Annotated in this window: 46 protein-coding genes, 1 pseudogene and 1 CRISPR repeat array (1 of these 48 running past the window's edge); of the genes and pseudogenes, 11 read left to right on the forward strand and 36 right to left on the reverse strand. The window is 51.5% G+C overall.

Annotated elements, in window-relative coordinates; all coding sequences use genetic code 11:
* Window positions 1-81 precede the first annotated feature (81 nt).
* Window positions 82-1,296: a hypothetical protein gene (locus AB1483_13355; GenBank protein MEW6413437.1), complete on the reverse strand. Its 1,215-nt coding sequence runs from the start codon at window positions 1,294-1,296 to the stop codon at window positions 82-84.
* A gap of 305 nt (window positions 1,297-1,601) precedes the next feature.
* Here AB1483_13355 and cas9 point away from each other — a divergent pair, with 305 nt between their 5' ends.
* The 4 genes from cas9 (at window position 1,602) to AB1483_13375 (ending at window position 9,655) form a co-directional block, all read left to right on the forward strand.
* Window positions 1,602-4,724 (forward strand): type II CRISPR RNA-guided endonuclease Cas9, encoded by a 3,123-nt coding sequence (gene cas9, locus AB1483_13360; GenBank protein MEW6413438.1) that lies wholly within the window; start codon window positions 1,602-1,604, stop codon window positions 4,722-4,724.
* 56 nt (window positions 4,725-4,780) lie between these two features.
* Window positions 4,781-5,692, forward strand: a complete 912-nt coding sequence (gene cas1 / locus AB1483_13365; GenBank protein MEW6413439.1) for a type II CRISPR-associated endonuclease Cas1 — start codon at window positions 4,781-4,783, stop codon at window positions 5,690-5,692.
* A gap of 19 nt (window positions 5,693-5,711) precedes the next feature.
* On the forward strand, window positions 5,712-6,017 hold the full coding sequence (gene cas2 / locus AB1483_13370; GenBank protein MEW6413440.1) for a CRISPR-associated endonuclease Cas2: 306 nt from the start codon (window positions 5,712-5,714) through the stop codon (window positions 6,015-6,017).
* Window positions 6,018-6,067: 50 nt separating this feature from the next.
* Window positions 6,068-7,423: direct repeats of the CRISPR family, unit length 36 nt; unit sequence AATGTACTTAATCGGTTATTGCTGTCAAGCTCCAGC.
* A 720-nt stretch (window positions 7,424-8,143) separates the two neighbouring features.
* On the forward strand, window positions 8,144-9,655 hold the full coding sequence (locus AB1483_13375) for a T9SS type A sorting domain-containing protein (GenBank protein MEW6413441.1): 1,512 nt from the start codon (window positions 8,144-8,146) through the stop codon (window positions 9,653-9,655).
* A gap of 142 nt (window positions 9,656-9,797) precedes the next feature.
* Here the strand turns inward: AB1483_13375 and AB1483_13380 are convergent, their stop codons facing one another.
* Entirely contained in the window at window positions 9,798-10,370 is a 573-nt protein-coding gene (locus AB1483_13380) for a hypothetical protein (protein ID MEW6413442.1), read from the reverse strand.
* Between the two features lie 311 nt (window positions 10,371-10,681).
* Between AB1483_13380 and AB1483_13385 the strand changes: the two genes are divergently transcribed.
* The 4 genes from AB1483_13385 to AB1483_13400 all read left to right on the forward strand — a co-directional run bounded on the left by AB1483_13385 (window position 10,682) and on the right by AB1483_13400 (window position 17,624).
* Complete coding sequence (locus tag AB1483_13385; protein MEW6413443.1) at window positions 10,682-11,386, forward strand: succinate dehydrogenase cytochrome b subunit; 705 nt, start codon at window positions 10,682-10,684, stop codon at window positions 11,384-11,386.
* Window positions 11,387-13,300: a fumarate reductase/succinate dehydrogenase flavoprotein subunit gene (locus AB1483_13390; protein MEW6413444.1), complete on the forward strand. Its 1,914-nt coding sequence runs from the start codon at window positions 11,387-11,389 to the stop codon at window positions 13,298-13,300.
* Window positions 13,300-14,043 (forward strand): succinate dehydrogenase/fumarate reductase iron-sulfur subunit, encoded by a 744-nt coding sequence (locus AB1483_13395; protein MEW6413445.1) that lies wholly within the window; start codon window positions 13,300-13,302, stop codon window positions 14,041-14,043. Before AB1483_13390 ends, AB1483_13395 begins: the two co-directional genes overlap by 1 nt.
* Before the next feature lie 140 nt (window positions 14,044-14,183).
* The gene (locus AB1483_13400) at window positions 14,184-17,624 is read left to right on the forward strand and encodes a DNA methyltransferase (protein ID MEW6413446.1); all 3,441 of its coding nucleotides are present in this window, start codon (window positions 14,184-14,186) and stop codon (window positions 17,622-17,624) included.
* On the opposite strand, the gene AB1483_13405 is transcribed toward AB1483_13400, so the two are convergent.
* Entirely contained in the window at window positions 17,619-18,389 is a 771-nt protein-coding gene (locus AB1483_13405; protein MEW6413447.1) for an MBL fold metallo-hydrolase, read from the reverse strand. The two genes, AB1483_13400 and AB1483_13405, sit on opposite strands and share 6 nt — an antisense overlap.
* Window positions 18,390-18,582: 193 nt before the next feature.
* Here AB1483_13405 and AB1483_13410 point away from each other — a divergent pair, with 193 nt between their 5' ends.
* On the forward strand, window positions 18,583-19,011 hold the full coding sequence (locus AB1483_13410) for a bacteriohemerythrin (GenBank protein MEW6413448.1): 429 nt from the start codon (window positions 18,583-18,585) through the stop codon (window positions 19,009-19,011).
* On the opposite strand, the gene AB1483_13415 is transcribed toward AB1483_13410, so the two are convergent.
* The 17 genes and pseudogenes from AB1483_13415 to murJ form a co-directional block, all read right to left on the reverse strand.
* On the reverse strand, window positions 19,004-20,029 hold the full coding sequence (locus AB1483_13415; protein MEW6413449.1) for a GntG family PLP-dependent aldolase: 1,026 nt from the start codon (window positions 20,027-20,029) through the stop codon (window positions 19,004-19,006). The genes AB1483_13410 and AB1483_13415 overlap by 8 nt on opposite strands.
* A gap of 114 nt (window positions 20,030-20,143) precedes the next feature.
* Complete coding sequence (locus tag AB1483_13420; GenBank protein MEW6413450.1) at window positions 20,144-20,347, reverse strand: cold shock domain-containing protein; 204 nt, start codon at window positions 20,345-20,347, stop codon at window positions 20,144-20,146.
* 85 nt (window positions 20,348-20,432) lie between these two features.
* The gene (locus AB1483_13425) at window positions 20,433-21,068 is read right to left on the reverse strand and encodes a hypothetical protein (protein ID MEW6413451.1); all 636 of its coding nucleotides are present in this window, start codon (window positions 21,066-21,068) and stop codon (window positions 20,433-20,435) included.
* A gap of 5 nt (window positions 21,069-21,073) precedes the next feature.
* Entirely contained in the window at window positions 21,074-22,825 is a 1,752-nt protein-coding gene (locus tag AB1483_13430; GenBank protein MEW6413452.1) for a peptidylprolyl isomerase, read from the reverse strand.
* 98 nt (window positions 22,826-22,923) lie between these two features.
* Window positions 22,924-24,627 (reverse strand): ATP-binding protein, encoded by a 1,704-nt coding sequence (locus tag AB1483_13435; GenBank protein MEW6413453.1) that lies wholly within the window; start codon window positions 24,625-24,627, stop codon window positions 22,924-22,926.
* Between the two features lie 63 nt (window positions 24,628-24,690).
* Window positions 24,691-25,887 (reverse strand): type II secretion system F family protein, encoded by a 1,197-nt coding sequence (locus AB1483_13440; protein ID MEW6413454.1) that lies wholly within the window; start codon window positions 25,885-25,887, stop codon window positions 24,691-24,693.
* A gap of 29 nt (window positions 25,888-25,916) precedes the next feature.
* Window positions 25,917-26,990 carry a type IV pilus twitching motility protein PilT gene (locus AB1483_13445; protein MEW6413455.1) on the reverse strand — a complete coding sequence of 358 codons (1,074 nt, stop codon included), beginning with the start codon at window positions 26,988-26,990 and terminating at the stop codon, window positions 25,917-25,919.
* A gap of 147 nt (window positions 26,991-27,137) precedes the next feature.
* Window positions 27,138-28,838 carry a type IV-A pilus assembly ATPase PilB gene (gene pilB, locus AB1483_13450; protein ID MEW6413456.1) on the reverse strand — a complete coding sequence of 567 codons (1,701 nt, stop codon included), beginning with the start codon at window positions 28,836-28,838 and terminating at the stop codon, window positions 27,138-27,140.
* Window positions 28,839-28,900: 62 nt separating this feature from the next.
* A complete protein-coding gene (locus AB1483_13455; GenBank protein ID MEW6413457.1) occupies window positions 28,901-29,392 on the reverse strand; it encodes a roadblock/LC7 domain-containing protein in 492 nt (163 codons plus the stop codon).
* 530 nt (window positions 29,393-29,922) lie between these two features.
* Window positions 29,923-30,498, reverse strand: a pseudogene (locus AB1483_13460) (GTPase domain-containing protein).
* Between the two features lie 29 nt (window positions 30,499-30,527).
* The gene (locus AB1483_13465; GenBank protein MEW6413458.1) at window positions 30,528-30,869 is read right to left on the reverse strand and encodes a roadblock/LC7 domain-containing protein; all 342 of its coding nucleotides are present in this window, start codon (window positions 30,867-30,869) and stop codon (window positions 30,528-30,530) included.
* Window positions 30,862-31,836, reverse strand: a complete 975-nt coding sequence (locus AB1483_13470; protein ID MEW6413459.1) for a hypothetical protein — start codon at window positions 31,834-31,836, stop codon at window positions 30,862-30,864. Before AB1483_13470 ends, AB1483_13465 begins: the two co-directional genes overlap by 8 nt.
* Before the next feature lie 17 nt (window positions 31,837-31,853).
* Window positions 31,854-32,714, reverse strand: a complete 861-nt coding sequence (locus AB1483_13475; protein MEW6413460.1) for a roadblock/LC7 domain-containing protein — start codon at window positions 32,712-32,714, stop codon at window positions 31,854-31,856.
* 107 nt (window positions 32,715-32,821) lie between these two features.
* A complete protein-coding gene (locus AB1483_13480; protein ID MEW6413461.1) occupies window positions 32,822-33,184 on the reverse strand; it encodes a hypothetical protein in 363 nt (120 codons plus the stop codon).
* Between the two features lie 2 nt (window positions 33,185-33,186).
* A complete protein-coding gene (locus tag AB1483_13485; GenBank protein MEW6413462.1) occupies window positions 33,187-34,389 on the reverse strand; it encodes a DUF4388 domain-containing protein in 1,203 nt (400 codons plus the stop codon).
* Window positions 34,390-34,511: 122 nt separating this feature from the next.
* On the reverse strand, window positions 34,512-36,770 hold the full coding sequence (locus AB1483_13490) for a ComEC/Rec2 family competence protein (GenBank protein ID MEW6413463.1): 2,259 nt from the start codon (window positions 36,768-36,770) through the stop codon (window positions 34,512-34,514).
* Between the two features lie 19 nt (window positions 36,771-36,789).
* Window positions 36,790-38,349 (reverse strand): murein biosynthesis integral membrane protein MurJ, encoded by a 1,560-nt coding sequence (gene murJ, locus AB1483_13495; GenBank protein ID MEW6413464.1) that lies wholly within the window; start codon window positions 38,347-38,349, stop codon window positions 36,790-36,792.
* A 70-nt stretch (window positions 38,350-38,419) separates the two neighbouring features.
* Here murJ and rpsT point away from each other — a divergent pair, with 70 nt between their 5' ends.
* Window positions 38,420-38,674 (forward strand): 30S ribosomal protein S20, encoded by a 255-nt coding sequence (gene rpsT, locus AB1483_13500; protein ID MEW6413465.1) that lies wholly within the window; start codon window positions 38,420-38,422, stop codon window positions 38,672-38,674.
* Between the two features lie 254 nt (window positions 38,675-38,928).
* On the opposite strand, the gene AB1483_13505 is transcribed toward rpsT, so the two are convergent.
* The 4 genes from AB1483_13505 to argF form a co-directional block, all read right to left on the reverse strand.
* Window positions 38,929-41,652, reverse strand: a complete 2,724-nt coding sequence (locus tag AB1483_13505) for a M20/M25/M40 family metallo-hydrolase (protein ID MEW6413466.1) — start codon at window positions 41,650-41,652, stop codon at window positions 38,929-38,931.
* A gap of 145 nt (window positions 41,653-41,797) precedes the next feature.
* Window positions 41,798-42,331, reverse strand: a complete 534-nt coding sequence (locus AB1483_13510) for a hypothetical protein (GenBank protein MEW6413467.1) — start codon at window positions 42,329-42,331, stop codon at window positions 41,798-41,800.
* Between the two features lie 124 nt (window positions 42,332-42,455).
* Window positions 42,456-42,887 (reverse strand): PaaI family thioesterase, encoded by a 432-nt coding sequence (locus AB1483_13515; GenBank protein MEW6413468.1) that lies wholly within the window; start codon window positions 42,885-42,887, stop codon window positions 42,456-42,458.
* A 105-nt stretch (window positions 42,888-42,992) separates the two neighbouring features.
* The gene (gene argF / locus AB1483_13520) at window positions 42,993-43,898 is read right to left on the reverse strand and encodes an ornithine carbamoyltransferase (GenBank protein ID MEW6413469.1); all 906 of its coding nucleotides are present in this window, start codon (window positions 43,896-43,898) and stop codon (window positions 42,993-42,995) included.
* Window positions 43,899-44,124: 226 nt separating this feature from the next.
* Between argF and liaF the strand changes: the two genes are divergently transcribed.
* The gene (gene liaF / locus AB1483_13525; GenBank protein ID MEW6413470.1) at window positions 44,125-44,865 is read left to right on the forward strand and encodes a cell wall-active antibiotics response protein LiaF; all 741 of its coding nucleotides are present in this window, start codon (window positions 44,125-44,127) and stop codon (window positions 44,863-44,865) included.
* Between the two features lie 14 nt (window positions 44,866-44,879).
* Here the strand turns inward: liaF and hslU are convergent, their stop codons facing one another.
* From hslU to AB1483_13585, 12 genes are all read right to left on the reverse strand, one after another.
* On the reverse strand, window positions 44,880-46,229 hold the full coding sequence (gene hslU / locus AB1483_13530) for an ATP-dependent protease ATPase subunit HslU (protein ID MEW6413471.1): 1,350 nt from the start codon (window positions 46,227-46,229) through the stop codon (window positions 44,880-44,882).
* Entirely contained in the window at window positions 46,226-46,762 is a 537-nt protein-coding gene (gene hslV / locus AB1483_13535) for an ATP-dependent protease subunit HslV (protein ID MEW6413472.1), read from the reverse strand. The genes hslU and hslV overlap by 4 nt, the downstream gene beginning before the upstream one ends.
* Window positions 46,763-46,774: 12 nt before the next feature.
* A complete protein-coding gene (locus AB1483_13540; GenBank protein MEW6413473.1) occupies window positions 46,775-47,857 on the reverse strand; it encodes a tyrosine-type recombinase/integrase in 1,083 nt (360 codons plus the stop codon).
* A complete protein-coding gene (topA, locus tag AB1483_13545; protein ID MEW6413474.1) occupies window positions 47,806-50,088 on the reverse strand; it encodes a type I DNA topoisomerase in 2,283 nt (760 codons plus the stop codon). The genes AB1483_13540 and topA overlap by 52 nt, the downstream gene beginning before the upstream one ends.
* Window positions 50,089-50,128: 40 nt before the next feature.
* Window positions 50,129-50,356, reverse strand: coding sequence for a DNA-directed RNA polymerase subunit omega (rpoZ, locus tag AB1483_13550; GenBank protein ID MEW6413475.1), 228 nt, complete (start codon window positions 50,354-50,356; stop codon window positions 50,129-50,131).
* Window positions 50,357-50,385: 29 nt separating this feature from the next.
* Window positions 50,386-51,006 (reverse strand): guanylate kinase, encoded by a 621-nt coding sequence (gene gmk / locus AB1483_13555; GenBank protein MEW6413476.1) that lies wholly within the window; start codon window positions 51,004-51,006, stop codon window positions 50,386-50,388.
* A 21-nt stretch (window positions 51,007-51,027) separates the two neighbouring features.
* Entirely contained in the window at window positions 51,028-51,903 is an 876-nt protein-coding gene (locus AB1483_13560) for a YicC/YloC family endoribonuclease (protein ID MEW6413477.1), read from the reverse strand.
* Between the two features lie 103 nt (window positions 51,904-52,006).
* Window positions 52,007-52,681 carry a response regulator gene (locus AB1483_13565; protein ID MEW6413478.1) on the reverse strand — a complete coding sequence of 225 codons (675 nt, stop codon included), beginning with the start codon at window positions 52,679-52,681 and terminating at the stop codon, window positions 52,007-52,009.
* Between the two features lie 9 nt (window positions 52,682-52,690).
* Window positions 52,691-54,607, reverse strand: a complete 1,917-nt coding sequence (locus AB1483_13570) for a PAS domain-containing sensor histidine kinase (GenBank protein ID MEW6413479.1) — start codon at window positions 54,605-54,607, stop codon at window positions 52,691-52,693.
* Window positions 54,608-54,618: 11 nt separating this feature from the next.
* Window positions 54,619-56,631 (reverse strand): S8 family peptidase, encoded by a 2,013-nt coding sequence (locus AB1483_13575; GenBank protein ID MEW6413480.1) that lies wholly within the window; start codon window positions 56,629-56,631, stop codon window positions 54,619-54,621.
* A gap of 92 nt (window positions 56,632-56,723) precedes the next feature.
* Window positions 56,724-57,470, reverse strand: coding sequence for an amino acid ABC transporter ATP-binding protein (locus tag AB1483_13580; GenBank protein ID MEW6413481.1), 747 nt, complete (start codon window positions 57,468-57,470; stop codon window positions 56,724-56,726).
* Window positions 57,439-57,671, reverse strand: partial view of an amino acid ABC transporter permease gene (locus tag AB1483_13585; protein MEW6413482.1) — the final stretch only. 454 nt of this gene lie beyond the right edge of the window; the window shows 233 of its 687 coding nt (coding positions 455-687); the start codon falls outside the window, past its right edge — the gene reads right to left on this strand; it ends in the stop codon at window positions 57,439-57,441. The genes AB1483_13580 and AB1483_13585 overlap by 32 nt, the downstream gene beginning before the upstream one ends.

Genomic DNA, 57,671 nt, shown 5'->3' on the forward strand with positions numbered 1-57,671 from the left:
TTCATCCGTTCGTTCATGACACAGCTCTCTTTCCACGGCACAACCAATCCTCCTTGATTTGTACCGTATTATAAGTGTTACCTATGTCATGAGTCTAAACTGTAACCTATGTTCTGGGTTTGTACCATCATCTCCCACCTGCCGCTGACGCTCTAGGTGGGGTACCTCGCAATTATCTCCTTCCTCCTCCCCCGCCAGAGGCACATCGGATAGATCGTAGGCGTATTTGGGGTGTTTATCACGGTCGGGGCCGCTCTCTTGTAGGCTCACGCCGCGGCGTGAGCCTACAGAGCGCCCGAGGCCTGCAGAGCACCTGGAGCCTCCGCATGTCGCGTACGAAGGGATTGTCTCCGGCGAGTCTGAAGACTCGTCGGGCACAACGCCGGAGCGTTGTCCCGCTTCGGTGCCGCATTGCTCGCGTTGAGATTCTTCGGTCGGCCACAATTTTTCCCGTTCGGCGACCTCGTTGTCGTCGCGCGGCGGGCGGTATGTTTCGTTTTGGCCGTGCACCGGCACATGGTAGGCGCACCCCCCTACCCATCCGCATTTCTGCGGGTCGCCATCGCGCTCTTTTTTGAACTCATCCATCTGTTTCAATTCTTTGAGCAACTTGAACGCCCGCGTCAACTGACGATCCAATCGCATTTCGTAGCGCTGGAACAGGACCGCCCAGTTGCTTTCGGGGATCGATTTCAAATCGATCAGATCGCGCATCTTGGTTTCGACAAGCTCTTCGAGCCGCGCGGCGTCATCGGGATCATCGTCATCGAGCCGGTGTAGATATCGCTCGCAGGAGCGGATAGTGTTTTCGTGGATTTCGTCGAGCTGGACCCGGATTTTGGCCGTTTCGGCGGCTATTACCCGTCGCCGTCGCCAGATACACTCGGCGATTTTGTACACGAGGTCTTCCTGGAAATGGCCTTGCGGTTCGAGGTCTTTAAAGAGCGACTCGACCAGATCGAGGTAATCCTGTTTGTTTTCGGTTTTTCGCGGGGCGTCGATCACGAGTGTTTTGGCATAGAGGCCGTGTTTGACGGCGTTTTGGGATGATTTGGTTCTACCTTGTGGTGTTTTTGGCCCGGTGGATTTGCGGGCGTTTTGGCGGTTGCTTTTGGTTTTGGTGCTGTCTTTTGTCTCCGCGGGTGCCCCACAGCTTGCTGTGGGAACGGTGGATCGACTCGAGACCCTCGACTTAGCCCCTTTTAGTGCGCGGTCCCGCGCTTCGCGGGATCCCCCATCTGCCCGTTCGGGGGGCGCCACCTGACGGTTGGCTGATGATTTCTTTTTTGCGGACATAATCCCTCCTGTAATCTCTTGTTCCGTTGGGTCTTGATTCCGGCTTGCCGGAATTGTGACCCGACGGAATCCTTTTGATTTGATGGTTTTATTACAGGAGTCCGCGGATGCATTTTGCTATGATGTTGTAGGGAAAATGTAGCGGGCAAATAAAAAGGTCCGCTACTGGAACGGACCTGGGGGCTCCGTAGAGCCAAACCTACGAGACGATTGTCTCTTACTGGAAGTTGACAAACAATCGCCGATTAAGTACATTCATATCCAGTTTATTCATTCCCGATCACCTTGTCAAGAGGATTTTTATCATGGGGAGTTCACACAAATTCCGTACTATTTTGGGTCTCGACCTGGGGCCTAATTCCATTGGTTGGGCCATAATCGGCCAACATGACAACTCACCGGACACGCTGGTAGACACAGGCGTCCGGATTTTTTCCGCCGGACTCGATGGTCTCGAAGCCGACGGCAAAGGCAAATCGCGCAACGCCGACAGGCGCGCAGCTCGCGGGCGAAGACGCCATCTTGAACGCCACACCCGTCGGCTGATAAAGCTCGCGAGCGCGCTGCAGCGCAAGGGATTGCTGCCCGACGGCGATATAGCCGATTCCCACACACGCCATAATCTTTTTTTGCAGTTGGACAAAGACCTGGGTTCGCCCTATCAACTACGGGCACGAGCGCTTGACGAAAAACTCAGCGAGTTTGAGTTGGGACGTGCCCTGTATCATATGGCACAGCGGAGAGGCTTTCTGAGTAACCGCAAATCCGCGCCAAAAGATGAAAAAGAAGAAGGCGAGGTTAAAAGCGCCATAAGCGAACTTGACCGGCAAATGCAGGCAGCCGGAGCACGAACCCTCGGCGAGTATTTTGCGGGCCTCGATCCGAAACAGACCCGCATTCGCGATTGCTATACATCACGGAAAATGTATGACGATGAGTTCAAGCTCATCTGGGAGGCTCAATTTAAGCATTATCCACAGTTATTGGACGAGGACTTCCGCAAAGAAGTTCATCGGGCAATCTTCCATCAACGGCCTTTGAAGAGCCAAAAGCACTTGATAGGCGAATGCGAGCTTGAGACCGGGCGCAAAAGAGCGCCCTGGGCCTTACTCGAAGCCCAGCGATTCCGCTATATACAGACGGTCAACAACCTGATCATCCGCAACGATGGCGACACTCAGGAACGCGGCCTCACCGAAGCGGAGCACGCAACGCTGCTGCAGGCTCTTGAAAATGATGGTGACATGACTTTCCCGAAAATTCGCAAGCTGCTTCAACTCTCGAAAACGTCTAAATTCAATCTTGAGGAAGGCGGCGAGAAAAGAATTCCCGGCAATCGCACCGCGGCAAAAATGCGCAAGATATTCGGAGCCGAGCAATGGTCAGAAATGTCGGTTTGCGGGCGAGAACAGGCTGTCGAAGATGTTCGCAGCATTGTCAATGATGAGACCCTGAAAAAACGCGCGCTATCGCACTGGGCACTCGATGAGGACTCCGCCAAATCCATGCTGAAAATGCGGCTGGATGAAGGCTACTGTGCCTTCTCTCGTCAGGCTATTCACAAACTCTTGCCCTTACTTGAGAAAGGCTTGCCGCTTCAGACTGCCATAAAGGAGCGCTATCCCGAACGATGGGAACGGAAAGAAGCGACGCATAACCTTCTCCCCCCGGTCGACAGCGACGATATGCCAACCCTCCGCAATCCCATCGTGGAACGCACCCTCACAGAACTGCGCAGAGTCGTAAACAGCCTGATAGCCCGCCATGGAAGACCGGATTTTATCCGCATTGAACTGGCGCGAGAGCTTCGCCAGAGCGCCAAACAACGCGGCGACACCACCAAACGGATGCGCGCCAAAGAGGACGAGCGCAAGGCCGCCGCGGAGGTGATTCTGAAGGAACTCGAGATTGAAGATCCGAGCCCCGATGATCTCCTAAAATTCGCCCTTGCGGAAGAGTGCGACTGGACATGTCCCTACACTGGAAAATCAATCAGCATGGGCGCCCTTTATGGCTCGCATCCGCAATTCGATATCGAACACATAATACCCTTTAGCCGTTGTCTGGATAATTCGTTCACAAACAAGACTCTCTGCTGTGTCACGGAGAACAGGAGGGTAAAGGGAAACAAGACGCCGCATGAGGCTTACGCCGGCACGGAAAAGTGGGACGATATTTTAACCCATGTCAATGGGTTCAAAGGTAATGTGGCGCGAGAAAAACTCCGCCGCTTCAAATTGCACGGGCAGGAACTTCGAGACTTCATCAATTCCTTCACCGACAGACAATTGAACGACACGCGCTGGGCTTCCCGGTGGGCAAAAATGTATCTCGGCCTTCTTTATGGCGGAATCGATGGCGACGGGATTGACGCTTCCGGTGTAAGAAGGGTTCAGGCGACAAGCGGCCCTGTGACCGCCTATCTGCGAAGCGAATGGCAACTCAACCGCATTCTCGGCGACGGCCCCGGCAAATCGCGCGACGACCACCGCCATCATGCTGTCGATGCCGTCGTGACTGCCCTGACGGAAGCATCGGCAGTAAAACGCCTCTCCGACGCCGCACAACGCGCTCCTGAAGCACGACGGCGGTTTTTCGCCCCAATCGATCCGCCGTGGAAGTCTTTCTTCGATGATGTGCGACTGGGGATAGAAAATGTTGTGGTTTCTCACCGCGTATCGAAACGCGTACGTGGCGCCCTTCACGAGGAAACCATTTACGGAAAACCATATGTGGCTGACGACGGTTTTGAGTACGTGCACCTGCGAAGGCCGCTGGCTTCCTTGTCCGCCCGTGACCTCACCAACATCGCCGATCAAAGGGTTCGGCAATGTGTGGTTGACAAACTGGAGGAGCTGGGCGAACCCAACCCCGCCAAAGCGTTCAAAGATACCGCCAATCACCCCGCGCTCACGGCCGGGAATGGCGCACAAATTCCGATACATAAGGTCCGGGTTCGCCTCAAGCTGGCTACCTTCAATGTTGGCGATGAAAAAACTCCCCGTCACGTGCAGTCCGACACAAACCACCACATGGAACTTGTCGCCGTAACCGACGATTCCGGCGCTGTCACCAAATGGGAAGGTCACGCTGTCAGCATGTACGAGGCTTATCTGAGACGGAAAAACGGGGCGCCAATCGTGCAGCGTGATTTCGGGGAAAACCGTCGTTTTGCCTTTTCGCTAGCAAACGGCGAAGTAATCGAGATCGACAGCAAAGACGACCCAGGGACGCGAGTTCGTTGCGTGATTCGGTCGATCGAGAGTTCAGGCAGCGGCAATATTCGCTGGATGTTGCTTTCTGACGCAAGAGTGGAGTCCAGACTATCGAGGGCGGGAAGGTCGGCCAGCCCTGACGTACTGCGGAAACTACACTGCCAAAAGCTATTTGTGACTCCCGTGGGTGACCTTCGAAACGCCAATGACTGAGCAACTCGGCCCGCTAAAGATGCTCTCTCCATCTGTCGATAATAGACAGTGGGGAAATGGAAAAACGAGTTATCGACTTATCCGAAGAAGCAGCATCGTTGAGCGTTCACCTCGGGCAACTTCTTATCAGGCGGCCTGAAAGGGAAGATTCTGTCCCGCTGGAAGATATCCTGGCGCTGATTGTATCCCACCCGGCCGTGCACTATACGCATGCAGTTTTGAGCGGCATATGCTCTTCAGGCGGCATATTTATCTCCTGTAATGATAGACGGATGCCCGCCGGCATGCTCCTCCCGCTTGACGGGAACTTCGTTCAGGCCGAACGCTTTGCCATACAGGCGGGCGCCTCGTTGCCCGTCAAGAAGAACGCCTGGAAGCAAATTGTCTCCGCCAAAATACGGGCGCAGGGCTGCCTTCTCGCCAAGCTCAACGGCGGCGACAGCGGCCTGCTCCGCCTCGCCGCTCAAGTTCAGTCCGGCGATAGCGGAAACCTTGAGGCTCTCGCTTCCCGCCGCTACTGGCCCGCTCTGTTCGACGAAAAATTCCGACGCGTGCCGGGGGCAGACAATGATATCAATCGCCTATTGAATTATGGCTATGCCATTCTGAGGGGAATCGTTTCCCGCGCCGTCTGCGCCGCCGGGCTGCACCCCTGCCTGGGTATACATCACCACAACCGCTACAATTCCTTCTGCCTCGCCGATGATCTCATGGAGCCATATCGCCCCTGTGTGGATAAAATCGTCCACCGCCTTGTTGGCGACTTTGGTCCGGGCGTCGACCTGGATAGAGACTCCAAATCAATTTTGATTTCCGGGCTGATGTCAGCGAAATGCCGCGTCAAAAAGGAATATCTGTCAATCTTTGAGAGTACATCCCGATTGGCCGGCTCTCTGCTCTCAATGCTCGAGGGCAAAAAGCAAAAGCTTTGCGTTCCGGAGTTCAGAAATGACAAAGCGAAGACGTGACTTTTCGGAGTACCGAGCTGTGTGGCTGTTTGCGATGTTTGATTTGCCTGTCGATAGTCCCGCCGCTCGACGGCAGTACACCAACTTCCGCAAAAGTCTTCTGAAGCAAGGATTCACAATGCTTCAGTACTCGGTCTACTCGCGGTACTGCAACAGCGAGGAACGGGCAACGGTGTTCCGGGAGCGGCTAAAAAAGACACTCCCGCCACAAGGAGAGGTGCGTCTGCTGGCCGTAACCGATCATCAATTCGGAAAAATGCAGGTATTTCTCGGAAAAAAACGGGCGCAGACCGAAAAACCACCCGAACAATTACTACTTTTTTGACAGGGGAAACAGCAAAACCCCCTGTTAAACAAGCGTTAACAAGGGGTTTAAATGTACTTAATCGGTTATTGCTGTCAAGCTCCAGCGGTAATCACGGATGGCCATTATGTTGGAACAATGTACTTAATCGGTTATTGCTGTCAAGCTCCAGCAATCTGGCGCGTTTGACGCTGACCCTATTGAATGTACTTAATCGGTTATTGCTGTCAAGCTCCAGCTCTACCCATTGGATAGTATTTGTATTGTGTAATGTACTTAATCGGTTATTGCTGTCAAGCTCCAGCTTTGAATGTCATTCCCCACTCGTTTCAACAAATGTACTTAATCGGTTATTGCTGTCAAGCTCCAGCGCGACCCGATGAAGACATAGCGGTCTTTGGAATGTACTTAATCGGTTATTGCTGTCAAGCTCCAGCGCGGTTAAGAAGGAATGTGTGTGCCCACTCAATGTACTTAATCGGTTATTGCTGTCAAGCTCCAGCTTGGTCGAACATGACAGCCATGACGATGAGAATGTACTTAATCGGTTATTGCTGTCAAGCTCCAGCCGTTTTCCGGCGTTAAGGCTAACAAGCTAAAATGTACTTAATCGGTTATTGCTGTCAAGCTCCAGCAAAGTAATACTCTATAAGTCATTACCAAAAAATGTACTTAATCGGTTATTGCTGTCAAGCTCCAGCCTCTTGGCGTTTTTCTTGGTTTTCTTTTCTAATGTACTTAATCGGTTATTGCTGTCAAGCTCCAGCACCGTAAGTCCGGATGCCGGCGCCGGAATATAATGTACTTAATCGGTTATTGCTGTCAAGCTCCAGCAAAGCCGAACTCAACAAATCAAGGCGGCTCAATGTACTTAATCGGTTATTGCTGTCAAGCTCCAGCAATATGACGATTAAAGAGTTGAACCGCGCCAATGTACTTAATCGGTTATTGCTGTCAAGCTCCAGCTGGCTCCGGCATCTGCGCTACAACCGTAGCAATGTACTTAATCGGTTATTGCTGTCAAGCTCCAGCTCTGGCCCTGCTGCGCAATCTGCGCAACAAATGTACTTAATCGGTTATTGCTGTCAAGCTCCAGCAACGGGAGACCACGATCTTATGATAGGCGCAATGTACTTAATCGGTTATTGCTGTCAAGCTCCAGCTCCGTATGCGTCTCTACGGGCCGCAATGGTAATGTACTTAATCGGTTATTGCTGTCAAGCTCCAGCGGCTGGACAGGCCGATGAACGCACTGTGGTAATGTACTTAATCGGTTATTGCTGTCAAGCTCCAGCATATTTTGCTGGTAGCCGTCGCCGGGGTCTAATGTACTTAATCGGTTATTGCTGTCAAGCTCCAGCGTGTTCGACAGTTACGAAATCATGCTCGTAAATGCACTTAATCGGTTATTGCTGTCAAGCTCCAGCCCAATTGTGCACTCACTGAGTGCACTGTTTAAATATGCTTAAGCAGTGCCCCCCGCATTTTTCCAACAACATCGGTGTAAAAAGACGGGCGGGATCGGTAGGTATGAGGTGGGGCCGTGGCGGAGATGACGAACATGGACCCGGTGAATCTGAAGATTCACCGGGCACAAGGCCAAGATTCACCGGGCACAAGGTTAGAATCTGAAGGTTCACCGGGCACAAGGCCAAATATGGTGCATCCAATTGGCTTTCAGAAATGGCGGTAAATATCGACGAAAAAAACAGTTAGGAAGGGAAAACATGATTTTAGGATCCCTGAAAAATAACGGAACAAAGCCAATTTCGAAACGCGATGATAACGGCAGAACCGCTTCGGGTTCTGCCCTACTCGCTGGGCCCCCGCTTTCGCGGGGGTGACGATAAGAGGCAGGGGTGACGATAAGAGGCGGGGGTGACGATAAGAGGCAGGGGTGACGATAAGAGGCGGGGGTGACGATAAGAGGCGGGGGTGACTTAAACACAAAAATATCAAAACGAAGCCAAATCCCCATAACCCAAACGGAGACACAAACATACATGATATTTTCGCGCCCAACGTTAAACCGTTGTCAACCAAAGCCTTACAAAACAGACCGTCATGCGAAAAATGCGCCCAAACAACTGTTAAAACTTTACAGCTTTCAGTGCGTATTCTATATAGCGATGTAACATGGATTGCCTATGGTAAGATTGCTAAATACCCTTTTTCTGACATTGCTATCGTTTTCCACCGTCTGGGCCGCTCCATACGAGATAATTTTCTCCGAAAAAATCGGCGGCGCGGAAAACTATGCGTGTGTCGATCCTATCGTGGATGCTGCGGCGCAGCACGCCGGATTTATCTACTGCGACCAAAACAACAACCGCATTATCATAGACGATTTCACGCGCGACAGCCTCATCACGATCGACTTCAGCCGCACTCCCGCCAAAACAGTCCACTACTACAGCCCGAAACGCGACACGCTTTATGTGTACGTGCTGCTCAACCGCGACAGTGAGACGCCCTCTATCGGACTGGTGAGAATATTCCCCGATGGTCTCCTGGTCGAACGCATCCCCACGAATTGCTTCACCGCCTTCGGCCAACTCAGCGCGGTCGAGTCACAGAATATCTCGCTCAAGCGATCCTCCGATGGAACAGTGCAGGGGTTGTGGTTTGAGACAGCGCTTCTGTACGATGATTCCTCGCCGGGCATGGGATCATCGAGCGAAATCGCCCCGACCACAATCCTTTACTCGGCTGACCTCAAGACCGAGATGATGCGGGCCGCGGTGACGAAGATCCGAAGCGGCGATGTTACCGGCGACATCACCGAAGAATTCTTCGCGTTCAAAAATTATGTTTACAGTTGGAATTTCCCCGATGCTTTCGGCAATTCCGATATCGGGCAGATCAAGTGGACCTCGCTGAGTTTCCAGGATACGCTGGCGGCCAATCTCGGCAGCCAGCAAACCGAGCAGGGAATATCCTATGCCCTGTTCACCGGCGACTTCAGCGACCTGACACCCAAGAAAGAAATCATCTATCAGGGGTTGTCCGAAGATCTTTTGAGCATGCACTCGCGTCTTGCTTCGCATGTGGCCTGCTATGGCTACGATGGCGGCATCCTCACCGAACTGTGGTACACCGAAATCGAAAACGCCCGCTTCGAGCACGTCTATGCCGACAAGCGCCTTCTGGTCGGAATGCTTCGCGATGACCATGTGGTCTTTCTGGATTACTCCAATGGCGATGTTGTCGATTCGACTTATCTGGGCCGAAAGCTTTCCGATGTTACCTTCTTTGAAACCTACAGCAATCCATCGGTATTAAACATGGTCGGGCGCTCCGGCGATACGGTTTTGGTCTACCGCTTCGATATAAACGCGCCCGCGACTCAGGCCACGGCTTCGACGAGCGAGCCGGTGCCGTCTTCGCTGGTACTCTACCAGAACAATCCGAATCCGTTCAACGGCGAGACGCGGTTATCGTTCGAAATCAAGCAGAGTCAACACGCCACCCTGAAAGTCTACAATATCCTCGGGCAGGAAGTTGCGGTGCTGGCGCAGGGCAATTTCGCCCCCGGGACTTTCTTCGCTTACTGGGATGGTACCGATTCCGACGGCATGCCGCAGTCGAGCGGTGTTTATTTCGCTCGCCTGCAGGGCGACAGCGAATCGCAGATTATCAAGCTGATTTACGTCAAATAGACGTTTGCATAGATTCTGATAAATTTTGACTGACGACTCTCCCCTGTCGGACACCCGTTGGTCACGGCAGCCCGTGGCCTTTCGCAAAACTGCAGCGAAAAAAAAGCCCGCCATCCGGCGGGCTTTGATAATCTAACAGTCGCTATTCAACGACTGTAAATTTGTATGGTCCGGGCCATGTCGGCGACACTTTCGGCGCGGCGAACATCCACACTCCCCGCGGCGGGAAGAATGCCGAATCCACAACCACCGTACCCGGCGTTTTGAAGATCATATCCATCGAGATATTCTTCTGCATCGGGTGCGGCTGATATGTGTTTTGGACACACAGAGCGCCAAAGCCGATCAGTTCGGGAAGCTTACCGTCCCAGTCGGTCTCGACAACGTGAAGCCCGCCCATATCGAAGATGGAGTTGTCCTGAAAGCCGTTGTAGGCCTTGACATCGCCCATCACGTTTCTGCCCTTGCCGCTGTCGGCCACGTGAGTCACGGCCGCGATATCCGGCGAAGTGATTTTGAAGCCGACGTTAATCAGGGTAAAAACGGTATCGTTCTCGAAATACAGGTCGAATGACACCTTTTCCCCGGCCTTGATGGTGCTGTCGTTGACAGCTCCCGGCCCGGAGATTTTCAGGGCTATACCGGCTGCCATAGCGGACCCGGCAAGCACAGTTGCGGCAGCAAAAACAGCGAGTAACAATAGGAATCTACGCATGCATATCTCCCTCAGAAAGTTAAACTATTTTCCCTCGATAAAATGCGAACATATCATATCAGCGGGCATATGTCAAACCTAATTTCCCGCGTGGTCTTTGGCCTTATACACCTGTGCGGTTGGTTCGAGCCGGCTTTTCTATCTAATTTCGGCATCATGGCTAAACTCATGATTCAAAATATCTTCAATGTAAAGCGCCCCTGCGCGTGTGCATCCCATTTTTTTCATTGACCATACGGTCGCTTGTGCGTATTTTCACAATTTACAACAAAAAGGATTCAAACTTTATGACTACCGTAGGGTTAAATCAAATGGTAACCACTCAATCATCGGTCAGTTTTATATCAGCCTCTGTCGGTAAGAAAGTCCTGATGGCTGTCACCGGCATTTGCCTGATCGGCTTTTTGATTGTCCATTTGATTGGGAATCTTCAGCTATTTATCGGGCAAGAACAGCTCAATAAATACGCCGAGACTCTCCAATCGCTCGGGGCAATCAAGTGGGGCTTCAGACTGGTCCTGGCGGTTCTGGCGGTATTGCACATCTGGTACGGCGCTTATCTGTGGCTTCAGAACCGCAGCGCTCGACCGGTCGCGTATCGCCGCGAGGATACCGTGCAGGCCTCTCTCTCATCGAGGACAATGATATACACCGGTCTGTTGCTGCTGTTCTTTATCGTATATCACCTTCTTCATTTTACTTTGATAGCGACGAACCCGGAGTACTCTCATCTTGAGGATCCGCTTGGTCGGCATGATGTTTATTCGATGGTGATTTTAGGCTTCAGCAACTATATCATTTCCGGTGTTTACATCGTGGCTATGTTCCTGCTGGCGTTTCATCTCAGTCACGCCTCGGAGTCGTTTTTTCAGACGATGGGCTGGAACAATGATAAAATTCTCCCCAAGCTCAAGTTCTTAAGCAACCTTTTCGCGGTTGTAATCTTTATCGGCTACGCTTCGATGCCGGTAGCCGTACTTTTGAAATTCGTAACACTGCCGGGAGGAGGACACTAGATGAAACTTGATCCCAAAATCCCTTCGGGGCCACTGGCAGAAAAGTGGGATAAGCACCGTTTCGAGATGAAGCTGGTCAATCCCGCGAACAAGAGAAAATATACAGCCATAGTTGTCGGGTCCGGTCTGGCGGGCGCCTCGGCGGCGGCATCGCTGGCGGAGCTCGGATACAACGTATCCTGCTTCTGCTATCAGGATTCTCCGCGCCGCGCGCACAGTATTGCCGCTCAGGGCGGTATCAATGCCTCCAAGAATTATCAGAATGACGGCGACTCGACGTTTCGACTGTTTTATGACACGATTAAGGGCGGCGATTTCCGCTCCCGTGAGGCCAACGTATATCGTCTGGCCCAGGTGAGCACGAACATCATCGACCAGTGCGTGGCCCAGGGTGTGCCGTTTGCGCGTGAGTACGGCGGTCTTCTGGACAACCGCTCGTTTGGCGGCGCCCAGGTGTCGCGTACGTTCTACGCCCGCGGCCAGACAGGCCAGCAGCTTCTGCTCGGCGCCTATTCGGCGCTGTCACGTCAGATCGGGCTGGGTAAAGTAAAAATGTACCCGCGCACGGAGATGCTCGATGTCGTGGTTGTTGATAACCGTGCTCGCGGTATCGTCGTGCGCGACATGGTCAGCGGCAAAATCAGTTCGCACGCGGCCGATGCGGTCGTTCTGTGTACGGGCGGCTATGGTAATGTTTTCTACCTTGCCACCTACGCCAAGGGCTGCAACGTTACCGCAGCTTTTCGTGCTTATAAGAAAGGCGCTGTGTTCGCCAACCCGTGTTTCACGCAGATTCACCCGACCTGTATTCCGGTCACCGGCGAGTATCAATCGAAGCTCACTCTCATGTCGGAATCGCTACGGAACGACGGTCGTATCTGGGTGCCCAAAAACCAGGGCGACAAGAGACCAGCCGGACAGATTCCGGAGAACGAGCGCGACTACTATCTCGAACGCAAATACCCGAGTTTTGGTAACCTTGCTCCGCGCGATATTTCATCGCGCAGTGCGAAGGAGGTTGTCGATGACGGACGCGGTGTTGGCGAGACCGGAGTCGGTGTTTATCTCGACTTCGCCGACGCTATTAAGCGTCTCGGCAAGAGGGTGATTGAAGAGCGCTACGGCAATTTGTTCCAGATGTATGAGCGGATTACCGGTGAGGACCCGTACACTGTTCCGATGCGCATCTACCCGGCCTCGCATTACACGATGGGTGGACTGTGGGTTGACTACAACCTCGAAAGCACAATCCCCGGCCTGTTCGTCGCGGGTGAGGCGAATTTCTCCGACCACGGCGCCAATCGTCTTGGAGCGAGCGCGCTGATGCAGGGTCTGGCTGACGGTTATTTCGTGATTCCTTACACTCTCGGTAATCATTTTGCCCGTGCGGGTGTATCGAAAATTACCACGGATCACCCCGAGTTCAAGAAAACCGAGCAGGAAGTGACGGAGAGGATGAACAAATTGCTCTCGATAAAGGGCAAGCGTTCTCCCGATACTTTCCATCGCGCTCTCGGTAAGATCATGTGGGAATACTGCGGCATGGGACGTAACGAGGCCGGTTTGAAGAAGGCTCTTCAGGAGATACCGGCTCTGCGCGAGGAATTCTGGCAGGATGTCAAGGTGATGGGCTCGAACGAAGAACTCAATCAGCAGCTTGAGCTTGCCGGACGGGTCGCCGATTTCCTCGAGATCGGCGAGGTGATGTGCTATGACGCTCTGACAAGGCAGGAATCCTGCGGCGCTCATTTCCGCGAGGAGTACCAGACCGAAGAAGGCGAGGCTTTGCGTAACGACAAAGACTTCTGCTATGTTTCGGCCTGGGAGTACACCGGCTACGGAAAGGAGCCCGCTTTACATAAAGAACCCCTTGTTTTTGAGAATGTGGAACTGACAACAAGGAGTTACAAATAATGAATCTCACACTACATGTATGGCGCCAGAAGAACGCTAACGATAAAGGCCGTCTGGAAAAGTACGAAGCGAAGGATATCAATCACCACATGTCCTTTCTTGAGATGCTCGATGTTGTCAACGAGGGATTGATTCAACAGGGGATCGAGCCGATCGCTTTCGACCACGACTGCCGTGAAGGCATCTGCGGCATGTGCTCTCTAATGATTAACGGCAGAGCGCACGGCCCGCAGAAAGCCACTACCGTCTGCCAGCTTCACATGCGGTATTTCAAAGACGGTGACGTGATTTATATCGAGCCCTGGCGGGCCAGGGCCTTCCCTGTCGTAAAAGACTTGATTGTTGATCGTTCAGCGTTTGACAGAATCATGCAGGCCGGCGGCTTTATTTCGGTTAACACCGGTGGCGCGCCGGATGCCAACGCTCTTCCGATCCCGAAAAAGAACGCCGATCTGGCCATGGATGCCGCGGCCTGCATTGGCTGCGGCGCCTGTGTCGCCTCGTGCAAGAACGCATCGGCCATGCTTTTTGTCTCGGCCAAAGTGTCTCAGTTCGCCTATCTGCCACAGGGTCAGGCCGAACGCAAGGACCGGGTCAAGAAGATGATCGCGCAGATGGATCTGGAGGGATTCGGCAACTGCACGAACTATTACGAGTGTGAAGCTGCCTGTCCGAAGGAAATCTCAGTCAAGTTCATCGCGAAGATGAACCGTGATTTCATGGTGGCTAAGATCACTTCGTAATCAAGTAATAGCTACTTCGATCAAGGCCCCGTGCGAAAGACACGGGGCCTTATTTGTGATATAAAAGTTGTTGATTTAGACACTTATGCTGTATTGATTCAGTAAATGTTCCAAGTGTCTCAAACAGGGGAGTGAACCTAATGGCACAGCCTCAGGGTCAGTTGTTTCCAGAATTGGACAAAGTCCGCTACGGTGACAGCGTTCGACGACAAAACCTGTTCATCCCCAGATTCCTCCGCAAAGCCGCCTCCGACCATCGTTTGAAGGGCGAGGAGCAGGATCGCGCCTATCAGATTATATGCAAGTGGGCCGAACTGGACGAAAGCGGCAAACTCGAATCTAAATCTGAGTCACAACTTGAAGCTGAGTTTCTGACGGATATCTTTGGGAAAGCCCTCGGTCACCTTATGTTCACGGAAAACGCCGACCATTGGGAGCTTGAACCGAAATACTCCGTCAATGGCGGGATAGCTGATGCAGCGCTGGGGGTCTTTAAGCACGGCACAAAAAACCCGCCCCACGCTCTTATAGAATTGAAGGGCCCGAAGGTAAACCTCGACCGAGATCGATTCAACGGGCGTACGCCTGTCCAACAATGCTGGGACTACCTAAATGAACAACCCGCCTGTCAGTGGGGAATTGTCAGCAACATAGTCAGTTTTCGGCTGTACAACCGAAACCAGACCACGAAAACCTGTCAGTTGTTCGTTCTTCAGGACTTGCGCAAAACCGAAGTGTTTGAAGAATTCTACTACCTGTTCGCTTCCGGAGGACTGGTCCCATCTATCTTTCATGAAACCCCGAGAGCCGACACGCTTCTTAGGCAGACAGAACAGCAGCAACAGGAGGTCGGCCAGATTCTCTACGATGCGTATCACCGTGAGAGAGTGGAACTCATACGACACCTCACCAACAAACCGCTTTCGAAGTCGCTGGAAAACGCTATATCGATCACCCAAAAGCTGCTGGACCGGGTCGTGTTTATCGCCTTTTGTGAGGATCGCGGGTTGCTGCCTGAGAACTTGCTTGATAAAGCTCACAGCGATATTCCTCCTTTTGCGCAGGTGACCAATCCGCGCTGGCGCAATTTCGTCAACCTCTTCAGAAGCATCGATAAGGGTCATAAGCCGAGCGATATCTCCTGTTACAACGGCGGCCTATTCAGGGAAGATATGGAGGTTGACAATCTCGACCTCGAAGATGATTGGACCGACTTCTTCCGCAACATTGGCAAGTATGACTTCAGAGACGAAATCAACGTCGATGTACTGGGACACTTGTTTGAGAAGTCAATTAGCGACATAGGAAGATTAAAGCTTGGCGGGCTGTTTAACGAAATAGTCGGTGACGATGAAAAGCGAAAGATGGCTAAGTCCGCAGAACGCAAACGGCACGGGATATACTATACCCCGCCCGAGTTTACATCGTTCATTACGTATAATACGATTGGAAAGCTCGTTGAAGAACGATTCGAATCCCTGAAATCCCTCTTTGGCATTCACGGGAATCCCCGGACTGCTGCCGAAGCAGATGCAAATTATGCGGCATACTGGCAAAAGTGCCTAAGTATTCTAAAGGACATTAAGATTGTCGACCCCTCGTGTGGAAGTGGTGCTTTCCTGATAAGCGCATATGATGTTCTGGAAGAGAAGTATCATGAGGTCGTTGACCAACTTGTGTTTCACGAAACAACGGCACCAGCGGATTTGCTTGATGCCATTCCGAATTACATTCTCAATGATAACCTGTATGGCGTGGACCTGTCGCCCGAAGCAGTGGAAATCACGCAACTCGCGCTCTGGATTAGGTCGGCGCAAATAGGTAAAACGCTGGCTGACCTCTCACAGAACATTGTCTGCGGAAACAGCCTCGTAACCGATCCGGAGGTCCACCCTCGCGCGATGGAATGGGAAACAACTTTTCCAGCCGTTTTCGCCCGTAAGAATGCTGGGTTCGATTGTGTTATAGGAAACCCTCCCTGGGAGAGAATGAAACTTCAGGAACGGGAGTTTTTTGACATAATCGAGCCCAATATCGCGGCCGCTGTAAGCGCGGCAACTCGCCGAACCCTGATTGCCAAACTAAAAAAGGCGAATCCATCCCTCCACGAACGTTACGAAAACGCCAAAAAGACTGCGGAGGCAACCCTTTCTCACGTTAGAAAATCCGGGCGTTTCCCCCTCACAGCCAAAGGCGATATAAATACGTATGCTACTTTCGCGGAACTGGCTGCTAATATTGTGAGTGTCGATGGAAGGGTAGGCATACTGGTTCCTTCCGGCATTGCCACGGATTATACGACACAGCATTTCTTCAGCGAACTGCTATCCACCGGTCGCTTGCGCGGCCTTTACGACTTTGAGAACCGCAAGAAGATTTTCGCTGATGTAGACGGCAGGTTTAAGTTCTCAATATTGCTTTTTGGCGTTGGCAATCCCAAATTAGCACCTGAGTTCTCATTTTTTTCGCATCAAATCGAGGACCTGAGAAATCCGAACAAGCGAATTACTCTATCAAACGCAGACATAGGGCTTCTCAACCCCAACACCAAAACCTGCCCAATCTTCCGCACGAGAATGGATGCTGAGATAACGAAGGCCATATACAAACGTGTTCCCGTTTTGGTAGACAAGACTCGCGAGTCAGGCGGCAATCCTTGGGGCATAAGTTTTCTAAGGATGTTTGATCAGACCAATGACGCTGAGCTTTTTCATACAGCGGAACAATTGGCTGGACAAGGTTACAAGCGTTCTGGTCCAATCTGGAAGAAGGGCAAAAGTGTTTTCCTGCCTCTCTATGAGGCCAAAATGATCCAGATGTACGACCACCGAGCCGCAAGCGTGGTGGTGAAGTCCGACAATTGGATGCGACAGGGGCAGACAGCCGCTTCGTCGTTGACGCAGTATCAGAATCCGGAATACTTCGTGAAGCCCAGATGGTGGGTTGAGAGTAAATCGGTTACGAGCCGGTTAAGCAGTAGCGTTTCATATTTACTTGGGTTCAAAGACATAACAAGTGCAACCAATCAACGAACGATGATTGCCGCATCTATTCCTCTGTCCGCTGTAACCAACCACTTTCCGGTATTACTAACGTCTGCTGGTCCTCTATCGGAAATGTGTTTGTTAGCTAATCTAAATTCTATACCCTTGGATTTCTGCGCGCGCCAAAAAGTCGGAGCGGTCACACTCAATTTCTTTATTGTTGAGCAGTTGCCGATATTCTCTCCCGATTTCTATAACGCCAGATGTCGGTGGGAGCAATCCACTCAATTGGTGACGTGGATTTCTGAACGAGTGCTGAAGCTCTCCTGTACCAGCAACGACGTGATTTCATTGGCCGAGTCCGCCGGATTTAACCCACCGGTCCATAAGTGGAAACCCGAAGAGCGGGCGGAAATCATGGCCGAACTTGACGCGGCGTACTTTATCCTGTATGAAATTGAGCGAGAAGACGTAGAATACATTCTGTCAACTTTCAGCGGCATCAACAGCGACGGCGGCAGTATCTTCGAATCGAAAAACACGACGGATCTAATTCTAAAATACTACGACGACTTTACAGCTAAAATGCGACTATAGCTCGATTTCCATGCCATCGAGAGCGGTGACCAGATTGTCAACGCCGGCTTTGGTAGCCATTTCATTGATCATTGCTACCTCATCAGGTGTACCCAGGTGGCTGATAACAAACCGACCGACATTAAGGTCGCCTGCAAGACCGAGCAGTCTCTCAATATCGATATGAGTTGACTCGATTACGGCAACATCTTTGCCTCTCAACCGCGGCAGGATCTCATCGAGAGAGGCTATGTCGGACGAATAGAAGACTGATTTACCGGCAATCTCGATATCAAACGAGTGGCACTGCATTTTGTTGGGAAGGCCGAGTTGAGATATGAGAGTGCCATTGCCCTGAAGATGCTTGTTGCCCACAGCGGTAATCTTGATCTCATCTTTAAACACAAAACCATCTTCGTAACCCATGATGTTCAGATCAAAGGGCAGCTTGCTTCCTATCAGGTATATAGCAGGGAGAAAGGCCGTAAACGGGCCAACGAATTCGGAAGGCAGGTAAAGGTCCAATGGGTCAGTTCTGCCATCGAGATAGGTCAGTTGAATAAAAAGCGGCAGGTCGCTGACATGGTCAGGGTGCGTGTGACTGATAAACACCCTGGCGACATCGAGCGAACTGTAACCCCTACGGAGAAAGGACGAGCTTATCCCTCCTCCGCAGTCAAGAAGCGTAAGGCTCTCTTGTGCCTTGAGCAGGTATCCGGAGCAGGCTCTGTCGGGCTTGGGGTGGCCAGATGAGGAGCCGAGTATTGTTATCGCGTTATTTGCCATCAGTCAGCAATCGACAGTCTGTCTATTTCGCTTAGTATTAAGAGACAAGGTGATATTAACTTAGCACAAATTAGATAGCCTGACAACCCTAAAAACATTCCATATTATTCCGATAATATTAGTATTATATGCGGAGGCAAGGACATCCGCTTCACAACAGGTTTTTTGAGCGTAGATTTGGGGGACCGCATCAATGCCGATGTTTGCCTGGCATGATTCTCTCAGTGTGGGTGTCGACGAGATCGATACCCAGCACAAGAATCTCCTCGCGATGATAAATCGTCTTCAGGAGTCGATCTCTCGCGGCACGGGTCGCAGCGAAATTGGCGGAGTATTAACCGAGTTAGTCAGACACATGAGCGAACATTTTGCGGCCGAGGAAAAGCTCATGTTGTCAGCCGGGTTCCCGTATTACAGCGATCATCGCGCCAGGCATTATGTTTTTCACAAAACTATCGTGAATTTGCTTAAGGGGCTGCGAAGGGACCAGAATATGTCGGCGTTTCAGCTACTGGCGCTTTTGAGGGACTGGTGGCAGACACACATTCTCGAGGAAGATAAGAAACTCGGGGATTATCTCAGTGCGAGGAGCCAGTCCAGACTATCTTCGCCGGTTAAATAATCGACTCTATTCGTTTAAGCGCTTCGACACAGTCGTCGCGTGTTACATCGAGGTGCGTAACAAACCGCAGCTTCGTCGGACCAAACGGCACCGCCAATACACCATTTTTTTTCATCTTCTCCAGAACCGACTCCGCGGAGTATCCGGAAGCGACATTGGCGACGATGATATTGGTTTGAACGCGTTTCAATTCTACCTTAAACCATGGCAACCGATCCAGTCCTTCGGCCAGCAGCCTGGCGTTGGTGTGGTCATCGGCCAGACGAGCGATATTATTCTTGATGGCATATAATCCGGCGGCGGCGATGATTCCGACCTGACGCATACCGCCACCGAACAGTTTTCTCTCTCGCCGGCAGCGTTCGATAAACTCTCCCGATCCAAGTATAAGCGAACCAATAGGCGCTCCGAGGCCCTTGGACAGACAGACGGAGACCGAATCGAATGGTGCAGTCAGCTCAGGCAGGGAGATTCCGGTAGCGACGTGCGCGTTCCAGATACGAGCTCCATCGAGGTGCAAAACAAGATCGAACTCGTCGCAGACCTGCCTGACTTTCAGAATTTCCTGTTGGGGCAGGATCGTTCCACCGTGCCGATTGTGCGTATTTTCCAGCGCGACCATCTTGGTGAGTGGGCAATGAAGATTTTTCGGTCTTATGGACTGCCGAACAGTCTCAGCGGGGATCATACCGTATTCGGTTGTTATCAGATTGACCAGAAGCCCGGCGTGAACCACCGGTCCGGCTACCTCGTAGTTGACCACGTGACACTCGCGGTCACACAGCAATTCCCATCCGCGCCGCGAATTGGCTTTAAGACAGATCTGGTTGCCCATAGTTCCGGATGGGACATACAGAGCGGCCTCTTTTTGAAAGAGGGTGGCGGCGTAACGTTCAAGCTCTTTGACGGTCGGGTCATCGCCGAAAACGTCGTCGCCTACCACGGCTTCAGCGATTGCCTGTCTCATTTCAGGAGACGGCCTCGTGACGGTATCGGAGCGCAGATCGATTACTTTCATGGCACGCAATATACGAAAAAAAACCGGCCGCACAATAGCCGCGCGGCGAGCCGAGCAATAAAAAGGCCACCATTCGGTGGCCCGATAATATTCGCTAAATGGCTGAGTTTGTTATTACTGAGGAGTAACGTTTCTGGCCTGGTAACCCCTGTCGGTGCTGGCCAGTTCGTACAGGACTTCCTGACCTTCTCTCAGCGTCTTATATCCGTCCATTTTAATCGCGGTATAATGAACGTAAACATCCTGGTCAATGTCGTCACTTGCAATGAAGCCCCACCCTTTTGTGTCGTTAAAGTATTTGACCTTGCCCTTAGACATTAAGATTCCTCCAATGGAGAGGTTTTTTTGAGATTCCCGCGTTCACTTTCTTATACAAAGAATACGCTTTGACGGCAACAACAATCTACAAAAATGTGACGGCGCGCGAAAACAGGGTCATGGCGAGGCCGGAGACAAGAGGAACCGAGACATTGTCATCGACCCCAAAGGAGTAGGCTTCGATCACGGTGGCGACAACCGCACCGACGACAGCTACGGATAATGCTATATCTGGTAATAACATAACAGAAGCCAGTGTGCCCATAAGGCAGCCCAGGCTCCCCTCCACTGTTTTGTTTTTGTAGAACCGGTGCTTACCGAATCTCCTGCCGATTATTGCCGCAAACGTATCTCCGATAATGATAAACACGAGGGCTGCGATGGCGATGGGTTTATCGAACAAAGCCACTGCGAGACAGGTGGATATAAGAATATATGAGGCGCCCGTAAAGTCGCCCTTAACTTCGTGATCCCGGATAATTGGTCTGATGATTTTGCTGGCGAAACCGGTCCAGAAGCGCCATTGGCGGAGTCTCGAAATATCGATAATGACCATAGCCAACGCGACGGGGACCATGATTGACAACATTTGCTCACGACTGAGCTGCAGAAAGTAGTACCCTCCGGGAATAATCAGAGCCCCGGTGTGCGTAGTCTTGCGAATGATCTCGTGAACGAAGCTGATCTGGTTACCATCAGCCACGTGTTTGTCCGCTTCCATGCAGGCTAACTTCGTTGGGTTACCGGCGGCAGTTCTACCGGTACCAGGTTTCCGGTCAGACGCACGTTATATTTAGCGAATAGTTTATCTCGAAAAGCGCGGTAGACCTGCTCCGCATGTTGCTTCTTGAACATCTGTACTATTCGCGGAGTGGCGTCTTTGAGCGACAGCATTTCGCGTCGTTCGACCACTTTGATAACATGGTAGCCATACTCGGTCTTGACCGGATGAGTAACTTCTCCGACCATGACTCTCAGGGCTGCTTCGTAGAAAGCATCAGGAACATCGCCTCGGCCAATTTCCCCGAGGTCCGCCAGTTCGGCTCGCACGTCCTCGTCGCCCGGATAGTACTCTTTGGCCAGGTCCAGAAAATCATATCCTGACATCGCCTGACTGCGAATAAAGTCACCGAACAAAGAGTCCTGTACGATGATGTGCTGGACTACCAGAGGCTTCTCCGGGCTGAATTCGTCGAGATGCGCCTGGTAATACTGTTCCACCATACTGTCAGACGGTTGCCAGCCGAAATCTTTCTTCTCCCTTTCAACGATGATCCTGGAATATTTATGACGCAGGAATCTTTCCGCAGCCACAACATCGGGGTTCTCATCAACTTTCAGCCTTCTTGCCTGCTGTACCAGGGCGATTTTCTGCGCAACGCCGCGGAGCATCTCTCTTTTTTGTTCAGGCGTGGTATTGCTGATCTTCTTTTGCAGTCTCAAATCGTATTCTGCAGTCAGGGCGTCGTTGCACTCGAGGGTATCCTCACCGTTGACAACGGCCAGCCACTCTCGTTTATCGACCTTATAGAGATTCGTATCCAAAAGCGGCTCATTGTATTCGAGGCTCATATTGGCGAACAGGGTATCGAAGATGGACTGTCCCAGTTCGTTAGACTTGATCGTGCGCAGGGTTACCCAGGCCGACATATATTGCCTCTCATTCAGGGGTGGCACGCCGGCTTCACGCCGGTCATCCACGTAGATAAGGTGCCAACCGTTGTCGTCTTCGTACGGCTGGGAGGTTTCGCCGGGATTCAGCGCAAAGGCTACCGAGTCAAAGGGATGAACATAGACACCACGGGCGGCCCAGCCTATCACTCCCCCCTGATTGCCCGAAAGGGTATCATGAGAATACTTCCGGGCCGCCTCTATGAATGATTCCCTGGAATCGATATGGTCCCGGATCTCCTTTGCCAGGCGGGCAGTCTCCTGTTTTACTTCCTCCCAGGAATGATAACGATATTTCAGTGAATCGGGCCCGTTTTTGAGTCCTCTGGGATTTAAAAGGATGTGATATACAAATATCTTTTCCGGCTCGCTGAAGAGATCCGGCCGGCTGTTATAGAAATCGACCACTTCCTGAGAATCAACCTCAACCTGATTATAGACGACATCCTTCAAATACTGATCGATAAGAGCGTCGTGGTACCTCATCCGGTAGATTCGATACTGTTCATAGTCATCTTCAAGGCGGACATCGTAAGCGGCCCAGCCGACGAGGGTGTCGACCACGACACTGTCGAGAAACCGGGCAATCTCGGCGGTATCCACCACACCTCCGTGAGGTACGATTGCGCTTTTCGCCATCAGGGCGGTAAGTTGAGACATGGTGAGTTCGTAATAATTGTCAGCGGTAGCGACGATGTTTTCTTTGTTATCTTGAGCCGGCGCTGTTTCCGGTGATATTTGCGCAGGGCCACATCCAGTCAGTATCGCCAGAGCAAGGGCGATCAGGGTTAGTCGAAGTATATTCAATTTTCTATCTCCCTCTATCTTGTTGCTAATCTGATAAGTTAAACAACGGCTTGAAAAAAACAAGAGGAAAGTCATGAGGGCATATTTCCGGCCGGTCTTCAACGACAGACGGTAGCGTTGGGCTCCGCTGTCCGAGCCCCTTTCTGCTGGTTGTAGGTGGTGAACTCCACGACGAAGGAGGTCCCCCGACCCGGCTGCGAGTTAACATCGATTTTCAGCTTCAGGGCGGCGCAAATCCGATGGACAATCGACAATCCAAGACCTGTCCCCTGCTTCTTGGTCGAGAAAAACGGCTGGTAAATTTTCTTCATGTGCTCCGGTGAGATTCCGGGACCATTGTCATCGACATGGAGTTCAACTTTGTCACGGGGCCTGTTCACCTGCAGGCGGAATCTGACGCGTCCGGGTTTTCCCTCGAAGGACTCGAAGGCGTTGGTGGCCAGGTTCAAAAGAAGCTGCTTAATCAGGTCCTCATCGCCCACAACGTAAACGAATGGTTCATCCGATTCGAATTCCAACTCAATCCGGTCATTGAGGGACTTGTGATGGTGCAGGATTTCGAGAACATCGTTAACCAGATGGCACAACTCTACTTTGTTGTAGGATGTGCGATCGATTCTGGCGTACGTAAGAAACTCATTGAGAATCTTTGTCAGACGGTCTGATTCTTTGATTATCAGGGTCATCAGCTTCTGGTTTTCTCCGTCGAGTTGCAAATCGTTTTTGAGTACCTCAACAGAACCCGATATGGCTGCCAGCGGGTTTCGGATCTCGTGGGCAATAGACGCAGAGAGTTCACCTACGGCAGCCAATCGATCAGCGATTCTGACCTTGGCCTCAAGTCTCTTGGCTTCAGTCAGGTCAGAAAAGATGGCGATTATTCCTCTCATCCCCCTGCCCTCTTCCGTGAGGATTGAAGTAGAAAGGCCGAGGGGTACTTTCTGTCCGTTGTTATTGATTATATCAATTTCGACTCTTGGATGTTCCATCCGATTTTTGACACCATCGATGAGGAAACCCGCCAGTTGCGGCATTCTTTCGGCAAAGACATCCCCGCAATACATGCCTTTGACATCCTCTTCGCCGTAGCCCAGAATTCGCTCGGCGGCGCGGTTGAAGTATATGATAAATCCTCTGGAATCGATGGTGAGCAAGCCTGAGTTGAGGTGCTTGAGGATATCATCGGTTTCCAGTTTGGCTTTTTTAAGGGCCATCGAGGTGTCGGCAAGCTGACGGTCGCGTTGTTTAAGGCGTTCGGCCAGGTATCCTGAGATGAAGGCGACGAGATAGAAAATCAGGATGTGTAAGAAGATCGAGTAAAAGGCCGAGTCGTCGGTCAGGAATATAGTTTTTAGGGCGCGCACGGAGAATTCGGGATCTCCGCCGGCGCCGGCCAAACCGAGCCATATTATAAAGGCGTAGGCGATGGAGACCAGTGAGGCAACGACGAGCGTGCCGAGCAAGCGATAAATCAGAGCCGCGGCTACTATGGTAAGTATGAACAGCGCCGAGAACGGCGAGTTCACGTTGCCGGTGGAGAAGATGATGCTCGATTCGATGACGATCTCGAATACAAATTGCAGGCTGATAACGACGGCAGTAAGGCCCGTGAGGCGGTGTCTCTTGCTGGCCGCCAGCAAAAGGCCGAACAGTAGCGTACAGATGGAGTACAGTACGAACTGGAGTCGCATGAACTGGGGATATTTCATCCAGAACACAACGACCGCGAAGAGTACGATGTAGTGCGCGAGCCGGAGAGGCAAAAACCAGCCGGTTTTGTTTGTCGAGTTTTGCTCTGTCATAAAATGAACGGCGCCATGCGGCGCCGTTATTATCGATTCAATTGTACAATACCGCTGTGCTTTTTAAATCTTGCCAATGATGTCGAACATCGGCAGGTACATAGCGATCAAGATACCACCGATAACGATACCCATAAAGACGATGATGATCGGCTCGATAACGGAGGTCAAAGCCGATACGGCTTCATCCACCTCTTCATCGTAGAAATCGGCAATCTTGTTAAGCATTTCGTCGAGTCCACCGGTTTTTTCACCCACGGAGATCATCTGAGTGACCATCGGTGGAAACACGCCGGTTTCTTTCAGGGGTCCGGTAATGGTATCACCTTCGGCGATGGACAGCACGGACTTGTTGATGGCGTTGGCCACGACAAGGTTGCCGGCCGCTTTGGCGGTGATTTCCAGAGCTTCCAAAATCGAGACACCGGAAGCGAGCAGTGTTCCGAGCGTGCGCGTGAATCTGGCGATCGACGATTTCCTGACAAGGTTACCGAGTACCGGGGACGCCAGCAGGAATTTATCCCAGAGGAGGGCGCCGGCAGGGGTGCGTTTCCACCAGACGAACACTGCAAAGCCGCCTATTGCCCCACCGACCAAATAAAGGAAGTTTGCCTTGAGAAAGTTGGAGATCATCAGTACGATCTGGGTCGGCTTGGGCAACTCGGCATTCAGTCCACCGAACATCTTGGCGAATACGGGTACGATGAAAGCAAGCATACCGACAGTAACGGCGGCCGCGACCACGACGATCACCGCCGGGTAGACCATAGCGCCTTTTACTTTTCTAATCAACTGGTCCGCCTTCTCGCGGTAGACCGCCAGACGGTTGAGAATGGCGTCGAGAGCGCCGCCGACCTCACCGGCTTCGACCATGTTAGAATAAAGGGGGTCGAAAATCTTCGGATGACGAGCAAGGGCCTCCGAAAGCGTGGAACCGCCCTGTACGGAATCTTTCACCTGGTTTACTATCTTGGCCAGTTCTCTACTTTCCATCTGGGAAGCCAGAATGTCAAGACACTGAACCATCGGAAGTCCGGCGCCGATCATGGTGGCAAACTGTCGGGTGAATCGCGAGACGTCGATACGTTTGATACCGCTGCCGAACTTGATCTGTATTTCAGGGGCTCTCTTGGTGATAGACGTTACCATGATCCGGTTCTGCCTGAGCACCCGTTCGAGGTCAGCCCTGGTATTGGCTTTGAGTTCGCCTTTGACGGCAGCTCCGGCAAGGGTCTTACCTTTATATTCAAAGACTGGCACAGCTCAATCCTTTCTAAAAAACGGCTTAATCAAAAAGCCGCGGTTTTCTGTTTTGACAGCGACTCACTCAATTCCTGAGGATTGTGACTGCAATTCATAGCGTCATTTATCGTTATCTTGCCGGTCTGATACAGCTCGGCAAGAGACTGATTCATGGTCTTCATTCCAAACTTCTGTCCGGACTGAATCATGGAGTATATCTGGTGCACTTTGTCATCCCTTACGAGCGCCCTGATAGCCGGCGTTACGACCAGGATTTCCATGGCCATGACGCGTCCGCCGCCGATCTTGGGAATGAGAGTCTGCGATACGATAGCCTGAAGCGTGAAGGACAGCGAAATTCGAATCTGTTCCTGCTGGTTGGTCGGGAAAGCGTCAATTATTCGGTTGATAGATTCCGAGGCCGAGTTGGTGTGCAGCGTCGCGAAGGCAAGATGTCCCGTTTCCGATATCGAGAGCGCCGCTTCGATAGTCTCCAGATCGCGCATCTCGCCGATCAGTACGACATCGGGATCCTCACGCAGAGCGTACTTCAGGGCGGCAGCGAAGCTCTGGGTGTCGGAGTAGACTTCGCGTTGATTGATCAGCGCTGTTTGATGCCGGTGAAGATACTCGATGGGATCTTCGACGGTGATAATATGGACCGGGCGTTCCTTGTTAATTTTGTCAATGATCGAAGCCAGCGTTGTGGATTTACCGGAACCGGTAGGCCCGGTAACGAGCACGAGGCCCCTGGGGAGTCTCGAGAAGTCGCTAATTACTTTGGGAAGTCCGAGTTCGTCGAAGGTCCTGATCTTGTAAGGTATCTGACGTAAGGCGACGGCGACGTTGCCCCGCTGCATGAACATGTTGCAGCGAAAGCGGCTCATCTGCTCGATACCGAAGGAGAAGTCGAGTTCGGAGTTCTGTTCGAACTTCTGTTTCTGTTTTTCATTGAGCATCGAGTATGAGAGCTTCTTGGTTTGTTCGCTGGTGAGGATGTCGTGATTCAGTCTTTGAAGCTTGCCGTCAACTCTCACGACCGGTGGCGAACCGACGGTCAGGTGTAAGTCGGAGGCACCCATTTTGACCATCTGCTCAAGTAATTCGCGCAGGGATACCATCTATTATCTCCAGACAGCTTAAAATTTTATCAATTTGGTACAAAACAGCGTTTGCTATTATTATCGGATTATTTAGTCGAATCTTGAAAGAATTTAGGCTTATTTTTGAGCCTAAGCTCTTGGACTACAAGGAATTTATTTGAGGGTTCAGGCGCCGGCAGAGGTTACCGAGAAGACTTCGTCGATACTGACTACTCCGGCCTTCATTTTATCCACGGCGGCCATACGCAAGCTGAACATACCCTGTTCCATGGCGGTTTTTCTGATGTCGGAGTCGCTGGCCCGAGCCAGAATAAGCGACTCGATTTCGGCGGTAATCGGCATGACTTCATAGATGCCGGTTCGCCCGGCCACGCCGGTGTTGTTGCAGTCGTTACAGCCGACACCGCGGAAAGCTCGGATGTTTCTGAGCAGTTCTTTGGGAACTCCGAAACTCTGGACCTGTTCTTCGGTCAGATTGATCTCTTCCTTACAGCTCTGGCAGATTTTGCGCATCATACGCTGAGCCATAATCATCTTTGTCGCCGAGGCCACCAGGTAGTAAGGTACGCCCATATCAATTAAGCGGTTAATAGATGACGGGGCGTCGTTGGTGTGAAGGGTCGAGAACACCAAATGACCCGTCAGAGCGGCGCGGATAGCGATTTCCGCTGTCTCGCTGTCACGAATCTCACCGACCATGATGATATCCGGGTCCTGACGCAAGAAAGAGCGCAGGGCGGCGGCAAAGGTCATGCCGATATCTGATTTGACGGCTACCTGGTTGATACCATCGAAGTTGAACTCGACCGGGTCCTCAGCCGTCATGATATTCACATCTATGGTGTTGATCTGCTTCAGCGCCGAATACAAAGTAGTGGTTTTACCGGATCCGGTAGGACCTGTAACCAGGATGATGCCGTAGGGCAGGTGAATCTTTTCGTTGAATTTCTTAAGGTCTTCTTCCCTGAAACCGAGTCTGGTCATGTCGACCATGAGGGCCATCGGATCCAGAATACGCATAACGACCTTTTCGCCGAATATCGTGGGCAGCACCGAAACACGAAGATCGACGGTACGACCGGCGATCTTGATTTTTATGCGGCCGTCTTGTGGGAGGCGGCGCTCGGAGATATCGAGTTCGGCCATGATTTTTATGCGCGAGACGATAGCAGCGCGGTACTTGTACGGCAGCGGAGCCATCTCCCGCAAGTCGCCATCGATTCTGTAGCGTACGCGAATTCTTTTCTCATACATTTCGAAGTGAATATCGGAGGCGCCCATCCTGATCGCATCGGCAATAATCGAGTCGACCAGTTTTACCAGCGGTTTGTCCTGAATCTGTGAGAGAAGGTCCGATTCGCTGGGGGATTCCTCATCGGAGACTACTTCGAGGTCGGAGTCCTCCTCGAGGCCTTTAACGATAGCCGACAATCCGTCACTGTCCGTATAGTAGGCTTCGATCGCTTTTTCGATAGCCTTTTCGGGCGAGATTACCGGCTGCACGGTGCATCCGGTGATAAACTTGATGGCATCGAGGACGTAAATATTGTTTGGGTCGCTGATGGCCACCAGAAGGGTCTTGTTCAGTTTCGATACCGCGACAACCTTGAATTTGCGGGCGATATCGAGCGGGATGAGTTTTACTATGTCCGGGTTCAGTTCGATATCGGCCAGCCGGAGAGCGCCGATCTTGAGGTGTTTGCCGACGAATTTGGCAATATCGTCCTCAGATTCGACAGCGCCCAACCTGACCAGGGCGGCTTCGAACTTTTCCTTTTTGTCTTTAGCTGAGGCGAGCGCCTTCTCGGCTTGTTCCTGCGTAATCTTGCCGGCTTTGACCAGCATGGCGCTAAGTTCAGTGGACATAGTCTTAGAAACTCGAAGTAAACAGGTTAAAACAACGTCTGTTTATCTAACGATTGGCAACTTTAATCCTGAAAGATGTCGTCGAGCTTATCCTCGGCTTGGCTGGCGAAATCGCTTGAAATCCCGGCCTTGGCGCCATCGGCCGCCTGCTCTTTAATTTTCTCGAAAATTTTGCCCAGTTCGATAGATGTTTCCTTTGCGTACAGACGTACCATACCAATAGTGGTCCGGTCATCGAAGATCACCACCAGAATCGAGCGGTCTCCAACCAGGGACATGTGAATGTTGTCCTTCTTTCCCTGATGAAAGAGCACTGAGAATTCCGGTTCACCGACGAGACGGGCGATTTCTTTCGTGGAAGCGAATGACCCGGCTAACAAAGCGGCAAGAGCGGTCGTGTCGAGAGAGTGAGTAAACCCCTGCCTCGTGATAAGGTGGCCGTCCTTGTCAACCAAGAGAGCGCATTTCGCCTCGGCTCCTTTGAGCATTTTTGAAATCAACGCATCAATCTGGTTAATTTCTTCTTCGTAAAATATCAGACTATCATCAGCCATTTCAGCCTCCTAGATGACTATTTTATTCCAAATAAGCGTTTAAAGAACCCGCGCTTTTTAATATCGCCGCGGCGTTTCAATGACGGTGCCATAGCGGGCGAAGCCAACGATGCGCCGCTGTCAGGCGAGTCGGCTATACCCTTTTTGACACTACTGGCTCTATTTCCGTAATCGTCAACCTCAGGTGAAGCGGAGGGGGTGAACTTGGCCGCAGATATCTTTCTGGCGTTTTCCGCCGCTTTGTCACTCCCCGGATAAGGACGATATTGTGATTTCGATTCAGCCGCAGGCGGAGGTTCTTCCTCGGTTGCGGTGGAAGTCGCGCCGGTCTGAATTGGCTGTGTTGATCTTCCGCCGCTCGCGGCGGACCGACCGTCAGCCGATATCTGAGTACCTATGGTAGCCGCTGCCGGCGGCATTGATACGGGTGCGGAGACCGCGACGGATTGCGCCGACGCTGAGACGGGAGCCTGAGCAACCGGTGGCTCGTGGTAACTCACGCCCGGTTTGGGTCTATTGGAAGCGCTGCCCTTGGCCTTCTCCAGCACCAGCTTGATGATCAACTTGAGAGTATCAAAGACTCCGTTGCCAACGGTGGCGGAAGCTTCGAAATGCGGCCGGCCGCGGGTGTTCAGCCGGGCATTGAGCGCCTCAACCGGGAGCACACCCGGCAAGTCTCGCTTGTTGTACTGAATGACCATAGGCATATCGTTGATATCGTAGCCGTATTCCCTGAGGTTTTCCTCGAGGTTGATCAGCGACTCGATATTCTCGTCCATTTTATCCGGCTGACTGTCAGCCACGAACACTACTCCATCGACACCTCGAAGTACCAACTTCCTTGTAGCGTTGTAGTATACCTGGCCGGGGACGGTATACAATTGGAACTTAGCCGCAAAACCGTTGATGGTACCGATATTGATGGGCAGAAAATCAAAATACAGTGTTCGGTCCGCCTCGGTGGCCAGTGATATCATTTTGCCGCGCGTATCCGACGGGACCTTGGCATGGACGTACAGCAAATTGGTGGTTTTGCCGGACAGGCCTGGCCCGTAGTATACAATTTTGCAACAGACTTCACGCGACGAGTAGTTTATGGATACCATACTGAAAATTCCTGTAAGTTTGTAATTGTTTACCCTGCCAGTTTGAGCTTGCTTATCGCGTTTTTAATTTCCAGGCGGATTAGTCCGATATTGACCTGTTTTTCAGTGGTAACGACCAGTATCCCCAGACCGGCATCCGAGAAAAACAATTTGCCCTGTTCAGCTTCAATGGTCACCTGTTTGAGCGGAGTCGTATTTAACCGGTCGAGCGATTTTCTGATGTTAGTCGTTATTGACGCCGCCAGGGCTCCAATGGCTTCGCTCTCAAACGATTCGTCCAGATTCGCGGCTATGACGATGCCATCGTTGCCGACGAGCATCGAACCGGTGACTCCGGTCGTCTTATTCAAATCGTCCAGTACGTCATACATAGCTTCTCTCCACGTTCTCGATAAGCTTTTCGCTGTATCGTTCAGTCACATATTTTCTTATCATTTCCAGCCCCTGATTTATACGAATGTTTAGAACATCGTCCATAGCCCGCTCCGCCACTACCATCAGGCAGTAGGCTTTTTCGCGAGCCACTACAATTTTCTTGTCTTCAAAGAGCATATCGACCTTTTCGGGCGGCTCACATTGCAGTCTTGATACAACCTGACGGTTGGCTTCAATGAGAGACAGGGCAAACGGAGCCCAGTCTTCAGATTCAACACCGCGGCGACTGAAATTGCCCAAGAGCAATCCCTCATGATCAACCACCGCCGCCATCAGCACCGAACCATCCTCGCCTATATATCGCGTAGCGCGATCGAACGCGTTGCCTTCGCCGAATCCGGTGCTGCCGGTTGAAGAGCCGGAGCTCCTGGTCGTGAACTCCTCTTCCTTCGGCATGGATATAGTGGATTGGCTGAAGCCTTTCTCTCGTGAAACCGCCACCGACGTTGATCCGAAACCTTGCGGCTGGGCCGCGGGCTTGGAGGCGGACGGGGTTTTGGCGCGCGCCCGCGGTGAATGGAGCCCCTGTACCACCGGCAGGAGAATAAACGGCGTAGCCACTATGTGTAAAAGCATCGCCGGGAGATAACTCCCCATCCCTGCCAACACGGCCATTTTCACCTGCCATTGATACATAATGGCGATTAACAGTCCGGTCAGCGCTCCCAGAGCAAACCGGTAAACCATGCACAATCCTGCTGACGAGATCAACTGAAGCGGCGAAAGCCGGCGGTTAAGCAAATGGACCACGAGTCCATAGAACGCCAGCTCATAGACTATATTGATGAGTGGCGCTTCGGATAGATCCGTTCCGTATCTCTTGGGGAAGATCAGCATTGACACGACCAAAACCAACAGAGACAGAAGCAGTATTTGTCTTGCTATGCGTCCGCTTATTTCCATCTGTCATCCTTTATTGTTCACCGGTACGACACCAGCAAGTTTTCGACCTTCATTCTCAGTGTTCCCAGATTGGCCGATTCGTTGGCCACAAACAGGAACAAACCATCATGAACACGGACCAGATAGAAGGTCATGTTCATTGTTTCTATCAATACGCTATAGAAATTACCGAATGAGCTTTTCACCAGGTCCTGACTGAGCAGGTGCCCTACATCGCTCAGGGTAGCACTGCACAGAGATGAATCCATGGTCAGGTTCCATTCGGAGTCTATGACCAGCCCTTCAAAATTGACAAGCAGGGTACCATCGATACCGGGAATGGTCATCGCCATTTCAATCACCTGCCGCGCGGTCAGTTTTTCAGATTCCGATGATTCTTTTGCGACAGGGACCTCATCGGTCTGACTGGCCTTTTCGTCGGTTTGAACGGTCGCTGATTCAACCGCTTTTTCGCGCTCCTGAGGGATTTTGAGGGCTATTTCCAGCAACCTTTTGATCTGGTCGTTCTGGGGATCGGCCTCGGTGAGTTTACGAAGCAGTTTAACCGCCTGCTGAAACTCTCCCTTATAGATGTATATTTCAGCGAGAAGTAATTCAATAGTGCGCGTCACTCCGTCAATCTCGGCTGCCTTGTTGGCCTCGATTTCGGCCCAGTCATACAGGCCGCGATCGAGATTGATTTTTGCCATAACGACGTGGGCTGAGCCATAAGACGGATGGATCTTAAGTCCGTTCTGGCAGATGCGAAATGCTTTTTCCAATTCGCCTTTCTTTCGATAAGCCTCGGCCAGCGCGGCAAAGATCTGTGAATTAGGATCAACGTCGAGAATCTTCTGACATTTATTGATCCGATCGTCTATTTCAACAGCACTAATCATCTGATACTTCGAAGTTATTATTTAACAGTCTCTTACCGGGTATAAAATTTTGCCCGATATATAATTATGTTCGTTACAGTGACTTATGTCAACTTATTTGTTTTCTCTCAGTCCAGTATCTTTTTCGCTTCAAATATCCCGAACAGGAACAACCCTGCCATCGCGACCCATAACACAGGGACTACGAAGCTCGGGATGGCTATGATTTCGGTGTCCTGAAGCAATCCGGTCAGCTGGGAAACCGCAAGGACCGCGAAAGCGAGCATAAGGATCTGCCAACTCCTGGAGAGCAGTCCTCCTTTGAGTACGTTGACCACTTTAAGCGAGACAACCACACAACCCACAGCGATCCCGAGAATCACAATCTTCAAGGCGGTCGGCGGGGATACAATCACCGCCAGATTAGCTGCCATTGCCTGACTGTATGAGACCAGGACGCTTACTGCGCTAAAACAGAAAATCCTTTTCATTATTACCCTCTTACCATCTTGACGACTTTATCTGCTCTTTTCATTGTTTTATAAAAACCGTCGTCGATTCCAAATCTTTTTACGAGTTCGCGTCGCACGGCCAGCGGTTCGGCGATTTCCTTTTTTACCTGAACAGCGGCTTCGCGATAAAGGCTCACGCCGAGCAGTTGAAAGACATATTCCAACTGTTCGGACAGCATGCTCTCCAACCCTGACATCAGCTTGTGCAGCCTGACCTCGGAGGGAAAAGTGCGTGCCGTAGAGACGAACTTTTCGAATGACGGAGACAGGTCGGAAGCCGGGTCAACACCCGGAAAGTAAGTGAAGACGCCGCTGCGATATTGTGAGGCGAAATCCGCGAAGAGACCGTTGTTTTCTCCGAGGACGTCATCGACCAGACTGCGAATCTTGAAGAAACAATTGTTGTACAGGTGAAAAAGCACCCCGAGTATTATTTCCTCTTCATCTTCTTTCTCTTCGGGACTGTCCTCGCGCCGACCGACGACTTCAATGAGGTTCCCGACAATAAGACGGTAGACTGACCGGCAGGTCACGAATTCGCCCATTGGAGAAATATTAATAAGGTCAGGCAGGGTCCGCTCGCCGTTTATCAGAGCCATGACCCGGTATTCTTCAAGGGAAACGGTTATATCTTCCTTGGTGACCCTGGGAGATTTGGCAAGCGCCAGGAGTACATCATCCGGCGGAAGAACCTTTTGAATCTCCATCCATTCGTCGATACGACGGGTACCTTCCATGATAACGTTCATGGTGTTCAATTCGATCAGGAAGGGCGCGCTGGAAGGTGCGGCTCCTTCGTGAAAAACGAAGTCGCCATCCTGCCACGAGAAGAGATTATAAACGATCTCTTCGATCTGCAAGCGGAGGCACTCGGCGATATCGTCTTTGTGGAAAAGATTCATGTCTATCAGCGTGGTGCCGAGTTGTCTTCCGGTTTGTTTGTGCAGGGCGATGGCCCTGTCCAGATCAGACTTGGTGATTTTACCCCTGCGAAGCAGCATATTGCCGAGCAGATCCTCCGACGAGTTCACGGAGGAGGCATAGATTATGTTGCCCCCCTTGAAGGCTACTTCTTTTTGTCGGGTGGCTGTTTTAACTTCGAATATGCCTGTCTTTTTTCCGGTAGCCAAAAGCTGCAGGATATCCGGAAACGAGACGGTTTTTAAGTTGCCGGCTAAGCTCATTTTTAATCCTCAATCCTGGGTTCAGGATGCTCTATAGCAGTTCCGATAATTCTTTATAATTATCGGGTATTAGGGCGATTTTCTTTATCGGAAAAAATCCGATGTGGCGGACTCAAAGAAGCCTATTTCAGGTCGAGGCTTAATGTTCCGGCAGCATTCAGGTCCTGGACCTCTACGAGGGGATTATCGGCCGCTGGCCAGGCAATTCGCTGTTCTAATTTTGAACAGAATAAGCTTTGGAAGCCCGCTGACTCGAGTTCCAACAATACGTCTTCCGTGACATTCCAGGGTTGGCCAATCACCAGCATTCTTCTGGACCCGCATTTCTGCGGCAGGCGATTATTCGGCAACAGCTTATGACATATCAGCACTTCCATATTATCGACTTCGACCCAGACACCCGCTTCACCGGGGCGATAGCAGCGCCGACCATGACCAGCCGGGGGATACTGATTGGCAAAGACGGTTATTTCGGCGGTCAGGTTGAGGGAATCCATTCGATCGCAGACTTCACGCAGCGCGGCGGAACACTGCTTCGGTACGATTATCTGGCGTGAGCGATAGCGGCTGGAGAGCCGTAAAAGATCGTCGATCCCATCGTAGTCTGCGGTCAGGGCAATGATTTTGCCGATCGTTTCGATTTCAAGTTCGTCAAGCAGAGGCTGAATTATCCTGGAATCGATCGGATAGTTGCGCCCCTGTATGCCCGTGAAAATCAGGTCAGCCTGGTTTTGGCCGGTGGGATGAACCGCGGCGCAGACGCCACCGGGAATGTTGAGTAGAGTCAATCTTTGCCCCGCTGTCCAATTGAACGAAGCGAAAAAGGCGGCAGCAAGCAGGATGTTAGCACCAGTCAAGGCGGAAAATACGAGCACGCGTCTGACAGGTTTCTTGCCGATCGACCACATCGAAAGGGTAAAAAATCCATAGAAACACACTACGGCCCAAAGTGGAGCATCCGGCACGATTGCGGCGGGCATGTTCTCGCTCCCCAGAAATTGAACCAGGTGTGAGATGACCGCCAGTAACAGGTTGAGAAGCGAGCCAAACAATGCTCCCAACATCGGCAGTATGAGATGAGATACCAGAACCGTCAGAATACCCGCGACCGCCAGCGAGACCAGAGGTACAATCACAAGATTGGCCAGAGGCGAAATCAGCGGCACACGGCCGAAGTAGTAAGCAATCACACCGAGAGAGCACAATTGGGCCACCACCGATACCATTAGAGGGAAAATCAGCCACCGGTACCACCACTTATTTTGTACGGACCTGAAGAATTCGGCCGCTATCGGAAGAATGACAATCAGTCCCCAGGCTGTAATGAACGAAAGTTGAAAGCCAACATCGAAAAGTTGCGCCGGGTCATACAGCAGGATTATCATCGCGGTCGCGGCAATGATGTTGTTGAGGTTGTAGCGTCTTTGAAGCAGCCCGGCCGTTATGACAAGTGTCGCCATCAGAGAGGCCCTGACAACCGACGGTTCTTCATACGACAACAGCGTGAACACGACAATTACAGTGATCAGGACAGCCGCCCGTCGCTTCGGCCTGAGCGATAACGGCCTCAACAGCATAATAAAAAACAACAGGACTATGGCGACGTTTGAGCCGGACACCGCCAGCAGATGAAGAGTGCCGGAATCCCGAAAACGCTGATAGACTTCGACCGGGATATCTCTGGTTTCACCGATTAGAAATCCTGCAGCCATGGCCGCGCTTTGTGGCGACAGATTCGCGTAGAGGGATTCTCTTATGAGATCACGCAATTCATCGATAATGGGAAAGATTGAGTAGCGGTTGCCCTTGTCGACTCTTACGTCAAGCAGGGTCGGCAAGTAGACTATTCCGAACACCCCTTTCATGTTCAGGTAGCGGCGGTAATCAAAGGCGGCCGAAAAACCGGATGCTCGAAGCGGGTAGATTTTCGCTTCAAATTCCAGCCGGTCTCCCCTCTGTATGGCCGTGGTAGTATCAGTGACACGCAGAAGAATCGCACCGTCGGGATAAAAGGTTCTGTTCGAGACAAGAGAATCGATGGACATCTTCAACTCGGTCCGGTCACTTTTCAGGTCGGGCCAGTCGGTCACCTTGCCGAAGATGTGGTATCGCTCAGCGTTTTCGACGAAGTTTATCACATTTAAGGGCCCGGGATCTACATATCTGATGGAGAATCCGAACGCGGACAGAAACAGCAGCGATAAGCCAAATAACAGCGCCGCCCTTCCCGAATCAGGGCCGCTGAGATACAACAAGCCACCGGTAGCGGCAATCATGCCGGATGTCAACCAGAGCCATGAGGGTATGTGGAGCTGGTCGGCGAGGACAATTCCGCAAACGATGCAAAATAGAATGCCGATAGATGGAAACTTACGCACCATCGCTTCGCAAAAGGCTGAGTTAGAAAATCCTTTTAATTATATCTTTCAATTCTCTGACGCCCATGAGCCAGCAGAAGAGAGCATAAAGCAGCATGCCGGCGATCATCGGCAAAACCAACTGCTCCAGGCGTACTATTATTCTGGCGTTGCCGCTGTAAAAACTCAATGGCACCAGTTTGGCGATATAAAAGGCCAGAAGTGAAGCCGCGCTGACTCTCAATAGGTTCAGTCCCAGGCGTGGCAGAGAAAATTCGACTCCCCGAGACGGAAGGAAGTACAGCAATATGGCAAAATTCAACAGGCCTGAGAGCGATGTGGCCGCCGCCAGGCCCGCGAAATTCAACATCTTGACCAACGGATAGTAGAGTACGATGTTCAGAGCAACTGATATCACAGAGGCCTTCATCGGAAGTTTGGAATCGTTATTGGCGTAGTAAAAAGGCACGGTAACCCTCACTGCCGCAAACCCTACCAGACCGTATGAGTAATGCAGAAGGGCCAGACTGGTGTTCGCTGAGTCCTGTGCCGAAAAGGCGCCCCAGGTGTAGATCAGGGTTACGATTTCTTTTCCCATGAGGGCAAGGAACACCGCCGATGGAATGACCACGAACATATTGAGGCCGATGGTCTGGTCAAAAGCCCTTTTGAGGCCTTCCGAGTCTTTTTTTGCCACAAGTTCAGAGACAGCCGGCAGAGCTACCGTGCCAAGAGCCACGGCAAAGACGCCGAGAGGAAAGTGCATCAGGCGATAGGCGTACGACAAAAAGGATATAGAACCTTCCATAAGAAATGATGCCAGAAGAGTGCTCACCAGAATGTTGATACGTCCGGCCGACAGGCCGACTATCATGGGGGTCAGCATGTTGACCACTCTCTTGAAGGTTTCATCGAGAAATCCGAACATGGGTCTGAAGCGGTAGCCAACTTTGTACAGAGCCGGCAGTTGTATCGCCAACTGGCCCGCCCCTCCCAGAAGTACCCCTATGGCCAGGGTGTAGGCAGGCTGGGAGAAGAACTTGTAGAAAGCCACGACGAAGACAATGATGCCAAGATTAAACAGAGCGGGCGATATAGCCGGGATTCCGAATCTGCCGAAGGAGTTCAGCATGCCCATCACCAGGGCAGACAACGACACGAGCAGCAAATAAACCATCATTACCCTGGTCAGGTTGACAGTGAGTGAGAATTTTTCGGCGATCTCGGTAAACCCGTTGGCCGATATATAGACGATGGCCGGCGAGGCTATAATGCCCAGCAGGACTATCAAACCGACTACGAGCAAGATGGCGGTGATGACTATATCGGCAAGGCGAAAGGCTTCTTTCTCGGAGGACGTAACCAGTTTTTCCTTGAAAATGGGGATAAAAGCGGCCGAGAGCGCGCCTTCAGCGAACAGGTCTCTGAGCAGATTGGGGATTCTGAAGGCAGTCAGAAACGCGTCGGTGGCCATGCCGGCGCCAAAGTAATAGGCCATAACCTGTTCTCGGACAAGGCCGAGTATTCTTGAGAAGGCGGTCGCCCCTGAGACCACTCCGGCGGAACCCAGCAGGCTGTTTTTGTGTATGTTACTTATTGACAAAATTTTCCTGCCGATTATCTTTAGCGATTGGCTTGGATAACATGTTGACTGGAAATAGAAAGGAAAAGCATTGCCGCATCATAAGTCCTGCAAAAAACGGATAAAGACTTCCGAAGCCCGGCGTTTGCGCAACCGTGGTTACACTTCGTACTTGAGAGCCAGCGTTCGGGAACTTCGGGCTCTCACCAGAAAAGACGAGGCTACACCCAAGTATCGTGAGGTTGTCTCGCTTTTGGATAAGGCGGTTGCGTACGGTCTCATTCATAAAAAGAATGCCGATCGCAACAAGTCTCGCCTGGCCATCTTTGTTCAGCAACTGGGTTAGTCTCCCCTTCCGTTAAGAAAGTCGATTATACTGATGCCTCCCGGTTAATTCCGCGGGGCATCTTTCTTTGAGCTGAAAGACAGGCCCGATGCTGCAAAATCCGTCGGGCGGTCATTCAGCCAACACCACTAATCTACCGGTGTCAAAATGCAGATTCAACTATTATTTGCGAGTGAAGCCGGGGGTGTAGCGGCCGGATAAACAGACGGGCGCCAATCAGCGCCCGTCGGATGGTATTGACTTTGTCTGGTGGATCAGTAGACGCAGCCGGGCAGCGGTTCGGTACCACCTTTATAGAAATAGTTGACTATGTAGGTGATGTCGAGCGGGTCGATTTCGCAGTTGCCGTCGACATCGGCCGCATTGAGATTGGGCGGCGCGGCTCCGCTTTTCCAGACATAGTCAACCATGTATCCCAGATCAAGTGGGTCAACGACTCCGGAACCATCGATATCGCACGGAACGTAACCCAGACCCTCGCCCAGAACATTTACAGCCATGGCAATCACGGCTTCGGACGAAGCCGGCGTCAGGAAATAAAGCGGGAAGGAAAGCACAATGCGCTTGCCGTGGGCAGTTTCGTAAAGCAGCCCGCACGGGAGGCCCTCGAAGGCGGGATTGTCCGTGAACGAGTCAAACGTATAGATGACTTCCACTCCGGCCCGAGGGGTCAGTACCGACATATATGGCATCTTCCCGGCCCAGGTATTATCGGTATCCATCGATAGCGATGGCCATCCGTTCTGTCCGACGGCGCCGACGAAATCATTTTGCGTGTTGATGCTGTGCGCTGCTACACCGAACTCCGCGTAAAGCAGGTGGTCGGTGTCCACCGGTGAGTCCACCCATGACGTTACGGTTTTCCATCCTGCGATGAATATGCTTGTCTGATTCGAGGCGTACCACTCCAGGGTCGGTTCACTGTAGCGTGCATCGTTGTTACCGGAGTCATCATCCAGCCAGAAGATCGAGGAGTAAGGGCCGGCTTTCTGACGGCTCAGAGTATCGGTTGTACCGGCCACGGTATCGATAGCATACGTGGTCGCGCCGAATATGCTGTCAAAATAGGCTTCCTGTGTTGCCTGTGACGGAAGCACCCAGTCGTCGTAGGTTTCGTCGACCAGCAGAACTCCCTGGTCGAAGGTATAGGCCATGCCGCTGACCTGGGCGGAAGGGCCTGATTCGTTCAGGTCATGGTCCACAGCTGTCAGGTAATAAGTATAGGTTGTCAGGGCTTCTACTCCGGTGTCAACATACACCGTGTCGGTAAGGTTATCTTGGTACAGGACCGCTCCGGAACCATCGTCGCGATAAAGCCTGTAGTGGGACAAATCGGCTTCGCGATTGGAGTTCCAATTCAGACCGATCTGGCGGATTCCGATGTTCAGGGATATACCCTGCGGAATCCTGGGAATGATGAGTGGAACCCCGCTCCCTTCGAGCAGGAAGCTGGCCGGATAAGCGCCTTCGGTTTCACCTTCGACGGCAAAATAATACGCGGTGCCGGTAATGAGACCATCGACCACCCAGGAACACACATCGGTCGGGATACTAATCGAATAAGGATAGCTGCCTGAGACGGTGCCGTAATGTAATGTGTATGTGTATGCGGGGTCGCAGTCGGTCCAGAACACTTCCAGCGAGTGTCCGTCACCCTGATCCACGACTTCCTCGATATCTGTGGCGTGGACACTGTTCGCCACGATTCCCACTGAGGCGATGGCCATCTTGACCACTTCGGTAAAGTACGCGAAATTCATACGTTCGGAAACATCGAGGTTGGTGTGCCAGCCGTCGTAATTGAAGTTGGATTCAATGGCGTCGACAATTTCGAACCCATATCTGTAGAACGAGTAGTGATCTGAGCTGGTACCCATAGCCCCGGTGATCGGCGTAAGGCTGGTCAGGCGCGTAGCGGCCTGGGCCGAAATCTGGCGGTAAGCGAGATTTTCGCCGCCCGCGAGATCAATATTGTATTCATTGTAAGGGTCATACCCGACCATATCATAATTGAACATAACTTCGAGATTGGTTCCATTTTCATAGAATGTCCTGGCCGCGGCGGCGGAACCGTACAGCCCAACTTCTTCTGCCGAGAAAGCCATAAATACAACGGTCTTGCGCAAGGGGACATTAGCGAGGATCCTCGCCAACTCCAGCATGGTTGTAGTGCCGGACGCGTTATCATCGGCGCCGGGAGCATAGACATACGGTCCCGGGTCCACCCCAAAAGTAATTGAATCGTAATGACCGCCGACAACTATCACCTTATCCGGCTCGGCGTAGCCAGGCTTGACAGCCATCACGTTGTAATGCCTGTCTCCCCCATAGTAAAACTCCGGTGTGGTAACATCGGTGTAACCCCAGTCGAGAAATTTCTGCACCATCCAGTCGCGGGCAGCGTCGATTTGAGTGGTCCATATGTATCTGGTTTCAAAATCCTCGAGGTGGGTGTCGAACTCATAGATGGAATCCTGGCTGACAAGGTCCACCAGCGTGTCGGATGGGTAGCTGTCGAGATACATCAGCAGATCGGTGACTGCCTTGGATACATAATAATATTCCACGCTGAGTTCTGTAAGGGGTACCGCCTTCCACTTCCCCCTGCCTGTCTGAGAAAGCGCTATCTCGCTGTTGTATGGGCTGACTTTTAGCCCCATACCTATGTCCACCGATTCGGGGATATTCGATGGCGCCATGTCGGGTTTGCGAGGAGGGAACATGAGATAGGTCGCCGAAGCATCGACATCGCGCATGACGATCTCAAACTCAATGCCTGCCTGAGTTAAAAGGTCGGCCTGCTGGGCGTTTACTGAGGCAAGGAAACGATCCTCCACCCGGGTGTAGGCGGGATCCAGAATCCCTCTGGTTACTTCGGCCTGATAGTAATTTTTGATTGTGACAAGTCCGAGGTCATCGGCTGCCGCTATTGATGATGTGAGGATCGCGATTGTCAGAAGAACAGGGAGTGTTTTCATATTGTCCTAATTGCCTCCCGCCAGACAGTGCTGGAGTTTAATGCCACGCAATTGATAAGTAAATAGCTGCTGTGAAACCCGCAAATCGGGCTTATAATTTCAATTTAGGCTGATGGGCAGCATTGTCAAGACAAAAGAGGTCCGGTTAAACCTTCACACCCTTCTGAAAGGGCTTAAACTCGATTTTCCTGAGTTCTTCGGCGTCGAAACTGAGCTTAACGTTCTGGTCAACCGGTAAAGAGGGGTACTCCGCGGGAGACACTAAAGCGCGATTATCCGCCGGCGCAACGTAGCCGATAGCTATCTTGAATTTTTTGGCGTATTCTTCGACAATTTTGCGCCTGACGCTGCCGGGCTTCATGAGAGTAGAGTTTTCGGTGAAAGCGAAAACCAACTGGGGATTGGACGACAAAATCTGAACGCTTCCGATTTTCTCATCGCTTAGTTTTGTCTTTACAAATTCCAAAAGTGAGAACAACGCTCCAAACTCCAAGTCCAGAAGTTCGCCTTCGGTACGACAACGAAAGAGGATACCGTAAGCGGGTATCGAGAAACAGATCATTCCCTTCGAGAAGCCATTGGATTCCAGGAAGGGGTCCAGTCTGGGGCTATTAAAGGCGGCCAGGTAGCATTTGAGCTGCGGTTTTTTCTCGGTCATGTCAAATAGAGATGCAAGCACGGTGCCAACCTCAATATGTCACATGAAGTGCTTGTTTGACTTGAACTTACTTGAAAAAGCAGTATGACGGGCCGGACCTGAGAGGCGGTCGAATTTCAGAGATGTTGAAATACTTTATAACCTTTTAGCCGACCGATTTCATCAATTCGTTTTTCATATTCGGGTCGGCTTCAATATACTTGCCGGTGGCTGTGGCATATACCTGGTCATTCTCGCCCATTGCCACGCCCTCGGTAAAGGTCACCCTTCCCTTAGTCTTTATCACTCGACCGGTGAACCGTACTCTTTCGCCCACCCTTACAGGAAGCAGATAGCGCACTGTAAGCTCCACCGTAACGGCGTATTTTTCTTCGGCCAGGATAGCCTTGATCATAACTTCATCGAGAAGTGCGGAGATTATCCCACCGTGATATATGCCGCGGTAACCTTCGAAACAGTCGCTGGCCACGATATCCGTTGTAGCTTTCTCTCCGTCGAACAGAAATTTCGCCTTAAGGCCGTGATTGTTGGAATCGCCGCAGACAAAACACTTGGAATATTTGAGTACTTCCTTCATGGCGCTAATTGTACTTATGATCAGGCGCGAAGTCAATGATACTAATTGACCAAAAAAAGCCCGGTCAACGACCGGGCTTCACTATTTGATATGCATCGTCAGGGATCACTGCTGGAGCAGGAAGGCCATAATTGCTTTTTGAATGTGCAGCCTGTTTTCGGCTTCGTCGAATACCACCGACTGCGGCCCATCCATCACCTCGTCGGTGATTTCTCTTCCCCGCTCTGCCGGCAGACAGTGAAGAACGATGGCGTTCGGACTGGCGGCTTTCAGGAGAGTGCTGTTGAGCTGATACTTAGCCAACTTTTTGGCTTTCTCTTCGGCCTGATCCTTTTGGCCCATGGAGGCCCAGACGTCTGTATAGACCGCGTCGGCATCCGCGACAGCTTCCATCGGATCATCGGTAATCAGCACCTTGCTCTTCGGGTTAGCTTTCGCCTTCGCGATGATTGTCGGGTCAGGTTGGGTGTCTCGCGCCGTACCAACTCTGAAGTCAAGAGGAATAAGCGAGGCGAGGTTGAGCCAGCTATTGCATATGTTGTTGCCATCACCGACGTATGCCACTTTGTACCGGTCACTGGGTTTTAGATGTTCCAGCATGGTGAAATAATCTCCGAGAATCTGGCAGGGGTGCACAAGGTCGGTCAGTCCGTTCACGACAGGTACCGAGGCGTACTTGGCCAGTTCATCTACGTCGGACTGTTTATAGGTCCGGATCATGATCATACCCACGTAACGGGAGAGCACCTGAGCGGCATCGGCGACTGATTCGCGTTGTCCGAGCTTTATTTCTTTATCGGTGATATAGATAGGGTGACCGCCTAATTCGTGGATGCCGACTTCGAAAGAAACCCGGGTGCGGAGTGATTCTTTGGTAAAAATGCAGGCGACGGACTTGCCTTCGAGCGGTTTTGGCGCGATTTTCCCGGATTTCATCCGCGCACACAGATCGAATATCTCATGAACTTCCTTGGCGGTGAAATCGGTTATTTGAGTCAAAGAACGGGGCATTGCCACCTCCTCGTATTTAAGAAGATCCTTTAGGTCAAAAAATCCTGTGGAATAAAGAGCTTTGGGTCGGCAAAGTCAAGCCGTTATCCGACCGGCGAAAGTTTTTTTGTCAAAAAAGTCGAGGCGGCAGTTGATACAGGGGTAAAAATATTAAAGTTGCCAACCGGAACTATGTTTGTAATATTACGTAATCTAGAGTAGATACAGGAACAAGGATTGACAGCGCGTGAAACCAAGAACTAAAGTCATTTTCGGAATAGCGTTCGTATTCTTTGGCTTTTTGCTACTGGGAGAGTCCACCGGCTTATTCGACCCCGGGGAGGCCATGGGTCTTTTGTTTCCGTTTATGATGATAGGTGTTGGTTTCTGGCTGATTGCACGCCGTAAGAGACAATCCGCTCCGTCTTCGACCGCTTCTTTTTATTGTCCACCGACGCCGCCGCGAGACGCCGAGCCCGACGTAGACAAGATGTATCAGCAGCAGGAGCAGACACAATCCACAGGGAAATCTGCATCTTCGCCCGAGGATACTTCATACAGATCGAGCAATTACGAACAGGCGACGACATCGGAGAGCCCTTCTACCGATGATTCGGGCAAGCTCAAATACAGTAAGTCGCTTGGTGATATGCTGATTGATTTTCGCGGCGTAAATATTCACAACGTGGAGATTTCGGCGGGAGTCGGGGATCTTGAAATCAGGCTTTCCGGAGGAGTGCTTTCCGATGGGCTCAACCGGATTATCATTTCAAGCTTCATAGGCGACATCCGTATCTACGCGCCGGCGGATCTTCCCGTCTTCACGCATTGCTCCAATTTTGTCGGCGATATTGAATTGATGGGGAAACGAGCCAGCGGGTTCGGTAACAGCATAGACTCGCAAACGGCCAACTATGGGTCCTCGCCGAAAAAGCTTTATATGGCCTGCAACAGCTTCATCGGCGATATCAGGTATTTCACAATCTGAGGCCGCTTTTTCAACTACAATATATATTTGCTGAGATCCTCGTTTTCGATAATTTTGTCGAGGCGTTGGGAAACCATCTTCCCGGTAATAACGATCTGCTTCTTTCTTGCCGGCGGTTCAAAGAGAATATCTTCGAGCAGGGTTGTCATGATCGTGTGCAATCGCCGCGCTCCGATGTTTTCCGATTCCCGGTTGACCTTTTCAGCATAGCCGGCAATCTTCTTGATTGACTCGGCGGAGAATTCCAACTCCAGGCCTTCGGTTTTAAGCAGAGCCTTATATTGTTTGACCAGTGACGCCTGAGGTTCGGAAAGAATCCGCTGAAAATCATCGGCGGAGAGCGAATCAAGCTCGACCCTGATGGGAAAACGTCCTTGGAGTTCCGGTATCAGGTCTGACGGTTTGGTAGCGTGGAACGCTCCGGCGGCGATGAAGAGGACATGGTCAGTGTGAACCATGCCATACTTGGTCGTTACGCCGCAACCTTCGACGATCGGTAGAATATCCCGCTGGACTCCCTCGCGGCTGACATCGGGTCCGACTTTCGATGAATCACCGACAATTTTGTCAAGCTCATCGATAAAGACTATTCCCGATTCCTGAACCCGTTCCAGCGCCTCGGGTATCACTTCATCCATGTTCACCAGCTTGTTGAGTTCTTCGTTATGGATGAACTTCCGCGCCTCTTTGACGGTCATTTTGCGGCGTTTGGTTTTCTGAGGCATCAGGCCGGAGAACATCTCCTGAAAGTTCACGCCGAGTTCTTCCATCCCCATGGGCGAGAAGATTTCGATGACCGGAAACTGGCTTTGCGGAGTGTCTAATTCCACTTCTCGTTCATCCAGTTTACCGTCGAGCAGCTTCTGACGAAACTTCTCTTTCGTACGCGTCCATGAATCGGCGTCGCTTTCAATTACCTCTTTGTCACCTTTCGGTTTCGGTGGTGGTCCTATGAGCATGTCGAGAAGTCTCTCGATAGTGTTCTGTTCGGCTCTTGACTGAAGGTGTCTCGACTTTTCCACCCGCACCATGTTGACGGCGATGTCGACGAGGTCGCGGACCATCGATTCGACATCGCGCCCCACATAGCCGACCTCGGTGAATTTCGATGCTTCGACTTTTATAAACGGCGCCGCTGCCAGATCCGCCAGACGGCGCGCTATCTCGGTCTTGCCCACTCCGGTGGGACCGATCATGATGATATTATTGGGCATGATCTCCCGGCGGATATCATCCGGGGCGTGCTGACGGCGCCATCGATTACGAAGAGCAATCGCAACCGATTTCTTGGCGTCATCCTGACCGATGATGTATTTGTTGAGGTGTTCTACTATTTCTTTCGGCTTGAGATAATTGTCGTTCATTTGAGTGTTTCGACCTTAATGTTCTTGTTTGTGTAGATACAGATATCAGCGGCGATCTCGAGTGATTTCTCGGCGATTTTTTCGGCGGTCATTTTGGGGTTGGCCATCATAAGGGCCCGCGCCGCGGCCAGCGCATAAGACCCGCCGGAGCCGATAGCGATGATACCGTCATCCGGTTCAATGACCTCACCGTTACCGCTGATCAGCAGAATATGTTTATTGTCGGTGACCACAATGACCGCTTCGAGACGCTGCAGGCTGCGGTCAGTGCGCCACTCCTTGGCCAGCTCGACGGCAGCTTTCTGAAGATTGCCGCCGTATTCCTCGATCTTTTTGTCGAGCAGGTCATAAAGGGCCATAGCATCAGCAACAGCGCCCGCAAAACCGGCCAGTATTTTCCCGTCACAGAGCTTTCTGATTTTGACGGCTGTGGTCTTCATGACGGTATCGTCAAACGTCACCTGACCATCGCCCGCCAGGGCGGCCTGTCCTTTATGTATTAAGCCAACTATAGTGGTTGCGTGTAATTTCATACCTCTCCTCATTTATTTCTTTGACCCGGATCGGGGGTGCGCCAGTTTATAAGCCTTTTTCATCGATTCCGCCGTTATGTGTGTGTATTTTTGAGTTGTCGACAGGGTGGCGTGGCCGAGGATCTCCTTGATCAGCATGAGGTCGGCGCCGTTCTCCAGAAGGTGCGTCGCGAAAGAATGGCGCAGCGTGTGGGGAGTGATGTTCATACCGGCCGCGGCGGCGAATTGTTTCACCAGGCGGTCGATGGAACGTACCGAGAGCGGCAGGCCATCCCGGTTGACTAGCAAATTCGACGACCCCGCGCCTTTCGTCGCCAGAAATTCATCGCGAACTTTCAGATATTTTCTAAGATCCTCGAGAGTATTCTCGCCGACAGGGACAACCCTGATTTTGTTGCCTTTTCCGGTGACGGTGATGGTTCCTCCGGCGTGATCGATATCACCCAGCCTGATTGACGCAAGTTCTTCGCGTCTGATACCGGTAGCATATAGCAGCGCTATCATTATGTAATCGCGCCAATAGGAATACCTTTTCTTGTCCAGATCGACGTTGTCGTGGCGAAAGAGGCGATTGATGTCTGATTGCGGCACGAAATCGGGTATTCGGGAGCGATATTTCATGACCGGCAGTTTGAACAGATATTCTTTTCGATGAGTCTCTGCTGAGATGAATTTCTGGAATCCCGAAAGCGCCGATAGAAACCGGGCGAGAGAGCGATTGGAAATATTTTCTTCCGAACGAGCGCGAAGGTAGAGTCGCAAAAACAGAGGGTCATTTTTGCGGGCCGACGGAAGTTCCTTGTATCGCTCCTCGAGGAATCTCACCCACGGCGAAAGGTCTCGCCGGTAGGCCTCGATAGTTTTGGCGGCGTATCTTTTATCGGACTGAAGCGCCTTCATATACTCAGACAGCAACCTGGATAACATGAGGTCATGATATTCAAAAAGGGGTGCAGCGTCAATTACTTTGATTTCCCCGTGCAAATAGAAAAGCCGGAGCGAGTTGGCTCCGGCATTCATTTGTCTTTCGATGATACGCCGAATCAGGTCACCGCGTTCTTTTCGGTGCTTTTTTCGGTCATTTCGTGTTTGCATTCGGGGCAGCGATAAAAGTCACCTTTGGCTTTCGAGACCTTCTGGACCATGAACGGATGGTGGCAGACCGGGCATTCCATCTTTACCGGCATATCCCAACTGGCATAGTCACACTTCGGGTAATTCGAACAACCGTAAAAGATTCTTCGGCCCTTGGTCTGCTTTTCGGTGATCTCGCCCGAGCAGCCTTTGCGGGGACATTTAATGCCGAGAGTAATGGCTTTCGTGTTTTTGCAGTCCGGATAAGCGGAACAAGCCATAAACCGCCCGAATCTTCCCGATTTGATCACCATCGGTGAGCCACACTTCTCGCATTTCTCGTCGGTTTTCGTGCGAGCTTCTTCTTCCGGCAACGGACGGGTGGTTTTGCACTCGGGATAAGCGGAGCATGCCAAAAAGCGTCCGTTGCGTCCCCACTTAATCACCATGGGCGAACCACACTTCTCGCACTTGATGTCCGTCTTTTCCTCCATCGACGCCTTGATTTCTTTCTGCTTTCCCTTGAGTCCATCGATGGTCTTTTTGAAAGGTTTGTAGAACTCCTTCAGGACCTTCACCCAGTCGTCGGAACCTTCCTCGACCAGATCGAGTTCGCTCTCCATCTCGGCCGTGAATTTGACGTTGAACAGGTCCGGGAAGTTTTCGACCAGAATCTTATTCACAGCGATGCCGAGTTCGGTGGGTTTAAGCTTGCGTTCTTCGACCTCGACATACTTGCGGTCCTTCAGAGTCGATATGATGGTAGCGTAGGTTGATGGTCTGCCGATCCCTTCGGCTTCCAACTCTTTCACCAGCATAGCTTCGGAGAAACGGGCCGGCGGCTTGGTGAACGACTGCGTGGGAGTCAACGCTACCAGATTAAGCGAATCTTTCGGTTTCAGAGGCGGCAGAGCATCAAGACCGTTGCCGTTGCCGTTTTCGTCAGGCTCTTTTTCTTCGTGGTAGATTTTCAGGAAACCGTCGAAGGTAACTTTCTCGGCGACAGCCCGGAAAGTGAACCGTCCGGCATCGATGAGAACCGTCTCGACGGCGAACTCGGCCGGGTTCATCTGACAGGCCACAAACCTGTTCCAGATTAGCGAATACAACTTAAACTGCTGGGCAGTGAGTTTCTTTTTGAGCTTTTCCGGCGGCAGATCCAGATAAGTGGGGCGAATCGCCTCGTGCGCATCCTGCGCGCCTTTCTTTTTGCCATACTGAATCGGCTTGGCAGGTAGATATTCCTTGCCGAAACTCTTCGAGATATAGTCGCGGACCGCTTTGATGGCCTCGTTGGAAATACGGGTGGAGTCCGTGCGCATATAAGTGATCAGCCCGACCGGTCCCTCTTTGCCCAACTCGATTCCCTCATAGAGTTTCTGGGCGACGGACATCGTCTGTTTGGCGCTAAAACCGTGTTTCTTGGCAGCTTCCTGCTGCAGGGTCGATGTTATGAAAGGAGGCGAGGGTCTTTTGGTCTTCTCTGAATGCTTAACGTCAGAAACAACGTAGTCGGCCTTCTCGAGTTCCTTGATGTATTTTTGAACTTCCTTTTCGGACTTGATGACGATCTTTTTGCTATTGGAGCCGTTTGGCGATGAGACCGTGAGGTCATCGATCTTGTACAGCTTGGAGAGAAAATTCTGTTTCTTTTTTGTCGTCAGTTCGGCTTGAACTTGCCAGTATTCCTGAGGTTGAAAGGCAAGCACAGCTACTTCACGTTCAGCAATCAAGCGTAGAGCGACAGACTGGACCCTGCCGGCCGAAAGGTTACGCGCCACCGTACTCCAAAGAAATGGCGAGACAGTATAGCCAACCAGGCGGTCAAGCACTCGCCGGGCCTGCTGGGCGTTGACGAGATTCATATTAATGTCGCGGGGATTGGCGATTGCCTCGGTTACAGCCGGTTTGGTGATCTCGTTAAAAGCTACCCGGACTACGTTGGCTTTGGTACCTTTGATGCTGTTGGCGACGTGCCAGGCAATAGCCTCTCCCTCGCGGTCAGGGTCAGGCGCTAAAAAGATGGTCTCCGCATTTTTCGAGGCCTTTTTGAGGTCCTTTATTACCTTTTCCTTGCCCTTGATGACAATATACTCCGGTTCGAAATTCTTTTTAGGGTCGATACCGAGCTTCGATTTGGGCAGGTCGAGGATATGGCCAATGGTGGCCATAATTTCAAAATCTTTTCCCAGGAATTGTGAGAGGGTTCTTGTCTTGGCCGGTGACTCTACGATCAGTAAGTTCTTCGCCATTGGGTTCCTTTATTGGTCCAGGTTGAAGCAGAGATATATATTACATCGAATTGGAACGCGTAAACTTAACCCTTCCCTCCAAAAGATCTTTGAGAGCGACCATGGTAATCTTGCGGGCCTCTATTTCGACCGCCGGGTTTTCTTCCATCTTCTCCAGAGACCGTAAGCGCTTGTTGTTCAAGCCCCTGGCGTGCTGCGAAGCGACAATTACGGCTTCGTATCTGTTAAGTCCAAGTTTCTCCAGTTGATCGATCGGTAGTCTATGCACTTCGTCCTCCTGATTCGAAAATTAATCAATTAAACTGACAATTTTCTGATTTGTTCCTCTTTTATGTTCTCGGTGCGGCAATGATGACAGTTGATTATGCTCAGAACCTCACTTACGGCGGTATCCAGGTCCTCATTAATAACAGCATACTCGAATTTGCGGTAGAGACTCATCTCTTTACGCGCGTTGTCAAAACGCACTTTAAGTTGTTCAGCGGTTTCGGTTCCGCGCCTTCTCAGTCTCTTGCGCAACATTGAAGTTGATGGCGGCAAAATGAAAATCGTAACTGCCTCGGGGTATTCCTTCTTAATCCTGAAGGCCCCCTGTACGTCGACATCCAGAAGGATCACACCGCCGCTATTTACAGCCTGTTCCAGCGGTTTACGCGGAGTACCATAGTGATACAGGTGAACCTTAAAGTGTTCGGCGAAGTAATTGGCCTTTACCTTGTCGCGGAATTCCCGTTCGCTGACAAAGACATATTCCCGTCCGTTGCGCTCGCCGGGTCGCCTAGCGCGCGTCGTGTATGATACGGAGAAGCGCCAGCCTTTGCTCTTGCGCGCGGGACTTAAGAGTTTGCGGCAAATAGAGGTCTTGCCGCCGCCGGACGGTGATGATATGACAACGATCTTACCGCGTTTGCTTTTCATACTCTTGAGAGGTCGTCACCGTTACTCAACATTCTGCACCAGCTCGCGAATCTTCTCTGTTTCTTCCTTTATGGTGATAACCATAGTAGAGATTTCGACGTCTGCGGACTTGGAGGCTATAGTATTCGCCTCGCGATTCATTTCCTGTAGTATAAAGTTGAGCTTTTTGCCTTGCGGCCCGCTGTCCTTGAGGGCGGCCTGGTACTGATCGCAATGGCTCAGAAAGCGTGTGCATTCCTCGGTTATGTCGGTCTTTTCCGCCATAAGAGCTATTTGTTCTTCGATTCTTATGTTTTCAGGGAGCGGTTTATCAAGGAGTTCTTCAAGGCGTTTTGTTATCTTCTCGCGATAGCGGTCGACCGCACCCACGGCGAATTTCTTTATCTGCTTTACTTCTTTAGATAGAATAGCCAGGCGCTTTTTCATATCGCGGGCCATAGCCGCTCCCTCGGCGCGACGCATATCCGTTAGACCTTTGAGAGCCTTGTCGGTAGCCGTCTTAAGATCGTTCCAGATTGCTTCGTCATCGATACTATCCTCTTCGGGCTTCGCGACTTCGGGTAGAAGTATCAGATCCGACATGGTCACTTCGCCGGCTATTTTCAGCTCTTTACGGAGGGCTATCAACTGCTTGTAGTATGACTTGAGGGCTGTCTTGTTGATACGGTACTGCTCCTCGAGTCCATTGTTGGCATCAAAGCCCACATATATAGATATTTTTCCCCGGCTGACTGCGGCGCCAACGAGATCCCTGATTTTGGGCTCCATGGTGAAGAACTGGCGAGGCAGGCGCTGGTTGATTTCGAGAAAGCGGTTGTTAACGCTCGAAATCTCTACGGTATATTTGCCGGTTGGGGTTTTTAATTCGGCTTTTCCAAACCCGGTCATAGAATTCATTTTATTTTGCCCTTAAAATACAAAAAACAGGCTAAAGAATAAGCCATTGGAGTGATTTGTCAACTGATATTACTTTCAAAGTGACCTATTTGGCCGTTTTGACCTAAAAACACGACTCGTCTTGGCCGGCTAAGACCTTATCGATACGGGAGATTGAACCTTCCTTTTGTCTCGTCTCGGTGCGCTCGAAAAGATGTTTGAGTTGCTGCGCCGACCTGTGGATAGCGGTAATTCGACTGGTCATCTCATCGTCTATACAGCCGTTCTCGGTCAGAATCTTCTCCGCCGTCTGCAGAATTGTATTCAGTGGTTCGGCCAGTTCATGTTCATAACCTCTGGCAGACCGTTCTGACGGCAGCGCCGGTTTGTCGGCACGCTGAGACAGACTCTGCCTGCGTCGATACAATCCACTCACCATTCGGGGGATCACGGCGTAATAGGAACTGTCTTTTATCAACAACTCCTCACAGCCGCACCCGAAGACTTCCTTTGTCATCTGTTCGGAGATGTTTTCCGCGACTACAATCAGGGCCAACTCGGGATCGCTGTGGTGCAGGACCCGAACAAGATGCGTGCCCGAACATCCGGTTATTGAAAAGTCAACGACGGCGATATCGAATTTTTGATGTTGAATGGCTTTTAAGGCTTGTTCGTAAGTTTTGACTAAGACGACCAGTGGGCGGTCGAGTCGGCGGGCTAACTGCTGCTCCATAAGCATGCCGTGATACCCGTTTTCCTCGACGATTAATATTCGCGGACCGTTTTGCGGCACCGGCACTTGAGCACCTCACAGCAAAGGTATTGAGATTCTTACCAGGGTCCCTTCCCCTTCGGTCGATGTTATGTGTAAATCACCTTTAAGAGATTCAACAAGCTTTCTGGTCAGCGATAGTCCCAGGCCGAGCCCCGGGATGCTCTGGACTTTCTTATCCGGCACACGGTAAAAGAAATCGCAGAGTCTGGGAATGTATTTGGACGCTATTCCCATACCGTTGTCGGCTACGTCGATAGTACATCGTTCTGCCGACACCTCGGCTTTTATCCTGATGGTTGTCTTGCCTTTGTCGCCGAAAACGACGCTGTTGGCCATGACATTGTAAAGAGCGGCGCCAAGCAGGCGCTGATGTGTTTTTATCTTGGGTAAGTTTTTATATGTACAGTCGACAGCGGCGCCGGGATACGCGTTAAATATCTTTTGGATTTGCTGATTGACGAGAAGGTTCAAATCGACGACCTGAGCCGCGTCGTGAATCTTGATCTGGCGCACAAATCCGGACAAGCGCCGGACGACATCGAGAAGGTTACCCATAGCAGCGTCTATTTTCTCAATGCAACTGTTGCCTTTTTCGCCGAGTTCGTTATAGAACTCGTGGCAGACCTGATCGGCTGTGTATGACACGGTCTTCAGCGATTTGCTCAGATTGGTCAGCACCGCCTGCCACATCTTCCAGTCGGGGGCGCCGGACAACATACTGTCGTTGGCGGCCAGGCCGGGGATGAAAACAAGGCAACTGCTCAGATCATCCGGGCTGTCGCCGAGCTTCATGACAATCAGCCGAGCATAATCGCCGGGTGATGTCTTGATCTCCACTGCCAGGTCGGCGTAATGGTCTTGCTGATCGTCGGGGGTCGCGATGTGGTCGACTATCTGTTTTTCAATGTCGGGGGCGTTGTATTCCATTAGCGGTTTAAGAGCGTCGCGGTAATGGCTTTCGAGTTGTGTTTCATTGAATATGGTCAACGCCGAGGGGTTATAACCGATGACCGCGCCTTCGTGATCAGTAAGCAGAGCCGCTATGCCGAGCGAATCCAGAAAGCCAATCGTAAACTTGATATCGCGCAGAGGGTCAGAAGCTGCCGTAGTTTCGCCGGTGGTCCTCACCATCCTGGCCACTACTGGTAGCGCACATTTGACAGCGGCTATGGCGCTTCCCGCCTGACGGTGATCAAAGTCCTCGGGGAAAATCAGGCGAACCAGGTATTGAGAGCCATCGGGCGTCTCGACACGGCTGATATACTCATCGGGAGCCGAACCATACCTCTCAATCACCGCCTGGACTGCATCCTGATCGATAAAGGAGTAATCGTTACCCGTTTGAGCGATGTCGAGGTGTAAATCGCCGGGATCGCCAACGGCGTTAAACACGTGTTCTCCGGCATCCTCGCCGCTTACGGCCGAGCGGGGCTGAAGACTTTCACCGGTGATCATATATACGCATGCCTGACGGGCCCTCACCGAATGGCAAACAGCCTGAAGCAACTGTCTCCATTCCGGCTTGCCGTCGATAGAAGCCAGGTTTTCCAGAATTGTCTTGTAGTGAGAAGTCATTTCGGACGGACTTTGACTTTCGACCAGGTCCGTCTGGTCGATTATAAGCTGGTAATTTACGGGATTCCCGGCGATGAAGTTCAGCGACACCACGGCCCGTGCCGCGACCGGAGTGCGCTGCTGGTCGAGCAACGTTATTGTAGTGGAGTCATAAAAGGTTTCGTAGTGATTGCGATGCGACAGAAGCTGCTCTATTAACTTCTGTGATGGTTCATCGATGAAATCAAGCAGGGATTTCCCGAAAAGATCTTCCTTGGTATAGCCGAGCAGATCCTCGACTTTTTCATCAACGTATACGAATCGTCCCTTGAGATCGATTTTACAAACGGCGCATCGTGTCAGGCCGATGCCGCTGGAGGACTGCTGAATGGTCATGTTATTTTTGTTTAGTTCGCCTTCAACAACTTAACACGGTATGTTTGCCGGTCTGTGTTGATCACCACGATGTAGACGCCGGCTGCCACAACCTTACCACTTTGATTGCGGCCATCCCAATGTTCTACCAATACACTTAGTGCATCGGCATTTACGGAGAAATTATTGACTTTTTCCCACACTTTTTCTCCGGAACTGTTGAAAAACGAAATAGACTGGATATTACCCGCTTCGGGCCCGACAAAGATGGAGACTTGATCGATAAAGGGATTTGGCCCGGCTGTTACCGGGTCAGTAAAGGTGCCGTACACTTGAATAGTGAAGAATGACGTATCAGAGAAATCCAAAAGTGAGGCAATCAGGCCGATCTCGACCGAGGGAACATCTGCCAGTTCGCCGCTGACCTCAAGTGAGCCGGTACCATCGCCGTTATCGGTCAGAATTACCCAGCCCGGCAGATTTATTCCCGTAAAGGACGGGACATCATCAGTCCAACCGCTGCTGGTAAAATCGAAGGTCTGAGTTTGGTCGCGCCCGACCTCAATGATATCGGGTAAGCTGAAATCAACAAACAGGTTAGCTGTTCGGGCGGCATTGAATAGGCCATAACCGAAATCGTTATCGGGAATAGCGCTCTTACTGCCTGTCAGTTTAATGCGTTCCACCAACTCCGCTGCAGTTAGCGTTGGATCGCGCTGCAGTGCCAGCGCTGCTCCGCCAGCGGTGAGGGGTGCGGAGAACGAAGTACCGTTGACCAGGGTAAAACCGCCGACGTGGCTGGCCGCAACAACACTCACACCGAGTGCTGTTATATCGGGTTTAATGCGCCCATCGGCCGTCGGGCCGGGCGATGAAAAGGAAGCCAGAGTTGAATCGGGATTCGCGGCTCCCACAGCCAGCACCGAGTCGCCATCGGCGGGAGCGATTATGTGTCCCCAGGTGTTATTGCGTTCGTTCCCGGCAGAGTTGACGACCAGGATGTTTTTCGAGGCAGCTATATCGGCCGCGATTGTAATCAATGTCGTATTGCCGTCGAGATCCTCAAAAGTATAGCTGCCGCTGTCTTGAAACTCGTTATAACCCAAGGAAGAGTTGATGATGTCGACGCCGATCGAGTCGGCCCATTCGGCAGCCGCAATCCAATTGTATTCTTCCATTTTCACTTCGGTGCCGTTACAGGTGATTTCGGTTTTGGCCAGAACGAAATCAGCATCGTGCGCCACACCGATGAGAGTCCCCGGGGTATAGCCACCGACAACAGACAGAGTAGCCGTACCGTGAAAAGTCTGGTCGGTGGAAAACGAAGACGGGCACTCCGGTTCATCGACAGCGACATCATCATTGATAAAGTCGTAGGTGGCAATTATGCTCGTCGAGTCAAACGCTTCGTGAGAGGGGTCAAAACCTCCGTCAAAGAAGGCAATAGTAACTCCTTCTCCGGTAAGTCCGGCCTGGTGCAGCTTCAGGGCGTTGATAAATTCGGTCTGGAAGAGCGATGGGCCGTAGTCGAAATCGATTGCCTCAAGTGATCGAGCCACCGGTTTGGCTGAGGCAACTTCATCTCCGATATCAGTTACAAGGGTTCTGACCGGATCCACTTGTCGGACGAACGGCAACGAGGCCGCTTTCGCCAGCCGATTGGCATCCGTCTCAATTGCCACAGCCTTGAGCCAGCGGGATACGCGCTTTACTGACACCCCGGTGCTTTGTATCTGCTGTATGACCGATTGACGGACCGGATAATCCCGCCGGTCGATCAGTAAATTAACCGGGTCAACTTTTGCCCTTCGCTTACGGGCTCGCTCAGTAAGCGTCACGGGAGACGACTCGACAGCCGAAGAATCAAGATAAAGCCAGAACTGGTTTTCGCTCTGACTGCTCATCGCATTCACCAATGACTGAGCGCGCTCGGTATATTTGCCCGACGGCTCCTGAGCGAGAACCGGCACCGATAAAGCAGCCGACAGCAGGGCAGAAACCAAGCCGACTTTTACAATATGTCCGACGCAATGTGATCTGTTCATAACAGGGCAACTACTTAGTGTAACGCTATTCGTCAATCGTTATTACAAGAAACGTGGGAATGGTAACATTTGTTCGAACAATCGAGGTCCGCCTACAGGACTTTGGCGAGAAAATCTTTTGTTCTCTGGTTCTTGGGTTTCACGAAGAATTCCTGAGGGGTTCCCTCTTCTATTATCCGACCGTCATCCATAAAAATTATGCGGTCGGCTACCTCTCTGGCGAAGCCGATCTCGTGGGTAACGACGAGCATGGTCATACCTTCTTTGGCCAGTTGTTTCATAACCTCGAGCACCTCGCCTATCATCTCGGGGTCCAGAGCGGATGTTACCTCATCGAAAAGCATAATCTTGGGATTCATCGCCAGGGCGCGTGCGATGGCCACCCTCTGTTTCTGTCCGCCGGACAACTGCCCCGGATACGCGTCCACCTTCTCTCTCAATCCGACCTTGCCGAGCAGTTCCGCCGATACTCTGACGGCCTCATCCTTTGACCGTTTACGGACCACACGCTGCGCCAGGCAGACGTTGTCAAGTACGGAAAGATGGGGAAACAGGTTGAAGTGCTGGAAAACCATACCAACCTCGAGCCGGATCTGGTGCATCTGGTGGTGATTTTTGTCAATCAGGAAGCCATCGACATTGATATCGCCCGTTTGAATCTCTTCCAGACCGTTCAGGCAGCGCAGCAGGGTTGATTTGCCCGAACCTGATGGTCCGAGGATAACGACCACCTCGCCCGGTGAAACATTGAGACTGAGATTGTTCAGCGCGACAGTATCGCCAAATCGACAGGTTACGTTTTTGACTTCAATGATCATTACGACTCGCTCCGTAGCCATGGATGGCAAATTTCTTCTCGAGACGCTTGACGAGCCTTGTCAGCGTGAGTGTCATGATGAGATAAATGGCGCCTACCACCAGCCAGGTGTGGAAATCAAGAAAGTACTGGCTGGTGTATTCCCTACCGGCTCTGGTAAGTTCTCTCAGGCCAATAATGGAGACGAGCGATGAATCCTTCAAGCAGGCGATAAATTCGTTCG

The organism is Candidatus Zixiibacteriota bacterium (genome assembly GCA_040756055.1).
Lineage (GTDB): Bacteria > Zixibacteria > MSB-5A5 > GN15 > FEB-12.

Coding starts and splice junctions, on each gene's coding strand:
- AB1483_13355 (MEW6413437.1), bottom strand. CDS start 1,296: ATGTCCGCAAAAAAGAAATCATCAGCCAACCGTCAGGTGGCGCCCCCC.
- cas9 (MEW6413438.1), top strand. CDS start 1,602: ATGGGGAGTTCACACAAATTCCGTACTATTTTGGGTCTCGACCTGGGG.
- cas1 (MEW6413439.1), top strand. CDS start 4,781: ATGGAAAAACGAGTTATCGACTTATCCGAAGAAGCAGCATCGTTGAGC.
- AB1483_13375 (MEW6413441.1), top strand. CDS start 8,144: ATGGTAAGATTGCTAAATACCCTTTTTCTGACATTGCTATCGTTTTCC.
- AB1483_13380 (MEW6413442.1), bottom strand. CDS start 10,370: ATGCGTAGATTCCTATTGTTACTCGCTGTTTTTGCTGCCGCAACTGTG.
- AB1483_13385 (MEW6413443.1), top strand. CDS start 10,682: ATGGTAACCACTCAATCATCGGTCAGTTTTATATCAGCCTCTGTCGGT.
- AB1483_13390 (MEW6413444.1), top strand. CDS start 11,387: ATGAAACTTGATCCCAAAATCCCTTCGGGGCCACTGGCAGAAAAGTGG.
- AB1483_13395 (MEW6413445.1), top strand. CDS start 13,300: ATGAATCTCACACTACATGTATGGCGCCAGAAGAACGCTAACGATAAA.
- AB1483_13400 (MEW6413446.1), top strand. CDS start 14,184: ATGGCACAGCCTCAGGGTCAGTTGTTTCCAGAATTGGACAAAGTCCGC.
- AB1483_13405 (MEW6413447.1), bottom strand. CDS start 18,389: ATGGCAAATAACGCGATAACAATACTCGGCTCCTCATCTGGCCACCCC.
- AB1483_13410 (MEW6413448.1), top strand. CDS start 18,583: ATGCCGATGTTTGCCTGGCATGATTCTCTCAGTGTGGGTGTCGACGAG.
- AB1483_13415 (MEW6413449.1), bottom strand. CDS start 20,029: ATGAAAGTAATCGATCTGCGCTCCGATACCGTCACGAGGCCGTCTCCT.
- AB1483_13420 (MEW6413450.1), bottom strand. CDS start 20,347: ATGTCTAAGGGCAAGGTCAAATACTTTAACGACACAAAAGGGTGGGGC.
- AB1483_13425 (MEW6413451.1), bottom strand. CDS start 21,068: ATGGAAGCGGACAAACACGTGGCTGATGGTAACCAGATCAGCTTCGTT.
- AB1483_13435 (MEW6413453.1), bottom strand. CDS start 24,627: ATGACAGAGCAAAACTCGACAAACAAAACCGGCTGGTTTTTGCCTCTC.
- AB1483_13445 (MEW6413455.1), bottom strand. CDS start 26,990: ATGGTATCCCTGCGCGAATTACTTGAGCAGATGGTCAAAATGGGTGCC.
- pilB (MEW6413456.1), bottom strand. CDS start 28,838: ATGTCCACTGAACTTAGCGCCATGCTGGTCAAAGCCGGCAAGATTACG.
- AB1483_13455 (MEW6413457.1), bottom strand. CDS start 29,392: ATGGCTGATGATAGTCTGATATTTTACGAAGAAGAAATTAACCAGATT.
- AB1483_13465 (MEW6413458.1), bottom strand. CDS start 30,869: ATGTATGACGTACTGGACGATTTGAATAAGACGACCGGAGTCACCGGT.
- AB1483_13470 (MEW6413459.1), bottom strand. CDS start 31,836: ATGGAAATAAGCGGACGCATAGCAAGACAAATACTGCTTCTGTCTCTG.
- AB1483_13475 (MEW6413460.1), bottom strand. CDS start 32,714: ATGATTAGTGCTGTTGAAATAGACGATCGGATCAATAAATGTCAGAAG.
- AB1483_13480 (MEW6413461.1), bottom strand. CDS start 33,184: ATGAAAAGGATTTTCTGTTTTAGCGCAGTAAGCGTCCTGGTCTCATAC.
- AB1483_13485 (MEW6413462.1), bottom strand. CDS start 34,389: ATGAGCTTAGCCGGCAACTTAAAAACCGTCTCGTTTCCGGATATCCTG.
- AB1483_13490 (MEW6413463.1), bottom strand. CDS start 36,770: ATGGTGCGTAAGTTTCCATCTATCGGCATTCTATTTTGCATCGTTTGC.
- AB1483_13505 (MEW6413466.1), bottom strand. CDS start 41,652: ATGAAAACACTCCCTGTTCTTCTGACAATCGCGATCCTCACATCATCA.
- AB1483_13515 (MEW6413468.1), bottom strand. CDS start 42,887: ATGAAGGAAGTACTCAAATATTCCAAGTGTTTTGTCTGCGGCGATTCC.
- argF (MEW6413469.1), bottom strand. CDS start 43,898: ATGCCCCGTTCTTTGACTCAAATAACCGATTTCACCGCCAAGGAAGTT.
- hslU (MEW6413471.1), bottom strand. CDS start 46,229: ATGAACGACAATTATCTCAAGCCGAAAGAAATAGTAGAACACCTCAAC.
- hslV (MEW6413472.1), bottom strand. CDS start 46,762: ATGAAATTACACGCAACCACTATAGTTGGCTTAATACATAAAGGACAG.
- AB1483_13540 (MEW6413473.1), bottom strand. CDS start 47,857: ATGCAAACACGAAATGACCGAAAAAAGCACCGAAAAGAACGCGGTGAC.
- topA (MEW6413474.1), bottom strand. CDS start 50,088: ATGGCGAAGAACTTACTGATCGTAGAGTCACCGGCCAAGACAAGAACC.
- gmk (MEW6413476.1), bottom strand. CDS start 51,006: ATGAAAAGCAAACGCGGTAAGATCGTTGTCATATCATCACCGTCCGGC.
- AB1483_13560 (MEW6413477.1), bottom strand. CDS start 51,903: ATGAATTCTATGACCGGGTTTGGAAAAGCCGAATTAAAAACCCCAACC.
- AB1483_13570 (MEW6413479.1), bottom strand. CDS start 54,607: ATGACCATTCAGCAGTCCTCCAGCGGCATCGGCCTGACACGATGCGCC.
- AB1483_13575 (MEW6413480.1), bottom strand. CDS start 56,631: ATGAACAGATCACATTGCGTCGGACATATTGTAAAAGTCGGCTTGGTT.
- AB1483_13580 (MEW6413481.1), bottom strand. CDS start 57,470: ATGGCTACGGAGCGAGTCGTAATGATCATTGAAGTCAAAAACGTAACC.